Raw genomic sequence first — 44,537 nt, 5'->3', positions numbered from 1 at the left:
TCCAGCAGATGACGAAAATTGAGAATCGTCGTCTCGTCGGGAACCGGCTCACGCCCAAGGTCAATGCCGGCGAAAAGACACATGGAGCGAGATTCATACAACGCTTCCTCGGCGCCTGGATCCGACAGGTTGAACCAGTGTTGGAGGAAGTAGATGCGCAACATCCGTTCCAGTTCAATGGGGGGGCGCCCGTTTCCCGCTTTGGGGTAGTGGGGTTCGATGAGCTCACAAAGCTGATCCCATGGAACCACAGCATCCATCTCCGAGAGAAACTTCTCTCGCCGGGTTGGTTTTCGAAATTGCTCAAATTCCCCCGCGGCAAATGTTTGCTGTTTCATCGTTTTCTACCGGTTCCAAATAATGCGTGTATTGTCGCAAACTTTGGGACTTAATCAGAGATGCCTTCATATTTGTCCTTGGTTTAGGTTGTGGGTATTTCTTTTGTCTCGTGCGTTATTTGCCACACTCATGCCGATCTCCGAGACCCTGCACAGTCCTACTCGACTGTTTTTATTGGTCTGCCGTCACATAGAATGCGAGTGTTTTCTCTCTTCTCTTTCCAAGTAATCGTCCCACGGCATAGAACAGTCCCACGTAATATTGCCAATCCATAGCTACCCATCTCGTGAGTAATGAACCCGCCAAAAATAGCAAGTGCACTCTCCATTCCATCGCAGTATCCATATGTCTCCAGGTAAATATAAACTTGTTCCTGTTGGACACTATTTTTCTATTTGTGCGCGATCGGTGTGCGCCAATGGTCGAACTTAGTTGATGCCAAACGATCGCTTCTGGAAGATATTTGACTATCATCCCACTTTTAATCGCACGAACAGCTAAGTCACAATCCTCCCAATAGTAGGGCGTGAATATTTCGTCGAAACCATCAAGGATCCATAAGTCCGATGTCCTGCAGACAAAGCAGCATCCCAGCTTAGACAGCTCATATTTGTAGCCCTTGCCGGGGATCTCCTCGCGTGTCTTGAATTTGAAGAATCCCCTCTTAAAAAACATAAGCGTAGAACGCTCTATATTTAGCACTTTGCCGGGATCATCTATATAATTGACGATACTGCCCTTTACCGCAAACAGCTCGCCCTTTTCTAGTGCGCTGATACAAACTTCAAAATAGTTTTCCGCAAAAGTCACGTCAGTATTGCTTATGCAAGTGTACTTATATTTTGCTCGTGCTATACCGTTGTTGCAGGTAGTTGAAAACCCACGATTCACACTGCTCGCCACCACACTTATTTGCGGGTAGCAGGACTGCAGAAAAACAATGCTGTCGTCGGTGGACGAATCATCCACGACAATTATTTCCCACGGCATATCAACCTGATCCAACGCCTTTAGAATCGATGGAATATTCTTCTCCATCAGGTGTTTGCCATTGTAATTCGGGAGTACAACGCTTATGCCCGGCGGGAAGTTGTTTGATCTCAGCATCATCCGGGAATCAACTGGATCGATCGTAGTTCCGAGCGATCACTGATAAACAGACCGCCTGCATTAAAGCAAAATACATAATGAGCTGCGAATGTGCCGTCCAATTTTCCGTAAGTCCGAATACAGCAAAAACGACTGTGATCATTATACCCAGTACCGATCCTTGATTTGCTTCCGTACCGATGCTGGTCCGCCGATAGAAACGTAAGTACATCGTCAGGGGATACACAACCAATGCCGTCAGAAGACCCACAAGACCCACTATGCCAGTGGTGGCCAATGCTTCCAGATAGATGTTGTGTGCATAGCCATGTAGAACGCCAAGATCTGTTTCACCCCTGCTCATCTTCTCGGCGAGTTCATACTGATAATCGCCAACTCCAATACCCACGATAGGACTGCTCATCCACATTTCAAGCGCTGTTTTCCACATCAGCCACCGTTGACCCAAAGAAGTCTGCATACTGGTGCCACTTATTAACAGCTGAAAATCCGTGTATGCCTGAGCCAACCTCTCTATCACCAGATCCCTGACAAAAAAGAAAATTGCCGCCACTAATAGCCCGCCACTGGCAAGCGCCAGCGTACGCTTCCTCGCGTTTTCCGGCCGGTTCAACAGCAAAACAACGACGGCACCGAACATCAAACCAAGCCACGCACCCCGCGATGTTGAGAGCACCGCCGAAACAAGGCATAGAACACCCCCCCCGGCAGCAGCAATTCTTTCCCACCCATACTTCGCATTTAGAAGCCATGTGAGGGCTATCAGTGCGCTGGTCACCGCCATGCTGCCGAACATGATCTGGTTGTAGGGTCCTTTCGCAGCAGGATATCCAAGGACATAGACTTCGTAACTGGCCACCGCCATGAAACTTATCCCGGCGAGGGACGACCCCAGCAAGAGGTTTTGAACACGCGATTTCGATACAAGAAACATGTGATAAAAAACCGGAAGTAGCACTAACAGGAGTATTTTCCGGGTTTGTTTTAGCGACCCCTCCCAGTTATCCACGTATAGGTACGATGGCAATATGCACGCCAGGTAAACAAGCAGCAGGAGCGCGAATATTTTGATTTCGCGCTGCAGACCAATCTTCTTTCTGAGGAGATACCAAACACCCAGAATAAATAGCACCCAGTACGAAGTACTTACCCCGTGACGAAAGGCCGAAACAGTTTGAAACGCGAAAACAATAAAAACTACTAGATAATCCGGGTTGAATGCTCTTCTCAGTTGCAAGGGTCCCATTTCTTTGTTTCTCACGCCATCGTGAAGCTGACTTCGGGGCGTTGCTTGCGCTCCCGGTCAGACCGCCACTGCAAGGCAATGTAACAACCTTTTCCCATCGACACAGAAGACAAAACGCCCGGCTCAGCCCTTTTTATCATCCCTCTACGACCCGGCGATACTGGGAACTCGTTAAAACGCAGTCACAGTTTTAGTCATGCCGCATAGCCCCCATAACTTCGCTACCGTATAATGTCCGATCTCCCCTTCGACGACAGCGCTATGGCGGAAGAACCAGGACAAAAACCTCTGCAAGACCAAGACATACCCGACAAAATCGGTAAATACGAACTGGTCATGGCCATCGCCCGCGGCAGTATGGGTGCGGTCTACTTCGCTGACGACTCGTTCGGGAACCGTCCGGTGGCGATCAAGGTGGCCCATTCCAAGGTGTTGCAGGATAAGCAATACGGCAAGCTCTATCAAAGGATGTTTTTCAATGAGGCGCAGACGGCGGGGATGCTGCACCATCCGAGCATTCTGGAGATGTACGATGCCGGCGTCGAGGATGACTGCTTCTACATCGTAATGGAGTACGTGGAGGGGGGCGGCACGCTCAAAGGCCACATCAAGCCGGATACCCTGCTCCCCATCGAGAAAGTGATCGAAATCATTTTTCGCTGCGCACGGGCACTCGACTACGCTCACAGCAAAGGGGTCATTCACCGCGATATCAAGCCCAGCAACATCCTGCTGACCCCGGATATGGAGGTCAAGCTGGCGGATTTCAGCATCGCCTATGTCAACGAACCCGATATGACCCTTACCCAACCCATGGGTCTGGTGGGATCACCGCTCTATATGTCGCCCGAGCAGGTGCGCGAGGAGGAGCTCAATCATCAGACGGATCTCTTTTCCCTCGGTGTGGTGATGTACGAGATGCTGACCGGGAAGCACCCGTTTGCCGCCACCAGCTTTTCTCAGCTGATCCACAAGATCACCAATCAGGATCCAAGATCGCCGCGCCAGTTGCGACCAGACATCCCCGAACCGCTGGAGGCCATTGTGCTGAAGGCCATCGCCAAGGATCGCAAGGTGCGCTTTCAGACCGGGGCGGAGTTCGCCGCTGCGCTCAGCGATGCCTTCACCACCCTGGATCAACCCGAACAGGAGATCTCCAGCCAGGAAAAATTCCTTGCCGTTCGGGAGCTTAGGTTCTTTCGCGACTTTCCGGAGTCGGAAATCTGGGAGGTGATCCGGGCCAGTACCTGGATGGAGTTCGGCCCCGAGGAGGAGATCCTCATCGAGGGCGAGATCGACGAGGCTTTTTACATCATCACCACCGGCGAGGTTCAGGTAAAGAAAGGGAAATCGGTGATCGGCTCGCTCGGCCTGGGCGATTGCTTCGGCGAAATGGGCTATGTCGCCAAGACCAAACGCATCGCGAGCATCGTGGCCAATTCCGATGTGGCCGTCATGAAGGTCACCTCTACGCACATCGATCAGACCTCGCTGTCGTGCCAGCTCAACTTCCATAAGGTATTCTTGCGGACATTGATCGGACGCCTGTCGCGCGCCACCGAGCGCCTCGCTCAGACGGGCATCTAGACTCCCTGGGTTTCGGGCAAGGGTAACTATGCGACCAAACAGCTCCGCCATCGGTTTGCTCGCGCTCTGCGGCGTGCTTGCCACCTCGATCATCGTGCCCCTTTCGCAGCCCCACGCGCGTATCGAACCATCGCCCCCCGAGCGTTCCTCTTTCGACTACCTGCCTCTTTCTGCATCGGGTACAACGCTTCTGGAGCGCAAAGGAATCAACGTACTGGCGATCCATACGCGGTCCGCCGAAGAGCTGGATGCACTGTTCCAGGACCTGGACTTCAAGTGGCCGTTCGATGCCAGCGTGGAGATACCACCCCTCGAAGTGACGGCACTCCCCCTCGATCTCGATCAGCTCGATGTACGCAAGAAGAAATCGGTTTTCTTTCGTACCCTGCTCCCGTTGGTAGCCATGGAGAACCGCATCATTCGGGAGCAACGCGATTTCATCAAGCAAGCCTTTCGCGACGGGCCTTTGGCGCCCGACAGCAAGGTCGCGGCTGCCATCGAAGACATTGCAAAACATTATCGAGTCACGGGGGACCTGAATTCGCGTCTGTTTCGCGAATCCCTGATGCGACGCGTTGACGTGGTTCCTGCCGGGCTGGTATTGGCCCAGGCCGCCAACGAGAGCGGCTGGGGCACATCGCGTTTTGCGCAGAACGCCAACAACCTCTTTGGCGTCTGGACCTACAAGCGGCGGGCCGGCATGGCCCCCATCGACCGTGATGAAGGGGCGAAACATGCGGTCCGTGCTTATCCATCCCTGCGGCGGGCGGTGCGTTCCTACCTCTTCAATATCAATGTCGGCCATGCCTACCAGGAATTGCGCCAACTGCGGGCCGCGATGCGCCAGGCAGGTGAGCCGCTCGATGCCCACGAACTCGCGGCCGGACTGGTCCGCTACTCCAGTCGTGGCGAGGCCTACGTCGAGGAGATCCGTCGACTCATTCGTATCAACAAACTGAACGACATGGTCAATCTAAGATTGACCACGGCGGACAAACCTTAGTCCGGTTTCCGTCATGCCCCGACACGCATCGCCCGCCATCGGCTTCGTCAGCCTGGGCTGCCCCAAGGCACTGGTAGATTCGGAACGCATCATCACCCGACTGCGGGCTGAAGGTTACGGGATCGCCCCCAGCTACGAAGGGGCCGATCTGGTAATCATCAACACCTGCGGCTTTATCGATAGCGCAATCGAGGAATCCCTCGACACCATCGGCGAGGCGCTGGCGGAAAACGGACGAGTCATCGTCACCGGCTGCCTGGGCACCAACGCCGGACGTATCTGGGAAGCCTTTCCCCAGGTGCTGGCTGTCACCGGACCGCAGGCCTACGAGGAGGTGATGGCCGCCGTACACCAGCACCAACCGCCCCCCGAACACCCCCACGTGGCGCTGATCCCTGCGCAGGGCCTGAAGTTGACCCCGCGTCACTACGCCTATCTCAAGATCTCGGAGGGCTGCAATCACCGCTGTCGATTCTGCATCATCCCCCAGCTCAGGGGCGATCTGGTCAGTCGGCCCATCGGCGAGGTGATGAGTGAGGCGGAAGCTTTGGTCAACGCCGGCGTCAAAGAGCTGCTGATCATCGCCCAGGACACCAGCGCCTACGGCATGGATGTGCGTCACCGCAGCGGTTTCTGGAACGGGCGCCCCATCAAAACCCGCATGTTTGATTTGGCGCAGGCGCTGGGCAGTCTGGGGGTCTGGATCCGGCTGCACTACATCTATCCCTACCCGCATGTCGATGAACTATTGCCCTTGATGGCCGACGGCCAGATCCTGCCTTACCTGGATGTGCCGTTGCAGCACGCCAACGAGCGTATCCTGCGTTCGATGCGCCGCCCCGCCAACGAAGAGGATATGCTGGCTCGCATCGATCGATGGCGCGAAATCTGCCCCGACATCACGCTGCGCAGCACATTCATCGTCGGTTACCCCGGCGAAACCGACGCTGAATTCGATCAGCTTCTTGCCTTTTTGCGCAAGGCCAAGCTGGATCGCGTCGGCTGCTTTACCTACTCGCCCGTGGAAGGTGCTCCGGCCAACGATCTGTCCGATCCGGTACCCGAGGAGGTAAAGCTGGAACGGCAGGCCCGGTTGATGGAACTGCAGGCGGAGATCAGCCGCGACAGGCTGGCCACCAAACGAGATCGACGCCTGAGAGTGCTTGTGGACGAGGTCGCAGGAGAGCAGGCCTTCGGGCGCAGCACCGCCGACGCGCCGGAGGTGGACGGCACCGTGATAATCGAGCAGGGAAGCGACCTCAAACCAGGCGACTGGTGCGAAGTGCGGGTGGTGGACTCGGACGAGCACGATCTGTGGGCCGAGCTGTCGGAGCCGTAGGAGCGAATTCATTCGCGATCCCATCGCCCAAGCGTCGCCACACCCCTTTCGCGGTTGAAACCGCTCCTACAACAACCGCACGCTCCCCGTAGGAGCGAATTCATTCGCGATCCCATCGCCCGAGCGTTGCTACACCCCCTTCGCGGTTGAAACCGCTCCTACGACAACCGCGCATCCTGTAGGAGCAAATTCATTCGCGATCCTATCGTCCGTGCGTCGCCCACACCCCTTTCGCGGTTGAAACCGCTCCTACGACAACCGCACGCTCCCCGTAGGAGCGAATTCATTCGCGATCAATCCAGCCAGACAGCATCCCAATGGGGATACTCCGCCAACCTCTCAACCAATCCGGCCCGCAGCGGGTTGGCCACCACGTATCGCGCCAGCACCCGCAGGTCTTCGTCATCGCGCACACCGTGATCATGGAAGCTCTGTTGCCAGACACGACCACTGCGCCGCAGGCCCCCATTGATGCTGCGGGCCGATCTCCCCTTGAGTGACTTGATCAACTGCGCGAGCGAACAGGATCGCTCCAATATGAACAGCCAATGCAGGTGATCCGGCATCACCACCCAAGCCAAGGACCGAAGCCAGCCTGACTGCTCGTGGTAACGCATTTCGTGGATCAGAATGCGCGCGACACACAGGTCGCGAAAAATAGGATTTCGTTCGTGGGTGACCGTCGTAATCAGATAGGCATGATGCGGTAAAGACCACCGGCCACGTCGTAACGAACGATGACCGGGACCCGTGCCCCATGGTTTGACCGGCATATCGCTATCGCCCTCCTTGGCGAAAATTCATTTCTGATCGTAATACGGCACCGTATTACGGCATGCTCTTCGCGGTTGAAACCGCTCCTACACCACCGTATTGAAACCCTTCGCGGCTGAAGCCGCTCCTACAGGCGATGCCAGTGATTTGGTAGGGGCGATTTCAATCGCGATCCAGACCTACTGTTTCACCACCAACCACAGGTGGCTGTACCAGTAGAAACGTCCCTGGGGACCGGGAACCGTGCAATTGTAACGACTCCGTCCCTGAGCCAGGGCTGCGCGTGCGCGTACCGCGATCCTGGTGTACGCAGTATCGAGCCACTGCAACTCGGCAGGTTCTTGACCGGTTACATAGCAGCGCATCTCTTTCGCGCGCGGCAGGCGCTTCTCCAACTGCAGTTCCAGTCGGGGTGGATTCTCATTCGCGATAATGGGATTCCACGGTGTCGCCTGCCGTACGGGCAAGGCAAGACTGTCTGCCTTGTTCGCGAATTGCTCAATCGGCGCGAAAGCCTCCGCCATAGGAAACCGCGGCAGCGCTCTCGGGTCTGCGTAGCGACCCACCGCGCCGGAATGTTGACCAAACGCGACGTAACCGGAATCCCGTACCAGGTTGGCCAGCGGTTCGTCGTACTCACCGTAGGGATAGGCGAAGAGCTTCTCCTCTACACCCAGTTCCTCGCTCAGCCGCTGTTGCGCCCGGTCGAGCTCCCACTGCATGCGCTCGCGCCACTGGGAATCGGTTTCGCCTGTTTTTCGGCGCACCAGATAGTCGTGCGTGACGCCGTGATTGCCGTAGCTCACGCCATGCTCGCCCATCTCGCGCATCTGCTCCCATGTCATGAAACCGGCCAGGCGCTGGTCGACCGCCTGGGTGCTGACGAAGACGGTGAAGGGCCAGCCGCGCGCCTTAAGCCGCGGAAAGGCCTCGGTGTAGACAGAGAGATAGGCGTCGTCGACCGTGATCACCACGGTCCGATCCGGGATATCGCGGCCTTCGCGGTGATGCGCGACGACTCGGTCAAGCGGCCAGATTGCAAAGCCCTTGCGATCCAGATAATCGAGATGCGCCTCGAACTGTTCGAGGCGCACATTGGTGGAGGCGTGACGATCCTCGCCGAAGCGATGATAGAGAAAGACCACCGCGTCTGCTGACACCGATTCCGCCAGCAGTACCAGACCACTCAGGGCCACCAAGCCAAGCGCTTTCATCCACTTTCCTATCATGTTAACCGCTCGACTTTACCAACTGCCGGCGGGCACGCACCGCCTCCGCCAGTTCACCCAGCAGCATTTCGGTATCCTGCCAGCCCATGCAGGCATCGGTGACGCTCTGCCCGTAGATCAGTTCTTTGCCCGCCTCCACCGACTGGCTGCCCGCCACCAGATGGCTCTCCAGCATCACCCCGAAGATGCGCTGATCGCCGCGGGCGACCTGCATCGCCACCGCGCGCGCCACGTCGACCTGGCGATCCGGCCGTTTGCGGCTGTTGGCATGACTGCAATCGATCATGATGCGCGCCGGCAACCCCGCTGTCGCCAGCAGCGCCGCGGCATCGTCCACGCCGGCCGGATCGTAGTTCGGATGCGACCCCCCCCGCAGTATCACGTGGCAATCGTCGTTACCGGAGGTGGCAAAGATCGCCGAGTGCCCCTCTTTCGTCACCGAGAGGAAATGATGGGAGTGCGCCGCGGATCGAATGGCATCGACGGCAATCTGCACCGCACCCGCCGTACCGTTCTTGAAGCCCACCGGACACGACAGACCCGAAGCCAGTTCGCGGTGACCCTGGCTCTCCGTAGTACGCGCCCCGATCGCACCCCAGGCAATGAGGTCGGCCACATACTGGGGGCTGATCAGATCCAGGTATTCGGTGCCCGCCGGCAATCCCATGTCGGCCAGGTCCACCAGCAGGTGACGCGCCAAACGCAGCCCGTCGTTGATCTCGAAGCTGCCATCCAGATGCGGGTCATTGATCAAACCCTTCCAGCCGACGGTGGTCCGGGGCTTCTCGAAATAGACCCGCATAACAATGCACAGCTCTTTCCCGACTCGACCACGAACCTTGACCAGGCGCTGCGCATACTCCCGTGCCGCTTCGACATCGTGAATCGAACACGGCCCCACCACCACCACGAGGCGATCGTCCTCCGCGCGCAGAATACGATGGATATCACGTCGCCCCTGATAGACCGTCTCGGAAGCCTTCTCGGTAACGGGAAAGGCGCTGACAAGCTGCTCAGGCGCAGCCAGTTCTTTGAGTTCGCGAATTCGTAGATCGTCGGTTTGGTATTTCATAAATGCCTTTGAGTCGCACCGGGTGATACATGCAGTTGAACGAGCGGTGTAGTTTAACCGCAATTGCGGCGTCGCAACAAAGCCGGGCTGCCGAGGGGTGATGGGTTAGTGGGTACGCACAGGCGGATCACCGTTCCCACGGTGCCTGTCCCCAGGCTGGGTGACAAGTCAACAGGAGCATGCCTTGGCGCGACGCACCGCAGCTCACCGCTCGCGAAAGCTCTCCCTGGCGTACTGGATCAGCGGCGAGAGAAAATACTCTATCACGCGCCGTTTTCCGGTCTTGATCTCCACCGACGTCGCCATACCGGGGGCAAGCCTCACCTCGGCACCATCGACGTTGATTGTCGGCTTCGCCATCCTGACACGGGTCGAGTAGACCAGCCCACGTTGCTCGTCGTTCATCGCATCCCGTGAAACCGACGTCACCGTGGCCGGGATCGTCCCATACCGGGTATAGGGGAAGGTTTCTATTTTTACCTCCGCCGGCTGATTCGGCCTGACGAACCCGATGTCCTTGTTGTCAATCTGAGCTTCGATCTCCAAGGAATTATCGCGCGGTACAATGATCATCAACGGTTGCGCCGGCGTTACCACGCCACCCACGGTATGCACTGCCAGTTGCTGCACCGTGCCCTCCACCGGAGAGGTAAGGCGCATGAGCCGGGTGCGGGTTTCGGCCTTGATCAACTCCTGTTCCAGTGCCGCGGCCTGCCTTTCACCTTCGGTGATTGTGTCCAGCGTGATTCGGCTTGCCTCGGCAATTAGTTCCGCGCGTTGCCCACGAATTGCTCGCAGGGCCGCGCGAATTTCATTCAGACGGCTCCTCTGGCTGGCGAGATCGGCCTCCTGTTCGATGCGCACCCGCTCGTGTTCCAGTGCAACGTGGCTGGCAACGGCTTTGCGTTCCGCGAGGCGCCTGAAATCGTCTGCCAACTGCCGGGCGATTGGCGCCGTCCTTTCCAGTTTACCCACCAACTCCCGTGTTGAGCGTAGTTCAGCCTCGCGACGTGCTATTTCAGCCTCGATCCTTTTCAGTTTGGCGACGAACTCAGCAATCTGCCCCGCCAGCAACCTCCGTGCTTCAGCGAACACCGCATCGTCCACCCCCGCAGGACGTGCCAGCTCTTCCCCTCCCGCGGCGTCCACAGCCGTCATTCCACAGTTATCGCCGCCATCAGAAAACAGGCCGTACTGACGTTCCGGAAAGCTGGCCTCGGGAGCCGCGTGCGCCGAGATGTATGTGGTTCCAGCATTCTGTTCGCGACGGATAGCTGCCTTACACCCGGGGCGAATTGGTTGCCACGAAACGTACGGCTCGGCGTTCATAGTAACTGGGTGGGAAAGGCGTGCAAGAACTGCGAGTAACGCTTGCCCCCTTGCCACCTGCAGGCGCACAGCGCCCAAATCGTTCCGGATACGGGACTCGTCGGCACGCGCAACCGTTGCATCGAATTCAATCAGAATCTCCCCCACCCTTACCGATTGCCCATCGCTGACATGGATAGCCGTGACGACCGCGGTCTCAAAGGGCTGGAGGGTCTTGGTGCGACCACTGGGTACGATCCGCCCCTGAGCCGTGGCCACGACATCGATACGTCCGAAGCTCGCCCATAACAACGCAACAGCAGCGAAGGCAATGAGCATCCACATCGCCGCACGCGGCGCAGGGGAGATTGGTGTCTCCTGCAGGGCGAGCACGGCAGGCAGAAACTGCGCTTCGTGCGGCAGCCGTTCGATGGGTTTCATCTCACCCCGGCGACACCAGGCTAGCCGGAACGCCTCGACGTAGCGCCTCAGGACATCGCGGGTGACGCACCAGCGCAGACTGTTCATTCGCCTGCACTACCGGTTATCACTACTGCACAAACGGTCTTAAAGACACCTGTGTCGGTCTTTCCCGCACAGGCGGAAATCCAGTGAGTTGACGCAATCCGGTTGCCCTCTCGCCCCAGGGAGCGGGCAAGCTTTACGGGGGCATTGAAAAGCGAGGTGATAGACACTTCATCTAACCCGTCTGCAATCGGTGGAGTCGCGCGTAGTGCCCCGCCTCATGACGCAGCAGCTCAACGTGAGTACCCGACTCCACGATCTGTCCGTGATCCATCACCAGAATGCGGTTGGACTCGCGCACCGCAGAAAGTCTGTGCGCGATGACAATCACCGTGCGCCCACGACAGATCGCTTTCATATTGTTCTGGATAACTCGCTCGCTCTCGTAATCGAGCGCGCTGGTCGCTTCATCGAAGATCAAGATGCGCGGATTGGTCATCATCGCGCGGGCAATGGCGATGCGCTGACGCTGACCACCGGAGAGTGTCGAACCGTGCTCGCCGACCAAGGTGTCATAGCCCTCGGGCAGCTCCAGGATGAACTCATGGGCACCGGCCAGTTTCGCCGCTTGAATTACCGCTTCCAGCGGTGCCCCTGGATCAGCGAGGGCGATATTGTCGCGGATCGATCTGGTGAACAGCACGTTCTCCTGCAGCACCACGCCGATCTGCCGGCGCAGGGAACCGGAGTCGGCCAACGCCAGATCCATGCCGTCCACCAGCACGCGGCCGCGCTCAGGTACGTAAAGGCGTTGAATCAACTTGGTGAGCGTGCTCTTGCCCGAGCCGGAACGGCCGACGATGCCGATCACCTCGCCGGGTGCAATACCGAGTGAGATATTCTTCAGCACCTCCGGGCTTTCGGGCCGGTAGCGGAAGAACACCCCATCAAAGGTTACCCGTCCCGCCAACGGAGGCAGGGCACCCTTATTGCCAGCCACCTCGGTACGGGTGTTGAGAATATCGCCCAGGCGCTGCACAGAGATCCCGGTCTGTTGAAAATCGGTCCACAACTGCGCCAGGCGCATCACCGGCTGAGCCACCTGACCCGCGAGCATGTTGAAGGCGATAAGCTGACCCACGGTGAGCTGACCCTCGATAACCAGCTTGGCACCCAGATACAGAGTGGCCACCGTCACCAATTTGGAGATCAATGTCACCCCGCCGTTGGCCAGCGTTCCGACTGTTGCGGTTCTGAAACTCGACGCCACGTAGGCGGCGAGTTGATTGTCCCACTTGCGCGTCCAATGGGGCTCGACCGCCATGCTCTTTACGGTATCGATGCCGCTGATGGTCTCCACCAGAAAGGCCTGGTTCTCCGCGCCGCGATTGAACTTCTCGTGCAGGCGGGCGCGCAGAACGGGTGTGTAGATCAGCGAAAGCAGGACATACATGGGCAGCGAGAGCACCACGATCAGCGTCAACCAGCCGCTGTAGAGAAACATCACGGCGATGAACACGACAGAAAAGAGCAGGTCCAGCACCAGAGTGACCGCGTTACCGGTGAGAAACGAGCGGATGTTCTCCAGTTCACGCACCCGCGCCACCGAGTCACCCACGCGCCGGGCCTGGAAATAGGCCAGCGGCAGATCGAGCAAATGACGGAACAGTCGAGCTCCCAGCTCCACGTCGATGCGGCTTGTGGTATGGGCGAACACGTAGCTGCGCAGCGCCGTGAGCGTGACCTCGAAAAGCACCACCACGGTGAGTCCGACCGCGATCACATCCAGCGTAGTAAAGCCGCGATGCACCAGCACCTTGTCCATCACCACCTGAAAGAACAGAGGAGTAACAAGCGCAAAGAGTTGCAGCACGAAGGAGACCAGCAGCGCCTCGCCGAGGAGCCTGCGGTATTTCACGATCGCCGGTATGAACCAGGTGAAATCGAACCTGGCCAGCTCTCCGGCCAACGACGCGCGCGAGGCGAACAGGATCAGCTCGCCGCTCCAGCGATCCTGCAAGTCAGGCAGGCTGAGTGTCTCGGGGCGCCCCGCGAGCGGAGACTGGATCAGCGCCTGATCGGCGTCGACCCGGGCCAGGAGGAAAAACTCGGGCGTACCCCCAACCTTTTCTCCGACCGCCATGGCAGGCAACGGTGTTCTGCCGAGCCGGGTTACATCGGTTTTGACCGCTTTGGCCTTAAGCCCCAGTTTCCGCGCGGCGAGCAGGATATCGGCAGTACGAAACGGCTCGCCATCCACAGCGAATTCGTGTGCCAGTTGAGCGGGGTCGGCCGCCACGCCGTGCAGCCGGGCCATCATCACCAAACAGGTGAGGCCGGCGTCCGGTTTCGTTACCGGAGCGGCAATCCGGTCCGTCGGCGGTTCGACAAGATTCAACTCGTTTTTTGTATGCGTCCCTGGGGCCATGCCTTCCCTGCCATCCGTGGTTCTTTCACTCGCGATCCCCCTGCGGTCGATTCACCGGGTTTTCGCGATTGAAATGGCTACTGCTTGATGATCCTCTCCATAAAAGCGAATCGATTCATGATCATCTCCCGGCAGCCATTCCGGGCGGGTGAACTACTGCCAGTTAGCGGCAATGACCGGACTGAGCGCGGTTTGGTACTCGGGCGGTAACGTGGTCTGGCCCGCCGCCGGCGGTGAGAAGGCGGCCATCGCACTCACCAGGGCGTCGACCTGACTGCTCAACAGAGTGTGGCCATCGGCGGTATGGAACGCCTCGACCTGCATCCTCGAAGAGAGATACCAGCCGGTCACGCCGATCCGGTCGTCCGTGCCAATAATGCCAATGTTCAGATCGAGTCCGTTGCGCTCGAACCAAAGCTGTTCGGCACCAACGTCCGTGCCGAAAAGCAGCGCATCGGTATCACTGCCCAATAGGTCGAACTCGACAATCCGGTCGTGCCCCCCACCGCGTCCGAAACGATAACGATCGCCACCCAAACCTCCGGTGAGGAGATCGTTGCCGGTTCCGCCATCCAGGATATCGTCACTGCGCCCACCGATCAGGGTATCGTGGCCGGCACCTCCTTTGATCAGCGCCGCGTTGTTTCCGCCCCAGAGGAAATTGTTGCCGGCATCACCTTCCACCAACGGCAAGCCCGGTTGGACCTCCAGGGTAAAGGTCTGACTGGCCACGGCACCTGCCTGATCCGTCACTGTGACGCGCAGAGAAAACCCGCCCGCCTGATCGAGGGGTGGCGTACCGCTCAAGGTATGGGTTGCCGCATCGAAACTCAGCCAGTTGGGCAACGGTTGGCCGTCTGCCCGGATCACTTCATAGGTCAACGCGTCACCGGGATCTTCGTCCACGAAACTGTCCGCGGGCAGACTGAAACTCCACGGATCGCCTCCCCGGGCCTGCTGATCGGAAATGGTCACGTCCGCCACTGGTGCGTCGTTGACGTTCAGCACATCGAGCGTCAGATCCTGGGACGCGCTGGCTCCGCTCGGATCGCTGGCGGTGATGCGGAGGGCCAGCCCACCGACATCGCCCTGTGCCGGCGTGCCGGACAGGGTACCGGTGGCGGCATCGAAGTCCAGCCAGTCGGGAAGCGCACCGCCGTCGGTCAGCGCCGCCGTCAACGTCAATGCTTCGCCGTCTTCGTCGTTGAAGGTGTCGGCTGGAACGACAAAGGCAAAGGTCTCGTCCTCGTTGATGGACAGCGATGCGGGCAGCGGCGCGTTCGCCGCCGGTGCATCGTTGACGTTCTGCACATCGAGCGTCAATTCCTGAGACGCGCTGGCTCCACTCGGGTCGCTGGCGATTATGGTGATACCCAGACCTCCGACATCGCCCTGCGCCGGTGTACCGGTCAGCATTCCAGTGGCGGCATCGAAGTTCAGCCATCCGGGCAGCGTGCCTCCGTCGGTCAGGGTTGCCGCCAGCGTCAAAGTGTCGCCATCCTCGTCGATGAATGCATCGCTCGGGATGGTGAACTGGAAGGCTTCGTCCTCCCGCACGGTGAGGGACTCAGGCAGCGCAGCACCGACAACCGGTGCAACGTTTATTGGCCGACCGTCGAGCAATGCCGCGATATCTTCGCGATCCCACACGGTTCCGTCGGCGAACTCGACACGCGTCAGTTGATTGATCACGGCATCGCCCCAGTGTTCGAACTCCACGGCATCCTGTCCGTTTGTGTGCTGGAAGATAAGATGATTCTCCAGACACAGAACTTCGATATCCGATGCCGCAATTGAGCTGCCAAAGCGCAGGATATCGCTGCCGGCCAGCAACTGCTCCATGAGCCCTGATTCCACCGCCTCGGCGTCGTCCCAGTTTCCGAGCGCCTCATCATGGAACAGATCGGTAATGCGGTCATACCCGTCACCCACATCGAACAGAAACAGATCCGATCCGGCAGTGGCCCAGATACTGTCATTGCCCCCACCACCCTGATAAATATTGCCTTCGTCGGAAAGGTCTGTAACGAATCGACGAAAATCCAGTGAAAAATCTTCTATGAGGGAGCTTCCGAGCAACACATCGCCGCTTTCGCTGCCGACGAGAACATCCCTTCCTTCGCCCCCCGCCAGCACGGCAATATCCGATACAGGACCGTCCACGCGTGACGAAGAGGGCCCTCCCAGGGATACCGCCGTCAGCACATCGTCACCGGCCCCTCCATACACGATACCGCTACCCGTCAGAACGTCCCCGTCCGAGTGTGCATCCAACTCGGGCGCAAAACCCGCAATGTCCAGCAGACCGGCAAACGCTATTCGGTGGCCATCGGCGAACTCCACATAGTCCAGACCAAGCCCCGCCCGCTGATCGCTGTGGGGCAGCACGATCGTGATCCCATCATTGTCGGTCCAGTTGATTGTGAAGGTCGCGTGCTCCGACCAGACACGCTCATTGGCGCTATCAGGCATGTACAAGCTCGAAGCCATGGTCGTACCGAGGGAATAGCTCAGATCGCTTTCGGTGACCCCCTCGGGCAGAACCAATGTATCCATTCCGGAATCCGGCGAGGCCTCCCAACCGTCCTCAAAAAGCGTATCCATCCCGGTCAGGCTCTGGATGCGATAAACATCGCCGCCCATGCCTCCAAACATAGAGTCATCGCCATCGCCGCCCATCAGCACATCCATGCCGATGCTGCCATAGAGTCGGTCGTCACCCTCATTGCCCCACAGCAGACTGCCGGGCATATATTCCGCGTCGACCCAATCGCTGCCAGGCACTGTCATGACACCGGAATTGGAGTAGACGTGCTTCGATGACTCCATAAGCCCGGCATCCAATGTGTCGTTGCCCGCACCTCCGTCGACCAGATTGAACGCGCCGTAGCCCGTATTGTGAAAGCGAAAGGTATCGTCTGCCTCCCCGAAGCGCACATCGACAATCTGCTGGACCGCTTCATAATCACGATATTTGTGCCGGACACCCAGCTCAACCTGAACGGCTTCGCCAAGGAAGGTGGTCGATGTGGCCGGTAGTGTGCGCTCGTACAGCGACTCTGTGGGTGTCTCTATCGTTGTGTCGATGGTCACGTGATAGGTCGAATGCAGTATCCCCGTGCCGTCGTCATCCTGGAACACAGCGACATTCTCCTTCTGGTACGCACCGTCCGCTTGCTGGTGATACCCATTGGCAAACAAGGCGGTGGAGTAGTACGCGTGAGCCCAATCGCTGAAGCCTTGATAAATCTGGGCAACCGTTCCCCCGATATCGAAACCGATCAAGCCGGAAGCAGCAGCCTGATCGAGCGTGAAACTGCCTCCCGCTGCATCTTCCAGCGCCCACGACTGGTCGCGTTCAAAAAAACCACGCAATACCGCGCCATCATTCGCACCCGGCAGACTGACAATCAGATCTTGCCCAATGCGCATGTACGACAACTCATCGAGCGTCACGCCCGGCAGTAATTCCAGAACCGATGACCCGCCTTGAGTTTCGTCGATTACATCGCGCCCCGATCCCGGGCCAATGCGGTAGCGATCCACGCCGTCACCTCCGAACAGGTGATCGTCGCCCGCGCCGCCTACAAGGATGTCGTTTCCCCCGTGGGCATGCAGATGATCATCGCCCGCGCTGCCGATCAGCGTGTCATCACCGCTTCCCAGCCAGGCCTCCCCGGGTTCGCTTAACGAGAACTCGTACGATTGCGTCATGTAGGTGCCGATCAACTCGGCGGGGGTCAGGCTCTGTGCGCCCAGTTGGTAGTTCTGAACCGCGCCCGCAATACCGCCTGCAATTTGCAGCGTACCACTCTGAGACAGATTGAGATTGAGTACGGCATTGCCGTCCGCACCGTAAGCGAGTGTCGCTTGCAACGCGGACGCATCGACTGCGCCGAGAACGATCGTGTCGCTGCGATCGCCATCGGTAATGACGTCGTTACCCGATCCGCTTTGAATGATGAAAGTATCCGCGCCGCTGCCTCCCGTGAGTACATTGTTCCCCGGACCACCCACCAGCACGTCATTGCCCGCGCCCCCGTTCAGCCGGTCGTTGCCGTCACCACCGTAGAGTTGATCGTCGCCGTTGCCGCCATACAGCTCGTCGTTACCCGTCCCGCCTTGCAACATGTCGTTGCCGCCATTTCCATACAAACGGTCGTCGCCCACACCACCATAGAGATGATCATCGGAACCCGCACTGTCGTTGCCGTTGTCGCCGTACAGCGTATCGTTCCCACTGCCGCCGTAGAGGGTGTCGCATCCGGAACCACCGTAGGCGGTATCGTTGTCGGCGCCCCCGTCTATATGGTCATTTCCCTGCTGCCCCAACAGCTCGTCGTCCCCCGCGCCTCCCAACAAGATATCTGCCCCATAGAAACCGGCTAACCGGTCATTGTCCGCGCCACCGAGCAATGTATCGTCCCCCGCGTTGCCGATCAGCAGATCATCGCCGCTGCCGCCCGAGAACCAGTTTGGCTCTGTATCCAATGTCTCTCTACGGATGCTGGTCAGAGTGTAAAAATCCGGCGACGAACCGGACTGGTAGCTGATCACCCCGCTCTGACCCGTGGTGGGTGCATAGGTGAAGGGCATCGCATGATGATCTGTTGAGATCCCACTGAACTCAGTTTGCGGCGGCAGCAGCCGGTAGGTGAAGTCCATCTCACTCTGCGAGTTGAGCGCCAGATCGGGATCACGGTCGATCGCGAATCGCCAGCCGGCATCCTGCCACACCAACTCATGGATGCTGGGGAAGGTAAGCCACCCGCCGCGATCGGTAATCTCTTCAATGTACTCGTGCGCATCGACCACCACATCGTCGCCCTCACCCGCATCCACGATGTCTTTGCCGAGGGCCGTGAAGATGGCATCGTTCCCGCTACCGCCTACAACGACATCGTCGCCCTCGTAGCTGACAATCCAGTCGTTGCCAGATCCGCCATTGATGCGGTCGTTACCATACAACGTCCCGATCCAATCGTTGCCACCCAATCCCTCGGCGGAGATGTCGTCATAGAGATGGGCATCCAGCTCATCCGGCGTGGAGAACAAGTACCCGTCGTAGCGTAGGTCGTTACTCTCGGTTCCGATCAGCTCATGCGGTTTTGGCAACGGCTGAACCTCATCGCTAAGCGTGATGCCCAGTCGACCGTTGCGAAAATGCTCGACCCGCAACTTACTATCGATGATCAGCGTACCGCCGTTGTCGAGATCACCATCGAGGGCATAGGTGTGCTCACCGTCGTTGCTTTGCCAGAGGTTCTCAGCAATCCGTGAGCCGCCGCTCAACGCCAACCCGTCAACGACTATGCTGCCCACACCGTCGATGTCGACAATGGTGTCGATACCATCACCGCGGTTGTAGATGTACCTGTCGTTGCCGGTGCCGCCTTCGAGGTAATCGTTGCCGCCATAGCCTTGCAGCGTGTCATTGCCACCACCACCGTAGAGGTGATCGACATAGGTACCGAACTCCCCCCCTCGAATATCCCGATCATCCCCCACGTCACCGAAGACGTACTTGGGATAGACCGTCGCGCCGCTCGCTGCGTTTGTGAGCGTCAACAGCTGCGTCTTGTCGCGGTACTGTCCCGCCAAGTCCCGGGTGGGCGCCGCATCCGCCGGGCCATCTGCAATCCACCAGGCGTTCTTCACCGCGAGGAACCTGGCGCGGTCTTCGAGGTACTGCCCGGTGAGCCTGCCGTGACCCGTCTGCGGATCGTACAAGTCCAGCTCGCCGTTCTGGTTGTGGGTTGTATAGTCAGCGCCGATCACGGCGAAGGGGTTGAGATGAACCAGGGCGTAGCGGTAGGCGATGTCGGTCTGGGCCAGATTGGCTGTCTGTGAGGCGTCACTGTTAACAAGCGAGTTCACCTGCAGGGTGGCTTCGGCCGGCAGCATCGTGCGCAGATTCGCAATGTTCTGGTAAAGCGTGTCACGGTCGTATTCGGTCGCCGGGTACTGCTGGCCGAACAACCCGCCAATCGCGGCTACTGTCGCTTCCAGAGTATTGGCATTTGAACTTGACACCGCGCGCAGGACATCGCTGACCATTTCAGTCTCAATTGTCGCCTGCATCCGCGAGAAAAGATTGTAGACGGCCAGGGCATCGGTGAGTGTCACTATGGAGTGGTTGTGTATGGGGTTGGCATTCGATTCGATCGAAATAGTAACCGGCTCCGCCACCGCGAGTCCGATTTCGGACACCGGATCCCAGGTTGCGACGATATTGTGGATCGGTGTCGTCTCCCCGCCAGACAAACCGCCATCTGGAGATAGCGCCGTCCAGACCTGCTCGGCCACGGTTTGGTTGCCGGTGAGACCGCCCAAACCTGGGGCATCGTAGAGGTACGCTTCATTCACAGAACCGCCGTATTGAATCGCCAATCCAGTGGCGAGAAACCCCCCCAATGAATGCCCGCTTACATCAAACCCATCGTGAAGCTTGCCGCCGTCAAGCCATTCATCGATTTTCGCTACAAGCGCCTTGTACTGATCCTGATGCTCCGGCGTGCCAAGTATTCCGATATCGATGACGTTCGTACCCAAATCCTGCATGTCCTGTGTGCCACGAATTGCGACGACCTGTTTGCCCGTCCCCACCTCTTCAAAAAGTGTTACCGACAATCCGTTCGAGTACTCGACCAGGTTCCCGGTCGGAATGCCGTATTCGTCGTATTCGGGGATCATCTCGCTGTGGTTGTACTGCTCCACAACGCGCCAATGTGACGCGAAGTTGGCGGCTTGGGTGGAGGACATACCGTCACCGTCTTGTTGTAAAGCTACGCGATAAGCATCGTCTGACATCTGTCCACTCAGGTTAGCATAGGCGCCAAACGCAAGCTCGGAGTGCTCGTAATACTGATTGATGGTGTTCATCAGAAGTTCCCTTTCTGAAAGATAGATGGCTCAAGGTACGGTTTCTCTGTTGGGTTAGGACAAGTGAAACTCGACGGGTGCCAAGGCCCAGGCAGATCACCACCACCTCTGCCGTAATACACCGATTCGCCTAACACTTTTCCGTCACTCTTTCGAACTATTTTCGTATAGTAACGCACCACTTTCGGGTTGCCTTGACGCAAGTAAGTGGTTGTCGACTCATAATAGTACTCATCGTTGGAAATCATACGGGTCTTTTCAGGAATTCGCAGGTTCTCCCACTTATCAAACCACTCCGTCGGTAACACCACCTGCTCATACACCTTCACCCCCCCGTCCTTGGCGCACAACTGCCTAACCTGCGCGTCATAGTAGACCTTCCGTCCCCCGCCATACCAAAACGACGCGGAAATCCAAACAATTACACCCACTATAAGCAGCGCAATTCGTGCTGACCGACCGCTTCTAGCACCACGTATAAACCGTGCCCCATATTTGATTCCCAACCACGTCACTATGATCCATCCGACTACGATGATTGCCGGCGAAATCAGAAACAAAAACCCAAGCAGTCCCTTCATGCCGCCTCCAGTTGCATAGCCGGTGGCGCGGCTTCTGCCTCGCGATACCCATTGTCAAACAGGGCGCCGGAGTAGTACGCGTGAGCCCAATCGCTGAAGCCTTGATGAATCTCGGCAACCGTTCCCCCGACATCGAAACCGATCAAGCCGGACGCAGTAGACTGATCGAGGTCGAAACTGCCTCCCGCTGCATCTTCCAGCGTCCACGTCTGCTCCCGTTCAGAAACCCGGGCCAGAGAGCAATTGTTTCTAATATTCGCCATTCAGTTACACCCCGTATTGAGCCATGCCTTCCTCAACACATGGTCGCCCCGGTTTTGTCTGACGTCCTGTTACCCGTTCTATTTTGTCCGTGAAGTGCGACCGCCCTAGTATCAGCTCATGATTTAGCGCTTCCCGGAGATCGTTGAGCATCTCATCATCCAAATGAGACGGAAACAATTCTCGATAGCCCCTGCATCTTTCAGATGGGGAACCGCCCAGGTCCTGGTAGATGCCATGGGGTGTTAGATACTCGTTTTCGAACTCCTGCACATTGAATCCACAGCTCGACCATCGGTACTCACCAGGATGTGACACCACTTGTGCTCGCACAGGATTGAGCTCAATGTAGCTCATGCATGTGGGCAGGTAATTGTCACTATCCACCAAACTTGCTTTGTAGCGACCATCCCACAAGGTTCTCATTCGACGGTAAGTCTTGTTTACGTAGCAAACATACCGCCGTCCTAGCGCCTGCATCGTTTGCCCAATACCCTGCGCATCATCTGGCGTTACCAACAAATGCACATGATCGGTCATCAATACGTAAGCATGGATTCGACAGCCATACTTTGCTGATGTCTCTTTGAGATCCTCGAGATAACGTCGATAGTCCTGTTCAGAGAAATAGCAGGGTTCCCTTTTGTTTTCTCGTTGAATGACATGCTGCGTGTGGTAGGGAAGATTGAAGCGCGGTTTCCTTGGCATGTATCACCTCCGTGTGATTTTTAATCTCCAACGAATCAGAGCTCTCGCATTAGCCTGTGCTTATATTTGCGAAAATTGCTCTCTGTCCCGGGTTTCTCCGACCCGGTTTCTCAATCGTCGGCTGTGGCGCGCGCACTCGGCGACCGCCAGCATAAGCAAAGAGTGGAGAGAGTGATGAAACTTGAGAGTGAGACTCGATGACATGCCATCCTGGCTCCTGTCGATTGGAATGTGAGCTTCCCTAGGCTTCCTGCCATACCCGCATTATTCGGGTGTGATTCGGTTTGTCAAGCTGCAAAGACGTGTCGATCGCGATCGGGGTGCTTTCGAGACCGCATATCTCGCGGGCTATAGCTGGATTATGAAAGCATGAATTCGCGAGTGCTGGACTCGTATGGCCAATGGATAAGTTTCAGGGGCTGCAGTTGACAGGATTTGGCGTGGTCCCGATAATGCTCGCCTTTCAAGCGCCCGTAGCTCAGTTGGATAGAGTACCTGGCTACGAACCAGGTGGTCGGAGGTTCGAATCCTTCCGGGCGCGCCAGCTTAAGGGGGACCCACTGTGGTCCCCTTTTCTATGTGGCCTTTGACACCAGCGCATTCGAACCTCCGACTCTCAATCAGACGGTTCGACCAGCGGGTGCAGCCCGCGCAGAACGCCGCGCAGTGGCGGCCCCGAAGGGGTGAGCCCGTTCAACGGGGGAATAATCCTTCCGGACGTATAAATTAAGGAACCGCTGATCCATCACCATGATCCTTGGCGGACCCTGCCTGCGATGGAGAGCGAAGTGAAGGCTGGTAGTCCCTGGTAGGTACCAGAGAGGGGTCGCAGCAGCCCGCGGGGGTGTCTGAATCCACCCCTGGTGTACCCCGCAACTCATAATGTAACTTTCAGCAGGCCGAAAAGCGCTTAGCCGCAAGGCATGGCTCGCTGGCAATCGACCAACCCGGTTGTCAGGCGGCCCGGTTTCCCGAGGGCCTACTCGGACGTCCCCTCGGGTTTCATGAGGGCCGCGACACATTTGATCGGAGTGTCGCTGGAACCTATCCCAAAATCCCCCGCGAGCTGTGCCGGTCGCTCGTGGTTTCAGCGCCCGGCGCGGTGATCGTGCTTAGGTCACTCCCAATGAGTGAGCTGCAACACCGCGCTGGAGCCGCGCGCACCCGGCCCCTGCGGGTTGGCCCCAGAGGCGCGCTGGCGGTGTTCTCAGCCTACCCAGCGCGCCTCTGGGGTACAACACAGCACGCGGGGGATTCTTAGATAGGTTCTAAATATGCGGCCATCGATTGGATTGACTAGTTCAACAACTGTCCGTTGCTCGAGTCGATTGGCAACATTTTGCCCACCGAAGTCGAAGAGGCGTATGATCATAAAAAGCAAGAATCAGCCAAAGTGGCCTGACTCAAGCATGACAGTCTCCGGAGAAACCGGAGCGATTCATTATTTCAATTACCGGCCCACTTGCTAGAGACTGAAATAACCACTGATGGGCCGAGATCTCACTCATTAAGGAATATGAGTCAGGAGGGCGAATGGATACTAGGGTGCGTGAATTGATTGACCTCGCTTCCGATGCGGCCTTCGCTATCGACCACCGCTGTCAAGTCACCGCTTGGAACCGACAGGCAGAACAGCTAATCGGCTACGCATTCCGCGAAGTGATCGACCGATCCTGCGGCGAAGTTTTGCAGGCGGTGCTACCCGGCGGCGAGCCCTTGTGTGTCAATAATTGTGAATTCTTCCGGTGTTTCCAGAGTTATCTGCCTTACGGTGTGCCGACCTGCCGCATACGCTGCAAGGATGGCAATTGGGTCACGGTAAGCATCTCGTCACTCGTCATATCAAAGCAGCTCCGGGAGTCGCACACCGGTTCGGTGGTGGCCATTGTTTTTCTGCACGAAAAAGAGCAAGAGCACATTCAGATGCTGCCGCGCGGAAAGCTCCAGGTCTCCACACTCGGAAGTTTTGGGCTGGCCGTGGGGGGGCGTGATGTCACGCTCCAAAAATGGAAACGTAAGCAGGCTGTGACACTACTGAAATTTCTCGTCACCCAGGTCGGTCGTCCGATCCACCGGGAACGTATTTTTGACTGCATATGGCCCAATATCGACGAAGGCCGCGGGTGGGATCGGCTTAAAGTGACGATGTGCTACTTGAGACGACAGTTGCGTACCACCGGCATGGGCGAAGGCATTCTAAAGACCGTCGGAAACGCCTACCTGCTCAGGCGTGACGCGGTTACGGTGGATGCGGAGACCTTTGAAACCCTGACCGCAGAAGGTTGGGCGCTACAGCGTCGACAGCAGTGGGACGAAGCACTACACCGCTACAACGAAGCCGAATCTCTCTACCGGGGCGACTACCTGGAAGAAGACGTCTACGCGGATTGGTGTGCCGAAGAGCGCGAGCGGCTGCGCGAACTCTACCTGGAAATGCTTGCCGACATGGCACAATGCTACACGGAATGTGGCCGCTACGCCGAGGCAGCACGGGTCTGCCGCACGGCCCTGGTTCGCGAGCCGTGCCGGGAAAGCGTTCACCGTACGCTCATGGAACACCTGGTTAGACTCGGTCGCCCAGATCAGGCCTTGGCCCAGTTTCACGCCTGCAAACGCATTTTGGCCCAGGAACTTGCTGTGGATCCGATGCCAGAGACACAGCACCTGTATCAGAATATCCTGGCGGGAAAGACAAATGTCAAAACCGCACAGTGCATCACCCCAAGGATTCACGTCAAACCGTAGGTTGGGCCGAGCATACGAAGCCCAACGATACCCGTAGCCAATTCCCGTAGCTTGAGCTGGGCCTTCGAAGCCCGACCTACCGTAAAATTAGGGGTCTAAAATCTGTTCCCTGATTGGTGGGAACCGCCCCTTTCTTTATCCAGCGCTGATACGCGGCAAATTAACTCTCTTTTACGGCGAGACGCCGCTCCCACCGGCGGTATTCACCGGGTGCCGGCCCCGAGTGTTACCGAATTGTCACCGACACGTGATACCAACGCTATATCCCGATATCCAAGCTCCAATGCTTGCGATGAGGCAATACCGTAGACATGGAAGAATTCAGGAAGGATGGCCGGTTAACGAGCGGTTTCAGGGTAGATCTCGCTTCGTGACGCCATTTCTACCGGGGTGTTAAAGCTATGAACGACGTTTATGGAGAAAGTGCGACTACCGAAGAACCTGCAAATAATGCGAAACAGCATTCAAATTGGGGTGCCGGGCTCTTTCTTGGTGTGCTGTTCGCGGTACTGGCGTTCTTTTGGTGGCTGCTCATTTATTCAGGCGGTGTCAGCGGACATCATGGATAGTCTGTTGAGTATCTTGAGGTCTCGTCAGATTCGGTGATTATCGGGTTTTTATTATTCAATTGCCAGAATACAGATGACTGAATCCGCACCGGGGACAGGGGGTATTAATTAAAATTTTATACGTAAATGACGTTTATTCATCATCAATCCGGCCAAGCGGGCGTGAGCCGGAATCCAGGTGTGGAAAGGACATTCTGGATTTCCGCTTTCGCGGGAATGGCAACCGCCACATATGACGATTGTCATTTATGTTTGAGTCTCAATAGTTAAGGAACCCCTGATCAAGTCTGTTCAGATGAGAGTGTTGTTCAGAGGCGGTGAGGTCAAGGCGGAAAGTGCAGCTAATAGCCCGCTATTGCCAAGCTTTACAACACCGAAATCGTCGCTTCCGGGCAACAGAATCACTGGGCACGGTTTAATCAGAGGTTCCTTAACACGGATGATGTTTTAACTGACTTCCAGGTTGTGGCTGAACCGTCTGCGGGGGGGGTATGGGCGCAAAAAATAATGCACGGAAATCAAGCAACGTAATGACCTGGGTAATCGCGATCGTCATCACGCTAGCGGTGTTTTATGGTTTGGACCATTTCATTATGGGCATCCAGGGTCTGCCTCTTAACTGGAATCTGACCCCGGCGCAGTAACAATTACCCCCTAATTACTGTGAAACGACTAAGGCAAAAAGGGTGAGTTCGATCTTATATTACCCCTCGCTACGGGCATGGCGTGCTGTGCTGCTCGTCCTGATGATGGCAATTGTCGGGCTGAATGGTGACGGGTTTCTACCGGCCGCTGCGGCTGCCGAGGTCGACGCAAAGGCGCACGATGCTGCCGTCGACAAAGACGAAATCCGCGAAGAAACCAGGGCGGCCTTAATCCCCGCGCCAAAACCCAAACGCTCGAATTATCCAAACATTGGCGTGAGCAGCCGCACCATTGTCTGGGTTGTCGCCCAGATGCATCTGTTTTTTGGCGCACTGGTGCTGGCGGTTCCCATCTTCGTACTGGTCATCGAATTCATCGGTTTCAAGACCAACGATGATCGTTACGACGATATGGCCCATGAGTTTATGAAGATCAGCCTTACCGCATACGCTATAACGGCGTTGTTCGGCGGCGCCCTGGCGCTGTGCCTGTTTTTGCTCTATCCCGATTTTATGAACTATATGATGCGGGTGTTCGGCTCGCAGATGCTGGTCTATGCGGTTTTGTTCTTTCTCGAGAGCATGCTGCTGTATATCTACTACTACGGATGGGATGCCCTGCGCTACGGCAATAGCAAGTGGGTCCACTTGACCTTGGGACTACTGCTAAACGCCGTCGGCACCACACTGCTGGTGGTCGCCAATTCCTGGACAACCTTTATGATGGCGCCTTCCGGGGTCGATAGCGCAGGTGCTGTGATCGGCAATATCTGGGAGGTGATGAAAGGACCCCTGTGGAACCCACTAAACCTGCATCGTTTTATCGCCAATATCGCTTTTGGCGGCGCGGTAGTGGGAGCGTACGCGGCCTTTAAGTTTCTCAGCGCGAAGACCGCCGCGGCGAAGGCCCACTACGATTGGATGGGCTATACCTCGAATTTTATTGCGATACTCGCGTTCCTGCCGTTGCCGTTTGCCGGTTACTGGCTGATGGCTGAAGTCTATGCATACTCCCAGCAGATGGGAATCCTGGCAATGGGTGGCATTCTGGCGTGGCTGTTCGTGATCCAGGCGGTGCTGATCTGCACTATCTTGTTCGCCGGCAATTACTATCTTTGGTCCGGTATGGCGCGCACCGAGGGCAGTAGTCGTTACCAGTGGCTTATCAAGTATATCGCTGTCATTCTGGTGCTTGGTTTTCTCGTCTGGGTGACGCCCCACAACGTGATCTACACGTCCAATGAAATCGCAAAACTGGGCGGTGTAAATCACCCCGTGCTGAGCCCTTTGGGTATCATGCCGGCAAAGAATATCGCCGTGTTTCTGATGCTCATCGTTACGTTCCTTTCCTTCCAGATCTATCGGCGCGCCGATAAGGTCATCACCGTCTCCTGGCAAGATTGGGGTAACGCCTTGATGGTTGCCATCTACATCGTGGCGATCGGAAACGTGATCTTTGCCGGTATCTACTACGGCTATTTCACTAACACTGTCTATAAGGTGGGCTCCAGCGTCATACAGGTGACATCGACGTTGGTTGTGATTGTAGCCGGCGTAGTGATCGACAGCCTCATGTTCAAGGGAGCAAAGACCTTGCCATCCTCTTGGGGCAAGGTCTCCGACCGCTCCCAATATGCCCTGTTCGCGTTGCCGATTGCCTTTACCTGGTTGATGGCGCTGATGGGTTATATTCGCTCGTCTGTGCGCACCCACTGGCACGTGTACACGGTGATGAAGGACAACTCCCCCGATAATTACATCCCCACCCTTGCAACCGTCGGCAACACGGTCACCGGTGTAACCCTTTTGTTCCTGATCTTTTTGTTATTTATCTTCTGGATCGCCAACCTGAGCGGCATTAAGCAGATACCTCCTGCGCCCGCGAACAAATCCGTACCGGCAGAAAGTGCGGCATGACTGTGTTGCTAAAAACCCTGGGCTTCAGTGTTGCGCTGATCCTGGTATTTACCGCCGTCAGCTATGTACTTCCACAGATGAAAGGCGAGGCGCCGGTGGACAGAGAGGTGGACGTGGGGGCATTGACCATGGACTCCTTCATCGCCCTGGGAAAGGATTTATACCAAGGAAAGGGAACCTGCACGCTGTGCCACAATCAATTGGGCCGGGCGCCGGATCTGCTGGCATTCAACGTGGAAAAAGAATCACTGCAGCGGATGGCGGATTCTCGCTACCAAGGCAAAGCCAAGGACACCGAAGGTTATCTGCGCGAGTCCATGCTGGATCCGAATATCTATGTTGTCAGCGGGTTTGGCAAAAAGGGCTCCAACGATACCGAGTCGCCCATGCCCGCCATCGATAAACCTCCTGTGCAACTCTCCGCAATGGAAATCGACGCCATCATCGCTTATCTGCAGCACAAGGATGGCAATACGGTGACGGTGGCCCTGCCCACAGAGACATCTTCGGTGGCGGCCGCACAAGAAAAAACCGTGGCGGAAATACCGCCGCTTGCCCAAAGTCCCGAGGAAGCAATCGCAAAATTCGGTTGCGCGGCCTGTCATTCCATTTTGGAGACAGAATCGACCGTGGGGCCCAACCTGAATGATGTCGCCACGCGGCTCAGCATCGACCAGATCCGGGACAGCATCATCGCGCCGACTGCGGTGATCGCTGAGGGATACCCACCCATCATGCCCGATCTTTCCGAAAGAATGACCATCAAAGAATTGGAAATAATCGTGCAGTTTCTGGCGAAACAAACCAAGGGTCAATCATGAATTGGAGGGTTTCCGCTTTCTGGCAGGCGGTCATTATAATTGTCTTCGCCTGGGCGATATTCAACTGGGCCTTTCCACCGTTTATGCCGAGGTCATTGATGATCACGTATATGATCATCACCATTCTCGGCGTAACCCTTTACTTCTCCAGTGAGGATCGGCGTTGGACGGAATTCAAGACGCCAATCATTGCCACATTGCGCGACGACAACAAGCAGGTGCTGCGCTGGGCCTTGCTGCTCTTTATACCGCTGTTGCTGGGCTATACCGCATACAATGCCGTAAAACCCTCCTTCGAGACGCCTATGGAATTGCGTCAGGTTCATCCTGCTCCGCCCGCCTCCATACAGGTTTACGACAAAAGTTATGACCTGGCGACACTCGAGAACCCACTACGGTTAGAGATATTGGACCAACTCAACAGCGATCCGGAGTCAGCGTGGGAAACCTATAAGGAGACAGTGCGCGCCGGTAGCGAAGTTTATTATCAAAATTGCTTTTATTGCCATGGCGACATGCTGGGTGGAAAGGGTCATTTCGCCAAGGGGTTTAATCCTCTTCCCACCAATTTCCAGGACGTGGGCACAATTGCTCAATTGCAGGAGTCGTTCCTGTTCTGGCGTATCACCACCGGCGGACCCGGATTACCCACGGGTGGAATGCCCTGGAATTCGGCCATGCCAGTGTGGCACGAGATGTTGAACGAGGAAGAAGTGTGGCAGGTGATCACCTTTCTCTATGACTATGTGGAGCAGGTACCGCGCATGTGGGACCAAGCGATCTCCAAGTCGGTAACCGGCATGAAAGATATGATCACCTCGCAGCGGGCCAAGATGAGCAGTGAGGAGATCTACCGGTTTCGTTGCGCCGTGTGCCACGGCGAAGACGGCGCGGGGGATGGACCGGCGGCGGAGTTTCTCTATCCGCGGCCCCGGGATTTCACCCAGGGCTTAATGAAATTCAAGACCGCCGCCGGGGGTCTGCCGCCCCGGGACGAGGATCTATTCAGCATTATCAAATTCGGATTAACGGGGACCAGCATGCCCGGTTGGTCGAGTGTGCTTACCGATACCCAGATCAAGGGCCTGATCCCGGTTATGAAACGGCTTGATATCTCCTACACCTGGGCGCCGCTGGATGCGGCAGACGAGGCCTTTGACGATGAAGGCCATTATCTGAAATCCGATTTCAGGGTCATCACCGATCAGGAACCGACCGGTGGCCAGATTTCCTACTCGCCGGAATCCGTCTCCCGGGGTAAAGAGGTCTTCGAGGAAAACTGTAAAAAATGTCACGGAGCGGAAGGTCGTGGCGATCTCACCTCTGGCGAGTTTCTGGACGATGACTGGGGCTACCGTACCTGGCCCCGTGACCTGACCGAGCCCTGGACCTGGCGAATAACTGAAGCACAGGCCGGAAATGATGAGCGCAGCCGGGATGAAACAATCCGTAACATCTACACGCGCCTCTCGGTGGGGATACCAGGCACCCCGATGCCCTCGCATCGGTCGGTAAGCGAGGAGGAGGAGGACTCGATCACCCTGGAGGACCGCTGGCACGTTGCCAACTACGTCTGGTCGTTACGCACAAATGCATCCGCGCCGGGCAAAAGTACGGTCATCGAAGGGGTGGAAGTGGCGAATGGATTGCCAGACGATGTAGAGGATGCAGCATGGAATCAAGCGCCGGCCGTCACTTTCCGATTGGTGCCCAACATTATCAAAGAGGAGCGTCTGTTCACTCCGCTCAATGATGCAATCACCGTGCGGGCCCTCTACAACGACGAGGAGATCGCCTTTTTACTAGAGGTGAACGATCCGACTGAAAGTATTCCCGGCGGGCCAGTGATCAAATATTTCCCGGATGGTGATGACCAGACCATGTTCGCTGACGCCTTCGCCATTCAATTTCCCAAACAGAATTCCTATTCAACGGCACCGGTTGAAAAACCCCTGTACCGCCACGGGGATCCAGAGCATCCCACCACCATCTGGTACTGGAATGCCGGCTCGGTTGAACCGCCCATTGAGCCGCGTGCGGTATTACTGGATGCCAGTGGCCCCGATAACAAGTTGGTGGTGCGTGACAGTGGCAATGACCTGGTGGCGCAGGGCCAGTGGCAAGATGGCCGTTGGCGTGTACTCATGAAACGCCCCCGCAGCAACAGTGACGGCTCGTTGGATCTGAGCTTTCCTGAAGGACAATTCATCCCGGTGTCGTTTGCGAATTGGGAGGGGAACAACGGCGAGATCGGCTCCAAGCACACCTTGACCACGTGGTACTGGCTGCTGCTGCCACCTGACACCAACAACACTCTGGTCTACGGCGCACCCTTCGGGACCATCATGGTTACCTTCCTGGCAGGTATTTTGTTAGTCCGGAATCAACGTCAAAAACACCGCTCGACAACAAATGGTGTTGGCTCGGTATAGCTTGTGCGACAGTTTTGGCGATGGTACCCGGAACCCATCGCGCAAACAGAGCTCCACCGGAAAAACAGGCCTGTTCTCATCCACAACAAAAATGCCGGAAGGTGCCACACGCACAATCCGCCGCAGCAGTTTTTCAGAGTCAACCGGTGGCTACGTCGAATCCCTTATCGATGGGTTTTTGAAATAGGTTCCAGTAAACCAAATGTTGTTAATCGTACCTGTTTATTGCTCTGCGTTGGTGAATACAGGACGGGCAATATAAAATACGTGCTGCCATTGACCAAGGACGCCAAGTCGTTGGCAAACGAAGAAAACCGAAAATCACACTTTTCGGTTTTTGTGGCCCGATAACTCCAAGACTGGCTTATTCACCTTCCCTAATGACTGTATACCGCCAGGGCACTGAGTTCGAATAATCCTGCAGAGGTAGATCAAAGTTTCAGGCTGGCATTGATTTCTGTGGCCTCTTTGGCCTTGACTACCACCTGCTGTTCGCTTTCTCCCAATGTTTCATGCCAGATCTTGAGTTTATAGGTGCCCGGAGGAATATCCGTAATGGAAAATTTACCATCCTCGTCCGAGAGAACCGTATAGGGGGTTTCTGCCACGATCCAGTATCCACCCATCCATGAGTGGATATCACATTTAGCCCGAATGGTCCCTGGCCTCCTAAGCTTGTTTGCCGCCACGACCATCTTGGTATCGGCGGCGATTTTCTTGTTGACGTTATAGATCCCTTTGCTAACCGTGTGGAAATTGTGTCCCACGGTATCGCTGTTCAGTACCACCCCCTTGCTCTTTGGCTTGATCAACAATATACGGGGAATGAATGTACACTGCTTTTGATCGTACACAAATTCTTCCGGAAAGCCCCAGTCTTTACCGGATGCAATTTCTGTAATACTCAGCACGACGTTCATTATGCCGCCACTCTTATTAACCAGTAGCTCGTCGGAAGGCCGGTCGCCGCCGCAGGCCTCAACATCTTCATCCACCGTCAACATCTTTGGGGTTGGCGGGGTACCCTCGAAGGTAATCCGGCCCTGTACAATACCGCCATTTGCGACGCCGTCCGCCAGCACCTTGTAGCTGGCGGCCTGTGCGGAATTGATCGCGAAAACAAACACCCCCACGGGGATCAGAATATCCCACCGTATTTTTTTCATCTGCTACTCCTAAGGTGAGTCGTCGAAAGGTATTTATTCAATCCTCAATTCCATCCATTGTGAAACGGATTTCTGCCCATTGCGGTCATGATCGCTGCCGTCCCATGCTGCGATGGCGACCGGGAGTATTTTCTTTTGGCCCAGTGCCGAGCTTGAATCAAGGGCCTGCCGCATGACCACCGTCCACATGCCGTTGCGCCACACACCGTGTCCTTCTACGGTCTGATCCGCAGCCGGCAGACTGGTCAGCGTGCCGAACCCCTTTGCCGCCAGCACCTGGACTGGGGTGCGGTGCTGATTGGCTGAGAGGGGATTGGCCGCCGCACGACCCGCAAGGTAAATCTCATCGCTGGTATGATCGGCATGCGGTGACATCGGGTCCATGGTGACACCGTATTTCTGCACCACGTCGCCAAACCCTGCGGCCATATCGGCTTCCCAGTCGGCCTTCCAGTGCCAGATAGTTACCACGTCCTGCTCGTCTCCCATACCAATAAACGGTATACCGACATAGTCACCGGGTTCCCCCTGAGGCACATACTGAATCGCTACCGCATCCCGAAAATCCCTTAACCGTATGACCTCCTCATTCTTTTTGGTGTCGTGCCACTGGAGTCGAAATGCAGCCATTTTTTTACCGATTGCGACCTGTACCTTCACGGTGTCCACCCAAGCGTCTCTTGCCCAAAGGGGACGCAACGGGACAATCGTCGCGGTCGCCTGTTCCCAGATCGGATCATCAATGTCGAGGGATGGATCGGCCGATATCTTAACGGCTTGCAGGGTTGGGGTTGCTGTTGGCCCTGCCGGTGCTGGTTCATCGCCCGTGGATGAAAGGGACTGGATATAATGGACCAGCTGCCAGCGTTGCTCCTCTGTCAGGTCATCGATAAACGACGGCATTGGCGTCCCGTCAAGACCGGTCATAAAGGTGCGGTAGATATCCTCGGGTGATACGCCGCCTTTCATCAGTCCGGGACCACGGGTGAAATCGTAGGGACGGATAGGACGTTCCAGATCATCCGTGAGGGTTGAAGCCGCGGATCCGTCACCCTTGCCACGCGGACCATGACATTTTTCGCACTCCATCTCGATATAGACCTGTTTCCCCGCCTGCACGCTTGCTTCGGTCGACTTCGGGGCTGACGCAATCGCAATCGGCGGTTCAATCGCATCCTCGTAGGTGAAGATATCCGAAAAAGATTTCACATAATTGATAACATCGGTGAGTTCCTGTTCGGACAGACGATCCCAGGAAGGCATGGAGGTGCCGGCGACGCCACGTTGCAGGGTACGGTGCAGATCCTGATCAGTCGGCGGCGCCCCGGTCGGTGTACTGCGGAATTTATACACGCCGCGGGTAAAATCCCGCGGCTTAGGCCACAGCAAATAAGCCGCAGGGCCTTGCCCGTCACCCTTTTCCCCGTGACAGGAACTACAGTGTCGCTGATACAGTTCATTGATCTCCGGACTAGCCGCAAAGGTGAGTGCAGAGGGTAGAAAGAATCCGGCCAATACCAGGGTGGAAAGCACGGTTTGTCGCATGATCTTCATCTCTCTCGTGATTACTCGAAGGTTGAATCCACACCTAATGCGCATGCCTCGCAGTCTTCCCCGTCACCGTCCTGCGTATCTCCTACCTTGACGGCGATGAGCGTGGTGGGCGGAGCAATGCCAAGAATGCTTCGTTCAGCGGGGACAAATGCCGCCAGGAGGGCGCCGATCGCGCCTTGAAAACTCTGCGGCGGTGAATCATCCCTGATCCCATCCGCTTTTCTACGCAGCGCCAGGGCAAACGCCGTTGTCCACCAGGCTAAGTGATCGCGAAAAAAATGCACTTGAGCGTCCTGGCAGAGCTTCGCGTGGTCTTCGTCGCCCTGTTCCAAGGCATATAGGGTCTTGGCGTTCAGCCAGGCCATGAATTCCAGTTCCAGGGCAATGTGGTCATGGCGCTCCGGGGATTTGCGCGACGGCTCCAAGCCGAAGGCGCGATAAAAACCGGCGATATCCGCCAGCTGATGGGAACGATAAACGGAAAAGGTCTGGGGACAATATTCGGTTTCGTAAGGGGGACACTCCTGGGAAATGAGGAGGCCGAACACGCGGTCAAATTCTTCGCTGAAGTCCTCTTTAGTTTGCCGAAGAAAGGAGATTGACGGCGCAAGATCCAGCGCCTCCAAGGCGATCTCGCCGGGCGCCAGACAATCGGGACAGGCCCGGGGATCTTTTTGGATGACCTCAGCCGCCGCCCGAACCAGTTCCTGGAAATCTCGATCGAGAATTTGTGGCCACCGTGAAGACAACGGCTTCGAAGTGGCCAAGGAGAGGAATTGGTAGAGAGTCAATCTGGCTTGATCAAGGACGCTGGTGTCCTCCTTCGCACCCCTATAGGCTGGATTCAATTTCTTTTCGTTTGCCACAGGCGCGGAGAGATTCATCTTAGGTACCTAAATGGAGTTGACATGATTTTTGGACCGCTCGAAGGTGGGTTCTTCCACCGTGATGCGGACCACTTCCTTACCCAGCTTGTTGTAACCGTAGATGGTGTCGTTGAATATCTCTTGCACCACCTTTTTCCCCGAGGGGAGTGTATTTTCGATCTCGGCGACCTTGGGACCTTGTTCAATCCTGAACTTAAAGATGATCTGCTGGGTGGCGCGAAACAGCTGCAACACCGCCAGCAGTTCCCGATCGGGACTGCTGTATTGTTCGATGGCATGACCGACACCGGGACCAAACATCTGGGTTAGATAACTGCGCGGCACCCAGCGCGGTGGGATGTAATAGCCATTGGGCTCAGTACCAAACTGGGGATAGAGTGGCAATGCCACTTTGCGCTCCCGCACCAGATAATTAATCGGGTTGTCAGGGTTCTTTGCCCATTTGCCGTCTGCGCTCTTCTCAATCAGGCCCTGCAGACGGATCTTGCCCACGCAGGCGGACATACAGCGGGTTTCCAACGGGGCCTGGTCCGGACTCAGGGTCGGATCCTTGCCCTCGATACGCGGGTAGCAGGCGATGCACTTCTCGCTGATCCGGGTGGTGGAGTTGTACATGGGTTTCTTGTACGGACAGGCCTCCACACACTTGCGGTATCCCCGGCAGCGTTCCTGGTCGATGAGAACGATGCCATCTTCGGGCCGTTTATAAATGGCATTGCGGGGGCAGGCGGCCAGGCAAGCGGGATAGGTGCAGTGGTTACACAGGCGTTGCAGATAGAAGAACCAAACCCGGTGCTCGGGCAACTGGGCGGAATAACCCCACTGGTCTTTGGCCCTGATCTTCCCGGTAGCAGTCTCTTCGTGGATGTTGGGGCTTTCCCATTCCTCATCGGAGGGGATGTAACCCAGGGCGCGCATGGACCCGTCGGTGGAAAGATGGTTTGGAGCGGCCTCAAAAATGGTCTTACCGGCGAATTCCCCATAGGGTTTTTCGGGGGCCTGACCATTGGCCCGCCACACCTGTCCATCGGGATTCTTATTTTCCAGCATCGCCAGCAGCTTGGCGTCCCAATTTTGCGGATAGCCACCATAGGGTTTGCTTTCCACGTTATTCCACCACATGTACTCCTGCCCCCTGGCAAAGGTCCAGGTTGACTTGCAGGCCATGGTGCAGGTCTGGCACGCAATACAACGATTAATGTTAAAGACAAAGGCGAACTGCCGTTCTGGATGGGCCTCTTCGTGGGGATAACTCATTCCCCGTCCGAGTTGCCAGTTGTAGACGTCAGCCATGGTCTCAATCTCCATCAAGGTTGTAGCGGTTTCCTGTTAACGCGCGGGAAGGGTCTCCGCTCGTCGCAAGGTTGATAAATCAGGTTCTTTGGGTCTTGTTGGATTCGCTGATTGAACAACGCAATACGCCGCATCGCCGTAATGTTCGTTCGATGCATTCGTTGACGGCGTTGCGGCCCAAGCGATTGGCCAGGCTATGCGAGGCCAGAAAAAATGGGTCTTCAAACAGCTGAGCAATCTGCTGCGCGTTCCATCCCATGCGGGCGAACTCCTCGATCAGGCATTCCAGCATCACCCCTTGGTCCCCGCTGACCGGTTCGGCGTGCATTTGCAGGGGGTCATCGGAATCCGCCGGTTTTTGGCAACCGCTACCAAGCGCCGCAGCGCCGGCTTGGCGCACCTTGAGTTTCTGCCGATGGCTCATTGTCGCTTATGCCTCCGTAATGAAACCGCCGGCGAGGTATTTGCGCATCTCCTCGGATTCGGCCCCCGGCGAGTGCCCCGTGGCGGCGGAGTGCCAAACACCTTTGCCATGCAGCCCACCATCTTCCGCTTTGGTGATGCGAATGAGGGTCTCTTTGGGAACCGTGTTGACGCCGTGGTTGTCGACGGCGAAGCCGAATACGAAATTCATGCCCCCGGTGTCCTTGTGAAACAGGGTATCCGTTTGGTGCATGGGCATGAGCCAGCTTCGGGTAATGCTTTGGTGGGAACCATAGCGGTAGCTGGACTGGTAGCCGGTATCCTTGGCCAGTGCGCGGCCATCCGCACGGGTCTCGTGTGCTCTGACCGTGCGTTCAGTGCCAATCCACCCGGTATGTTTCATGATCGTCATCCCGTAAGGCAGGGATAGGTTGAATTTGACCCGCACCAGACAACGGAACGCCCTGGCACGAAAGCTGTCATTCAACTTCCAACCCACATAGGGGCGATCGACGGGATTGGCATCCACATAGACGTAGTCACCCTCATTAAAACCACTGTCCTTGGCCGCCTGGGGATTCATCTGGATCTGCCGGTCACCAACGCCGGGGGCCCGTTTGTCCTTGCGGTAGGGATCGCTGAAACTGGTGCTCCAGATCCAGTTCCAGTCCACGGTCGACCAGGACGAATGGGTGGAGTGCCGACTCTTGGGCGTCGAGCAGAGAAAACGGAATCCCTGCTTCCAAAGTGGATTAACGGTATTCTTGACCTCGCTCCACGGCATCTTGACGTTGCGTACGGTACGCAGATCAGGGTCCATCGCATCCAGGGGAATGCCAAAGTCATTAGGGCGAATGTAGGGACTGCTGGAGACAATGACGTTAGGCAGGTAGGGTGTTGCCTCGGTCCCCTCCCGGTGGACCATCAGGTTCTCGCCGTACTCGATGGCCTCGGGCAGATCACAATAGGCCGACATCCGGCCGTGATCCGTATAGAACGGTATGCTGTCATTAAGCTGTTCGTAAAATGGCACCCGTGGGTAGGTGCGGAACAACATCAAGGCGGAGCCCGGTTCTCCGCCGTACTCACCTTTGAGTATCTTGTCGAGTTGGTAGGGGCCGTCTTTGCCGCGGGTCGTGGTGCAGTTGTCCAGCACCCGCTGGATATAAACCCCGGCCTTTTTCTCGGTGATGTATTTCCAGTAGTCGGCAAAGCGGCGATCCCCGGTCAGCTTGGCGAAGGCGCGGCCGACACCGGCAAAGATTTCAGCATCGTCCTTGGAGTCGTGGACCGGCTTGACGCCCTTGCCACCCCAGACCTGGATAAAAGGATTGGAACAGGAGCCGCCGATCTCCAGATCCTCGAACTCGGCCCAGGAGTTGGCCGGCAGCACGACATCGGAGTACTCCGCCGAACCGGTCCATTCCACCTGCTGATCGACGATCATATCGATCTTGGGAAAGACGTTGACGATCAGGTTGTAGATCCACTTGCTCTGGTTGATCAGGTTGGCATTGTTGTACCACATCACTTTGGTGGGTGTGGGCATGTGGGTCTTGCCGGTGAAGACCTTTCTTCCTCCCTTGGGAGTATTAACGATTAGCGGCCTCTCACCGTGACCCCAGAAGGCCACGTCTTCACCATAAGTGTAATTGTGCAGGTGCTCGTGATGATCCATGCGAATCGTTTCATCGAGCACCGGCTTGAACGGGTTCTCGTGGCTGTAGGAACCGACACCGGGGCCGCTCCAGGATGAGGCCTGAAACAGCGCGCCTTTATAGTTGCCGGCCCAGGTAAAGACGCCGGCGCCATGTTTGCCGAAGTTGCCGGTTAACATCAACGGCAGATGGCAGGCCCGGTTGTGCAGGGTGCCGTGGAAATAATGATTGGTGCCCTCGCCGTGGTGCACAGAAACGGGATGCCCGGCTTTGCTGGTCTCCCAGATATCTCGTGCCAGGCGTTCCACGAGTTCTGGGTCCGCGCCGCTGATCTCCTCTACCGTCTTAAGGTCGTAGTCTTTGAGATGGCGCTTGTACATCTCGTAGGCCGGCATGACTTCAACCTTGTTGCCGTCCACGGTGTGGACAGTGAAGGTTCCGGTCAGGGCGGCGTTCATGTTCGCCTTGTCACCCACCTCCTCACGGCTGATAGCGACCACTTGGCCCGTTTTTTCATCCCAGAGGGTGAAATCACCGATGCGTTCCCGCTGCTCATCGCTCAGGCCCTGGATCTTATACGAGGGGCCGTTGCGAAGATCCTTGGCCTGATAGCCCTTGATGACCTCTTCGGGCCGCAAGCGGCGTAGCGTATCGGTGCGCACCAACAGCGGGAAGTCGGTGAACTGTCTAACGAATTTCTTATCGACCCAATCGTTGTCCATGAGGATCCTGGAGACCGCCAGCAGCACCGAGATGTCCGAGAGTCCGGGTCGCGTTCCGATCCAATAATTGGCCTTGGCCGACGGCGCGTTATAGTCCGGGGTGATGGTGACAATCTTGCCGCCCCGTTCCATCATCTCGTTGAGCCAGTGTGACTCCGGCATCTTGTTTTCCACCAGGTTCTTGCCCACCTGAATGGTCAATTTGGAAAAGCGCAGATCGGACATATCGATGTCGGAGGTCTGCAAACCATGGACAAACGGCTGGCCGGGGGCCTGGTCGCCACGCCAGGTATATTCTGTCCACTCGCGCGAACCCTGGGCTTGTTCGGGTGTGGCGCCACGGGCGTGGTGATCCACCAGGGCCATCATATTGGCAAAGCGAAACAGGCCGAATTTACCGACCATCCCATGGATTGGAAGTGAGGAGCCGATCTTCATGGTGCGCGTGCCCGCACCGTGCCAGTGTTCGAGCATCTCCTCTTCGTAGCCGTCCTTCATGAGTCGGCGTTTACCCTCATCACCGCTATAGGTACGGCCCACGGCCATCAAGCCGCGGGCGCAATACTCCGATACCTCCTCCCACGACATGCGCACAAAGGTGTCGTTGCCACGATCGTCGAAGCGGTATTTGGAGCGCAGTTTCGGATTGTCGGAGAGCGAGGGGAAATCCGCATCGGCCCACTCTTTCCACCCCTTGCGGATCACCGGTCCACTGAGACGATAGGGACCGTAAACCCGACGTTGAAACGTGTAGCCCTTCAGGCACCCGCGCGGATTCCAGGATTGGGTGGTCTTGTTGCCATAAAGATCGCCGCAGCGATCAGCATCATAATTCTGTTCACTACGGATCATGACCCCGTTGCGGACAAACGCCCGCATACGGCACATGTGGGTATCGTTGGGGGCACAGATCCAGGTGAAACTGTCGTCATACCGGTATTGGTCCAGGTACACCTTCTCCCAATCGCGGTCTGGATAGTATTTAAGGGGATTTTTGATATCTGGGATCGCCACCAGTGACGCCAACACATCCATGTGGGTGAAACCAGCCGCCACGCCCGCGGACCCTGCGGTGAGGAGCTGCAGGAATCGACGCCGACTGAGCACCGTTTGATTTTCGTTGGTGTCTCCTGCTCCAGGATTGGGACCGTCTTTGGGCTGATTTTCGTCTGACATCGGTTTCGCACCCCTTTAGTTCGTGCTATTAAACGCTGCCTATCCCACCTTTCCAGAGTAAGGTTGGTATCACGTGCCGGTAACAATCCGGTAACACGCAGCCTTCCATCCCTCCCTAACAGCCTTTACCGCCCCTGGGCCGAATGATGGTCACCCGGGTCAAACCATCTGTTGCTATACGCAAATTCCCTGTTCCGGGTGTTACCGGATTGTCACCGGCACGTGATAACAACAAATTTTTCGAGGGTCTGACGGTTCATGGGAGAGCAGAAACAACGCAACTTGGAATCCTTCGTTGCCCGGATCTGGCTGGAACGCGGGCGGGATGGCGTAACCATGTGGCGCGGGCATATCCGGCATGTCCAGAACGGCCGTGAGGCCTACTTTCAAGGTCTTGGGGAGATGCGTGAATTCCTGGAACAGGTAAGTGACGTACCCGGCCCTACCACCTGACCTGCACCAGGTCTTGACAGCCGAACCACGTGTTGAGACGGGTTCAAAAGAGCGTCCTAGAAAATGACAAATATATTTTTTTCGATAGCCTGCAAACTAGGGTTGAGACGATTGTCAGGTCTTACCGCATTCGACTATGTCGTGCTCACCGGCGGTCTGATTAACATGATTGTTGTGAGCTTGATCATCATGCATTGGGTGTTGCGTTGAGGTCGGAAGGACACGACTGTGCAGACATTGACCCAAGTAGAAAAACAAGAAACCGAGCAGGCCCGGCTACCCCGCTATCAACGGATATTGCTGGCGACCGATTCCTCGGATCATGCCAACCGAGCTACCCAGGAAGCCGCTACGTTGGCAAAGGCCTACGGCGCAAAGATCACCGGCGCCCATGTATATGCCGCCAAGATGCACGATGTGCGTTTCCGGCAAATGGAGGGCGGCCTGCCGCAACAGTTCCGTGAAGAACAGGAGTTGGAACGACAGCGGGATACACACGATGATCTGATCAGCCGGGGTCTGTCCATTATCACAGACTCTTATCTGGATCAGGTGGAACACATTTGCGGCGACGCCGGCGTCCCGTTCGTGCGCTGCGCCTTGGAAGGAAAGAACTACCGTCAGTTAGTCAACGAAACCAACAGTGGTCGCTATGACCTGTTGGTCATCGGCGCATCGGGCTTAGGCGCGGTGCAGGACAGCCGCCTCGGCACCGTGTGCCAGCGTGTGGTACGTCGCTCCGATATCGACACACTGGTGATCAAAGATCCGGACAGGTCGATCGCTGCAGGCCCGATTGTAGTTGCGGTGGATGGGAGTTCACGGTCCTATGGCGGTTTGCTGACCGCCCTGTCTTTTGCGCAACAGTGGCATATGGGGATAAAGATCGTTGCGGCCTTCGATCCCTATTATCACTATGTCGCATTCAACCGCATCGCCAGCGTATTGTCGGAAGAGGCCGGCAAGGTATTCCGCTTCAAGGAACAGGAAAAACTACACGAAGAAATCATCGATAACGGACTTGCCAAGATCTATCAGGGACATCTGGAAGTTGCCGAGACGATTGCCCTCGAACATGGTTTGAAAGTGGAGACCGAGCTGCTGACGGGCAAACCCCACGACGCCATCGCCAAGTACCTGCGCAAGATCAAGCCATCATTATTGGTATTGGGCAAGGTGGGCATTCATGCCGATCCCGATTTGGACATCGGCGGCAATGCGGAAAATCTGCTCAGCGACGCAGACTGCGCGGTATTGCTCAGTCAACGCACACATCAACCACGCGTCGATGTCGTTGCCGAGATAACGACATCCTGGACCACCGAAGCCGAGCAGCGCATGAGCAAAGTGCCGTCGTTTGTGCAGAACATGGCGCGTATGGCCATTTTGCGCTATGCGCAAGCACACGGACACACGGTCATTACCGAACGCATTGTCGAAGCGGCAACCGCACAACTCATGCCGGGACATGCGGAAAAGGCGATGGAAGAAATTGTTACGGCCTATGATGCCGGAGAGATCGGCCAGTCGCGCGAACGCCAACCGGAAATCGGCACAACTATGGCCTGGAGTGATGAAGCACAGACCCTCCTCGGTACGGTCAGTGATACGGCGGTACGGGTAAATCTGCGCATGCGCGCGGAGAAGAAAGCACGCACAGAAGGTGCAGGTCGGGTAGAGAAACGACATATCCAGGGTTTTCTGGGTAGGACGAGAAAAGGGTCAGGCGCGAATAGCCAACAACCAATTATTGAATCTGACCACGTTTTTCCGTTGCACTGGCGAGCCGCTGCGTTGGCACGTCTGATGCGTGTGCCTGAAGGCTTCATGCGCGACAAGTCCAAAGACCGAATCGAGTCGTATGCGCGCAGCCGCAACATTAGTGAAATCTCGCTGGAGATTGCTGAAGCCGGCTTAGTCGAAGCACGCAAGTCCATGGAGACGGCGCAGCAGGAGAATGAACAATCGAGATCTGCCGGAGCGGCGCCCGCGCCGCAATCCGGTCCCAAACCAAGCAAATGCCCGTTCACCAGTACAGAAATAGGGTCAGATTCGAATAATAAAAAATCGATCGTCGAATCCGATCCTACTCTTCCATGGACAGAAAAGGCCGCCGCCGAGCTTGCGCGGGTTCCACCAGGCTTCTGTCGTGACATGACTCGTAAGGCAGCGGAGACCATCGCCCGGCAAAGGGGCGTAAGTACAATAGAGCTGAGCTTCGTACAGGAGTTTATGCAAACCTTCGCGGCCGGCGCCAAGGTCGCGGAGGAAACCATGCCCTGGGACAACGCCGCACGGGCACGCATTGCCAAAGCCCCCGACATGATCCGCGGCATGCTGGTAAAAGAAATTGAGGCCTGGGCTCAGCGCCAGGGGTTCGAGCGGGTCGAAGAAGAGGCGGTACAAACCGTGAAGAATCAGTGGGCGGAGCAGGGACAGTTTCATCTGGACCCCAGTGACCCGCGTCGGACCGCGTAGGGTGCAACCGGTACATCGGATTGAACTTGCAGGATGGCGTACAAATGAAAAGCCCTCATTGTTTAGCAGGGCGCGTTTCACGCACCACCTGCCAAGTTAAAACAGTTCACCGGTTAGACCCTACGACAACTTGTTTTTTTTCACGTAACAATTGGTCATGAGCCTATCTACTGACAACGATCTCTACCTGCTGGCAGTAAACCTCACCCGTCGCTGCAATCTGCGTTGTGCCCACTGCTATTTAGATGCGGATACCTTGCGGTACGGCACTGCGGATGAACTAACCACCAAGGAGGTGAGCCATTTGCTGGACGAAGTGGCCTCCCGTAGTGTCGAGACCATGGTGGTGTTGACCGGCGGAGAACCGCTGGTGCGCCGTGATCTGGAAGCCCTGCTGAAACACGGTAGCGCACTGGGCTTGTTCATGGTGGTGGGTACCAATGGCGTGCTGCTCACTGACAAACGGGTACAGTCGTTGCAAGCTGCGGGTGCCATGGGTTGCGGTATCAGCCTGGATTCACTTGATCCGAAAAAACACGATGACTTCCGCGGTCGCCCCGGTGCCTGGCACAAAACCCTGAATGGCATCGAGGCTTGCCGCCGTCATGGCCTGTCGTTCCAGATCCATTGCTCCGTCACCGAGGACAACGCCTACGAAGTACCGGGCATGATCCAATTTGCCCGCGCTACCGGCGCCAAGGTGCTGAACTTTTTCTTCCTGGTATGCACCGGACGAGGCGAGTCCATGACCGACATCGGCCCGGCCGCCTATGAGCGGGTATTGAAGCAGATACTGGAGGCCCAGGAAAACAGCGCGGACTTGATCATCCGCGCCCGCTGCGCACCCCATTTCCAGCGCGTTGCCCATCAGCGCAATCCGGATTCATTGCTGACCAGGGTGCAGGGCTACGACGGCGCAAGCTGCCTCGCCGGTACCCATTACTGCCGCGTCACCCCGGAGGGTGGCATTACCGCCTGTCCTTATATTGCCGATGAGATGGCCAATATTCGCCGCCAGCCATTCTGGGATATTTGGGATCAAACCCCGGTATTCCAACAATTGCGTATCCCCAAGCTCAGTGGCAAATGCGGCCGCTGCGAGTACACCCAATTATGCGGTGGTTGCCGCGCCCGCGCCTTGGCTCATGAAGGGGGACTAATGGCCTCCGATCCTTGGTGCAGTTACGTGCCGGTGGGTGGTGAGGTAATCAGCCCCCATGTTGAGCGGGAGACGGAAATTGCCTGGAGTAGCGAGGCGCAACGGCGT

28 protein-coding genes and 1 tRNA gene (1 of these 29 cut by a window edge) are annotated in these 44,537 nt (G+C 56.7%); 11 read left to right on the top strand and 18 right to left on the bottom strand.

Annotated features, from left to right (window positions below; all coding sequences use genetic code 11):
• From DWQ09_12665 to DWQ09_12655, 3 genes are all read right to left on the bottom strand, one after another.
• Positions 1-338 (bottom strand): transposase (locus tag DWQ09_12665; protein KAA3627987.1); only part of this gene is annotated, 338 nt, incomplete at its 3' end.
• Positions 339-510: 172 nt separating this feature from the next.
• Positions 511-1,449 (bottom strand): glycosyltransferase, encoded by a 939-nt coding sequence (locus DWQ09_12660; GenBank protein KAA3627986.1) that lies wholly within the window; start codon positions 1,447-1,449, stop codon positions 511-513.
• 7 nt (positions 1,450-1,456) lie between these two features.
• A complete protein-coding gene (locus DWQ09_12655; GenBank protein ID KAA3627985.1) occupies positions 1,457-2,695 on the bottom strand; it encodes an O-antigen ligase family protein in 1,239 nt (412 codons plus the stop codon).
• Positions 2,696-2,926: 231 nt separating this feature from the next.
• Here DWQ09_12655 and DWQ09_12650 point away from each other — a divergent pair, with 231 nt between their 5' ends.
• Genes DWQ09_12650 through DWQ09_12640 form a run of 3 tightly spaced genes read left to right on the top strand, consistent with a single transcriptional unit; the run spans position 2,927 to position 6,624 of the window.
• Complete coding sequence (locus DWQ09_12650; protein ID KAA3627984.1) at positions 2,927-4,282, top strand: serine/threonine protein kinase; 1,356 nt, start codon at positions 2,927-2,929, stop codon at positions 4,280-4,282.
• Between the two features lie 28 nt (positions 4,283-4,310).
• The gene (locus DWQ09_12645) at positions 4,311-5,285 is read left to right on the top strand and encodes a hypothetical protein (GenBank protein ID KAA3627983.1); all 975 of its coding nucleotides are present in this window, start codon (positions 4,311-4,313) and stop codon (positions 5,283-5,285) included.
• Positions 5,286-5,298: 13 nt separating this feature from the next.
• The gene (locus DWQ09_12640) at positions 5,299-6,624 is read left to right on the top strand and encodes a 30S ribosomal protein S12 methylthiotransferase RimO (GenBank protein KAA3627982.1); all 1,326 of its coding nucleotides are present in this window, start codon (positions 5,299-5,301) and stop codon (positions 6,622-6,624) included.
• 293 nt (positions 6,625-6,917) lie between these two features.
• Here DWQ09_12640 and DWQ09_12635 read toward each other — a convergent pair whose 3' ends face one another.
• The 9 genes from DWQ09_12635 to DWQ09_12595 all read right to left on the bottom strand — a co-directional run bounded on the left by DWQ09_12635 (position 6,918) and on the right by DWQ09_12595 (position 22,332).
• Entirely contained in the window at positions 6,918-7,397 is a 480-nt protein-coding gene (locus tag DWQ09_12635) for a transposase (GenBank protein KAA3627981.1), read from the bottom strand.
• 180 nt (positions 7,398-7,577) lie between these two features.
• The gene (locus DWQ09_12630; protein ID KAA3627980.1) at positions 7,578-8,627 is read right to left on the bottom strand and encodes a hypothetical protein; all 1,050 of its coding nucleotides are present in this window, start codon (positions 8,625-8,627) and stop codon (positions 7,578-7,580) included.
• Between the two features lies 1 nt (position 8,628).
• On the bottom strand, positions 8,629-9,699 hold the full coding sequence (locus tag DWQ09_12625) for a 3-deoxy-7-phosphoheptulonate synthase (protein ID KAA3627979.1): 1,071 nt from the start codon (positions 9,697-9,699) through the stop codon (positions 8,629-8,631).
• Between the two features lie 204 nt (positions 9,700-9,903).
• Complete coding sequence (locus DWQ09_12620) at positions 9,904-11,535, bottom strand: HlyD family type I secretion periplasmic adaptor subunit (GenBank protein KAA3627978.1); 1,632 nt, start codon at positions 11,533-11,535, stop codon at positions 9,904-9,906.
• Positions 11,536-11,707: 172 nt separating this feature from the next.
• Positions 11,708-13,900, bottom strand: coding sequence for a type I secretion system permease/ATPase (locus DWQ09_12615; GenBank protein ID KAA3627977.1), 2,193 nt, complete (start codon positions 13,898-13,900; stop codon positions 11,708-11,710).
• Between the two features lie 153 nt (positions 13,901-14,053).
• Positions 14,054-20,782 (bottom strand): hypothetical protein, encoded by a 6,729-nt coding sequence (locus DWQ09_12610; GenBank protein KAA3627976.1) that lies wholly within the window; start codon positions 20,780-20,782, stop codon positions 14,054-14,056.
• The gene (locus tag DWQ09_12605) at positions 20,782-21,363 is read right to left on the bottom strand and encodes a hypothetical protein (protein KAA3627975.1); all 582 of its coding nucleotides are present in this window, start codon (positions 21,361-21,363) and stop codon (positions 20,782-20,784) included. The genes DWQ09_12610 and DWQ09_12605 overlap by 1 nt, the downstream gene beginning before the upstream one ends.
• Positions 21,360-21,626, bottom strand: a complete 267-nt coding sequence (locus DWQ09_12600; protein ID KAA3627974.1) for a hypothetical protein — start codon at positions 21,624-21,626, stop codon at positions 21,360-21,362. The genes DWQ09_12605 and DWQ09_12600 overlap by 4 nt, the downstream gene beginning before the upstream one ends.
• Before the next feature lie 4 nt (positions 21,627-21,630).
• On the bottom strand, positions 21,631-22,332 hold the full coding sequence (locus DWQ09_12595; protein ID KAA3627973.1) for a transposase: 702 nt from the start codon (positions 22,330-22,332) through the stop codon (positions 21,631-21,633).
• A 467-nt stretch (positions 22,333-22,799) separates the two neighbouring features.
• Between DWQ09_12595 and DWQ09_12590 the strand changes: the two genes are divergently transcribed.
• The 5 genes from DWQ09_12590 to DWQ09_12570 all read left to right on the top strand — a co-directional run bounded on the left by DWQ09_12590 (position 22,800) and on the right by DWQ09_12570 (position 31,460).
• Positions 22,800-22,876, top strand: a tRNA-Arg gene (locus DWQ09_12590).
• 989 nt (positions 22,877-23,865) lie between these two features.
• Positions 23,866-25,077, top strand: a complete 1,212-nt coding sequence (locus DWQ09_12585; protein ID KAA3627972.1) for a PAS domain S-box protein — start codon at positions 23,866-23,868, stop codon at positions 25,075-25,077.
• A gap of 1,300 nt (positions 25,078-26,377) precedes the next feature.
• A complete protein-coding gene (locus DWQ09_12580) occupies positions 26,378-28,207 on the top strand; it encodes a hypothetical protein (protein ID KAA3627971.1) in 1,830 nt (609 codons plus the stop codon).
• The gene (locus DWQ09_12575; GenBank protein KAA3627970.1) at positions 28,204-29,028 is read left to right on the top strand and encodes a cytochrome C; all 825 of its coding nucleotides are present in this window, start codon (positions 28,204-28,206) and stop codon (positions 29,026-29,028) included. Before DWQ09_12580 ends, DWQ09_12575 begins: the two co-directional genes overlap by 4 nt.
• Complete coding sequence (locus DWQ09_12570) at positions 29,022-31,460, top strand: hypothetical protein (protein ID KAA3627969.1); 2,439 nt, start codon at positions 29,022-29,024, stop codon at positions 31,458-31,460. Before DWQ09_12575 ends, DWQ09_12570 begins: the two co-directional genes overlap by 7 nt.
• Positions 31,461-31,891: 431 nt before the next feature.
• On the opposite strand, the gene DWQ09_12565 is transcribed toward DWQ09_12570, so the two are convergent.
• The 6 genes from DWQ09_12565 to DWQ09_12540 all read right to left on the bottom strand — a co-directional run bounded on the left by DWQ09_12565 (position 31,892) and on the right by DWQ09_12540 (position 40,339).
• Complete coding sequence (locus tag DWQ09_12565; GenBank protein ID KAA3627968.1) at positions 31,892-32,626, bottom strand: hypothetical protein; 735 nt, start codon at positions 32,624-32,626, stop codon at positions 31,892-31,894.
• Positions 32,627-32,659: 33 nt separating this feature from the next.
• A complete protein-coding gene (locus DWQ09_12560) occupies positions 32,660-34,225 on the bottom strand; it encodes a hypothetical protein (protein ID KAA3627967.1) in 1,566 nt (521 codons plus the stop codon).
• Positions 34,192-35,064: a hypothetical protein gene (locus tag DWQ09_12555; protein ID KAA3627966.1), complete on the bottom strand. Its 873-nt coding sequence runs from the start codon at positions 35,062-35,064 to the stop codon at positions 34,192-34,194. The genes DWQ09_12560 and DWQ09_12555 overlap by 34 nt, the downstream gene beginning before the upstream one ends.
• Before the next feature lie 9 nt (positions 35,065-35,073).
• Positions 35,074-36,360, bottom strand: a complete 1,287-nt coding sequence (locus DWQ09_12550; protein ID KAA3628033.1) for a 4Fe-4S dicluster domain-containing protein — start codon at positions 36,358-36,360, stop codon at positions 35,074-35,076.
• Between the two features lie 79 nt (positions 36,361-36,439).
• On the bottom strand, positions 36,440-36,784 hold the full coding sequence (locus DWQ09_12545; GenBank protein KAA3627965.1) for a hypothetical protein: 345 nt from the start codon (positions 36,782-36,784) through the stop codon (positions 36,440-36,442).
• Positions 36,785-36,790: 6 nt separating this feature from the next.
• Positions 36,791-40,339 carry a nitrate oxidoreductase subunit alpha gene (locus tag DWQ09_12540; protein KAA3627964.1) on the bottom strand — a complete coding sequence of 1,183 codons (3,549 nt, stop codon included), beginning with the start codon at positions 40,337-40,339 and terminating at the stop codon, positions 36,791-36,793.
• A 258-nt stretch (positions 40,340-40,597) separates the two neighbouring features.
• Between DWQ09_12540 and DWQ09_12535 the strand changes: the two genes are divergently transcribed.
• The 3 genes from DWQ09_12535 to DWQ09_12525 all read left to right on the top strand — a co-directional run.
• Positions 40,598-40,792 carry a hypothetical protein gene (locus DWQ09_12535; protein KAA3627963.1) on the top strand — a complete coding sequence of 65 codons (195 nt, stop codon included), beginning with the start codon at positions 40,598-40,600 and terminating at the stop codon, positions 40,790-40,792.
• Between the two features lie 237 nt (positions 40,793-41,029).
• Positions 41,030-43,270, top strand: a complete 2,241-nt coding sequence (locus tag DWQ09_12530; GenBank protein KAA3628032.1) for a universal stress protein UspA — start codon at positions 41,030-41,032, stop codon at positions 43,268-43,270.
• 157 nt (positions 43,271-43,427) lie between these two features.
• Positions 43,428-44,537, top strand: the 5' portion of a protein-coding gene (locus DWQ09_12525; protein ID KAA3627962.1) for a radical SAM protein. 159 nt of this gene lie beyond the right edge of the window; 1,110 of the gene's 1,269 nt are visible here — the first part of the coding sequence; its start codon is at positions 43,428-43,430; the stop codon falls past the right edge of the window.

The sequence above is a fragment of the Pseudomonadota bacterium genome, assembly GCA_008501635.1.
Classification (GTDB): Bacteria; Pseudomonadota; Gammaproteobacteria; order QQUJ01; family QQUJ01; genus QQUJ01.
Note: the sequence above shows the minus strand (reverse complement) of the source record. Positions and strands in the feature narration are given on the sequence as shown.

Bases quoted from the DNA above. Each gene is read 5' to 3' on its own strand.
- DWQ09_12660 (KAA3627986.1), bottom strand. From the start codon at position 1,449: ATGATGCTGAGATCAAACAACTTCCCGCCGGGCATAAGCGTTGTACTC.
- DWQ09_12655 (KAA3627985.1), bottom strand. From the start codon at position 2,695: ATGGGACCCTTGCAACTGAGAAGAGCATTCAACCCGGATTATCTAGTA.
- DWQ09_12650 (KAA3627984.1), top strand. From the start codon at position 2,927: ATGTCCGATCTCCCCTTCGACGACAGCGCTATGGCGGAAGAACCAGGA.
- DWQ09_12645 (KAA3627983.1), top strand. From the start codon at position 4,311: ATGCGACCAAACAGCTCCGCCATCGGTTTGCTCGCGCTCTGCGGCGTG.
- DWQ09_12640 (KAA3627982.1), top strand. From the start codon at position 5,299: ATGCCCCGACACGCATCGCCCGCCATCGGCTTCGTCAGCCTGGGCTGC.
- DWQ09_12635 (KAA3627981.1), bottom strand. From the start codon at position 7,397: ATGCCGGTCAAACCATGGGGCACGGGTCCCGGTCATCGTTCGTTACGA.
- DWQ09_12630 (KAA3627980.1), bottom strand. From the start codon at position 8,627: ATGATAGGAAAGTGGATGAAAGCGCTTGGCTTGGTGGCCCTGAGTGGT.
- DWQ09_12625 (KAA3627979.1), bottom strand. From the start codon at position 9,699: ATGAAATACCAAACCGACGATCTACGAATTCGCGAACTCAAAGAACTG.
- DWQ09_12620 (KAA3627978.1), bottom strand. From the start codon at position 11,535: ATGAACAGTCTGCGCTGGTGCGTCACCCGCGATGTCCTGAGGCGCTAC.
- DWQ09_12615 (KAA3627977.1), bottom strand. From the start codon at position 13,900: ATGGCCCCAGGGACGCATACAAAAAACGAGTTGAATCTTGTCGAACCG.
- DWQ09_12610 (KAA3627976.1), bottom strand. From the start codon at position 20,782: ATGAACACCATCAATCAGTATTACGAGCACTCCGAGCTTGCGTTTGGC.
- DWQ09_12605 (KAA3627975.1), bottom strand. From the start codon at position 21,363: ATGAAGGGACTGCTTGGGTTTTTGTTTCTGATTTCGCCGGCAATCATC.
- DWQ09_12600 (KAA3627974.1), bottom strand. From the start codon at position 21,626: ATGGCGAATATTAGAAACAATTGCTCTCTGGCCCGGGTTTCTGAACGG.
- DWQ09_12595 (KAA3627973.1), bottom strand. From the start codon at position 22,332: ATGCCAAGGAAACCGCGCTTCAATCTTCCCTACCACACGCAGCATGTC.
- DWQ09_12585 (KAA3627972.1), top strand. From the start codon at position 23,866: ATGGATACTAGGGTGCGTGAATTGATTGACCTCGCTTCCGATGCGGCC.
- DWQ09_12575 (KAA3627970.1), top strand. From the start codon at position 28,204: ATGACTGTGTTGCTAAAAACCCTGGGCTTCAGTGTTGCGCTGATCCTG.
- DWQ09_12565 (KAA3627968.1), bottom strand. From the start codon at position 32,626: ATGAAAAAAATACGGTGGGATATTCTGATCCCCGTGGGGGTGTTTGTT.
- DWQ09_12560 (KAA3627967.1), bottom strand. From the start codon at position 34,225: ATGCGCATTAGGTGTGGATTCAACCTTCGAGTAATCACGAGAGAGATG.
- DWQ09_12555 (KAA3627966.1), bottom strand. From the start codon at position 35,064: ATGAATCTCTCCGCGCCTGTGGCAAACGAAAAGAAATTGAATCCAGCC.
- DWQ09_12550 (KAA3628033.1), bottom strand. From the start codon at position 36,360: ATGGCTGACGTCTACAACTGGCAACTCGGACGGGGAATGAGTTATCCC.
- DWQ09_12545 (KAA3627965.1), bottom strand. From the start codon at position 36,784: ATGAGCCATCGGCAGAAACTCAAGGTGCGCCAAGCCGGCGCTGCGGCG.
- DWQ09_12540 (KAA3627964.1), bottom strand. From the start codon at position 40,339: ATGTCAGACGAAAATCAGCCCAAAGACGGTCCCAATCCTGGAGCAGGA.
- DWQ09_12535 (KAA3627963.1), top strand. From the start codon at position 40,598: ATGGGAGAGCAGAAACAACGCAACTTGGAATCCTTCGTTGCCCGGATC.